Genomic DNA, 57671 nt, shown 5'->3' with positions numbered 1-57671 from the left:
CGCCAGCCCGATCTCGTCGGCCGCGATCTCTGGACGATGCGCGATCCGTCCGGCGCGCTCACCATTCAGACGTTGATCCGCGAGGCGTCGAAGGGCGGCGGCTATGTACGTTACGTGTGGCGGCGGCCGTCCACCGGACAGCTTGCGCCAAAGCTCGGCTACGTCGTGCCGCTCGAACGCTGGGGCTGGATGATCGGCACCGGCATTTATCTGGAGGACGTGGAAGCGACGCTCGGGCGGATCGATGCGCAGGCGGCCGCGAACATCGACCGCACGGTCATGTGGATCGGCGGCATCGCGCTGGCGGCGCTCGGGGCGATCGCGCTGTGCGGCGCGGTGCTGAACATCAGCGAGCATCGCAGCGCGGACGCGAAGCTCAAGCGCCTTGCGCGGCGCGTGGTGGAGTCGCAAGAGCAGGAACGCGCGAGGCTGTCGCGCGAACTGCATGACGGCATCAGCCAGATGCTCGTTTCCGTGAAACTGCTGCTCGAGTCGGCGCTGACGCGCTTCGAACGGGGACAGGCGCGCGAACCGGCTGCGGAGGCCGCGCTCGCCACCGGGCTCGGGCGTCTGTCGGGGACGCTGCGCGAAGTGCGCCGCATCTCGCACGCGCTGCGCCCCGCGATGCTCGACGACCTCGGCCTCGCCGCCGCGCTGGAGCAACTCGCCCGCGAACTCGACGGGCAGGACGGCATCGAAGTGCGCTTCGAATCGACGACGCGCGGCAAGGCCAGCCCCGCGCCGCGCCCGGCGCTGCCCGATCCGGTCAATACGGTACTGTTTCGCATCGCGCAGGAAGCGCTGACGAACATCGCGCGTCACGCGCATGCGACCCGCGCGAGCGTCGCGCTCGATATCGCGCCGAACGCAGTGCGCCTCGTCGTCAGCGACAACGGACGCGGCTTCGACGCCGAACCCGCACTCTACGGCCCGGCGAGCGGCCTCGGCCTGCGCAATATGCGCGAGCGGCTGGACGCGCTCGGCGGCACGCTCGCCATCCAGTCGCAACTCGGCCGCACGGCGATCGCGGCGACCGTCCCGCTGCCGCTCGCCGCCCCCATCCTGTCAGGACTTTCCGATGAACTCTGAACCCGCCCGTATCGTCATCGTCGATGATCATCCGCTCGTGCGCGACGGCCTGCGCGCACGGCTCGAAGCCGTATCGCACGTTGTCGTGACCGGCGAAGCGGGCAACGGCGACGAGGCGCTCGCGCTCGCCGCCGACGAAGCGAGCCGGCCCGATCTCGTTCTGATGGACGTGGGGATGGCGGGCATGAGCGGGATCGAACTGGCCGCGTGCTTTCACGAACGCTTTCCGGCGATCCGCGTGCTGATGCTGTCGATGCACGACAACGTCGAATACGTGACGCAGGCGGTGCGGGCCGGCGCGAGCGGCTATGTGCTGAAGGATTCGCCCGCCGCCGAAATCATTCAGGCGATCGACGCCGTGCTCGCGGGCAAGACGTTCTTCTCGGCGGGGCTCGCGGCGCGCATGATTCAGGCTCAGGCGATGCAAACGCCGCTCGACCGCCTGACGCCCCGCGAATGCGAAGTGCTCGATGCGCTCGCGCAGGGCTTGTCGAGCAAGCAGATCGCACAGCAGCACGGGTTATCGGTGCGTACGGTGGAGACGCATCGGCTGAACCTGAAGCGCAAGCTGTCGATCGACGGTCAGGCCGAACTCATCAAGTACGCGGTCGAGCACCGGCGCACCTGACGCACCTGACGCACCTGACGCACCTGACGCACCTGACGCACCTGACGCGCAGCATTACATCACCCCGCCGAACGGGCGTTGTGCTCCGACAGATATTTGATCAGCCCGTCCACGCCGCCCTTCTGAAGCTGGCCGGCGAACTGCTGCTGGTAGACCTGTATGAGCCACGCGCCCATCATGTCGATGTCGTAGATTTTCCAGCCCTGCGCGGTCTTGCCGAGGCGATACCGCACGGGATTGTCGCCGCCCGTTGAAACGACATGCGATTCGACGACCGCGTCTTTCGCGCCGGCGTCGATGGTCGGGGGGTCGAAGCGGAACTTCACGTCCTGATCGCGCAACTGGGCAAGCGAGGCCGCGTAGGTCCTGACGAGCAGCGTCTGGAACTGGTCGTAAAGCTGCTTCTGCTGTTCGGGCGTAGCGGTGGCCCACGCCTTGCCCAATGCGATGCGCGTGGTGCGCTGGAAGTCCGTGGCGGGCAGAAAGCGCGTTTCCACGAGCTGGGTGATCTTCGCCATGTCGCCGCCGCGCGCTTGCGGGTCGGCCTTCATTGCGTTGACGGTGCCTTCGACGGCGCTTTTCACGACGGCGTCGGGGTTCGATTGTGCAACCGCCGCGTTCGAAAACGACAGGACAGCGACGAGCAAAGCGAAGCAGACAGACAGATAGCGTTTCATGGCACCGTTCTCTAATTTCAGTGTGTGTTGGCGCGGATTTCCGAGGGCGTCGAGCCAGTATATCGACACACCGGCAGGCCGACAGTTCACCGCCGCCCCGACCGGTATACTTGCGCGGCATCAATCGTCGTCGTTGGACTCGCGGTTCGGTCGCCGAAACAAGAAGCGGCGCACCAGCCCGGCAGCGCGTATCACGCGGCCCGCTCCATGCGGTGCCCGAAAATAACAGGACACACCAGGTAGCGTCTCATGCTGACGTCCAACATCACTCGCTTTGTCACCCTCGCGATCCGCCGGCCGGCGTGGATTATCGCCGTTTCGATACTGCTCGGCGTTCTGAGCACGATTTATGTCGTTCACCACTTTCGCATCAGCACCGATGTCAGCCAGCTGATCGAAACCGAGCCCGAGTGGGCCGCGCGCAGCAAGGCGATCGAGACCGCGTTTCCGCAGCGCGGCGCCACGCTGCTGATCGTCGTCGAAGCGCCGGCCCGCGAATTCGCCGATGCCGCCGCAAGCGAACTCGCCGCCGCGCTCGCAAAAGAGCCGGCGCGTTTCAAGCAGGTATCGCAGCCGGAGGGCGGCGCGTTCTTCGAGCACAACGGCTTGTTGTATCTGCCAACGAACAAGGTCGAGGAAGTCACGAAGCAGCTCGTGCAGGCGCGGCCGCTCATCAATACGCTCGCTCACGACCCGACGCTCACCGGCCTCGCGCAGACGCTGAACACGACGCTCAATGTGCCGCTGATGCTCGGTCAGGTCAATCTCGGCCAGATGGCCGGTCTGCTCGGCCGCAGCGCCGACGTGCTCGACCGCGTGCTCGCCGGTCAGCCGGCCGCGTTCTCATGGCGCGATGTCGCCGATTCGTCCAAAAAGAGCGGACCAGGACGTGCGTTCGTCACCGTGTTGCCGGAACTCGACTTCAACGCGCTGAAAGCCGCAGCGGGCACGTCCGATGAAATCCGTGCGGTGGCCGCGCGAATCGGCATCGACAAGAAGTACGGCGCGACGCTGCATCTCACTGGCGCGCAGCCGCTCGCGGACGAGGAATTCGCCTCCGTGCAGGATGGCGCGGTGCTCAACGGCGTGCTGACTTTCCTCGTCGTGCTCATGATCCTGTGGGTCGCGCTGCGCTCGAAGCGCATGATTCTCGCGGTGTTCATCACGCTGTTCGTCGGCTTGTCGATCACCGCCGCGCTCGGCCTCATGATGGTTCACGCGCTCAACATGATCTCGGTCGCGTTCATGGTGCTGTTCGTCGGGCTGGGCGTGGACTTCGGGATTCAGTTCGGCGTGAAGTATCGCGAGGAACGCCACCGGCACAAGCGGCTCGATGTGTCGCTTGCCGAGACGGCGCGGCACGTCGCGGTGCCGCTCACGCTCGCCGCCGCAGCCACCGCTGCGAGCTTCTTCTCGTTCCTGCCGACCGCGTATCGCGGCGTGTCGGAACTCGGGCTGATTGCGGGGGTCGGCATGTTCGTCGCGTATCTGACCAACATGACGCTGCTGCCCGCGCTGATCAAGGTCTTCGCGCCGCCGGGCGAAGCGAAGGCGCCGGGCTTTCCGCTGCTCGCTCCCGTCGATGAATTCCTCGACCGGCATCGCAAGCCGGTGCTGATCGGCACGCTCGTCATCGTGATCGGCGCGCTGCCGCTGCTCGCGTACCTGCGCTTCGACTTCAATCCGCTGCATTTGAAGGATCCGCATACCGAATCGATGGCGACGCTCATCTCGCTCGCGGATTCCCCCGAAGCCGCGGTCAACGATGTCGCCGTGCTCGCGCCTTCGCTCGCGGACGCGGATCGCATCGCAGCGAAGCTCGAAAAGCTGCCGGAGGTCGAGCGCGCGACGACGCTGTCGTCGCTGATTCCGGCCGATCAGCCGAAGAAGCTCGCACTGATCAAGGCCGCCGCCGACCAACTGCTGCCGGCGCTCGATCAGCCGGTCGCGTCGCCCGTGACGGACGCGGTGCGCGTCGCGACCTTGAAGCGCGTGTCGAACCAGCTATCGCTTGCCGCCGACGAGCATCCCGGCGCGGGCGCCGCCGAAGCGAAGCACTTGTCGCAGACGCTTGCCAGGCTCGCCCAGGCCGATGCCGCCGCCCGCGATCGCGCCGAGCACGCGATGGCCGAGCCGCTGCGTCTCGCGCTCGCGCAACTGCGCGCGCTGCTGCAGCCGACGGAGATCACCCGCGAGACGCTGCCGCCTTCGATGGTCGAGAACTGGGTCACGGCCAGCGGGCAGGCGCTCGTCAACGTGTCGCCGAAGGCCCCGCCCGGCGTCGACCGGAACGACGACACCCTGCTCGCCCGTTTCGCCGATGCCGTCGTCAAGGCGGAGCCGAACGCGATCGGCGGGCCGATCTCGGTGCGTCATTCGGCGGAGGTCATCATCGAGGCGTTCGAGCACGCCGCGCTCTATTCGCTCATCGCGATCACCGTGCTGCTGTGGATCGCCCTTCGTCGTTTCGGCGATGTTTTGCGAACTTTGGTACCGTTGCTCGTCTCGGCCGTCGTGACGCTGGAGTTGTGCGTCGTGTTCCGCATGCCGCTCAACTTCGCGAACATCATCGCGTTGCCGTTGATGCTGGGCGTCGGCGTCGCGTTCAAGATCTACTTCGTCATGGCGTGGCGGTCGGGGCAGACGCGCCTGCTGCAATCGAGCCTCACGCACGCCGTGATGTTCAGCGCGGCGACCACCGCCACCGCGTTCGGCAGTCTCTGGTTCTCGCATCACCCCGGCACGTCCAGCATGGGACGGCTGCTCGCGCTGTCGCTCTTCTGCACGCTGATTGGCGCGGTGGTCTTTCAGCCGGTGCTGATGGGCAAGCCGCGCAAGGTGCGCGCGGCGGAGCGGGCAAAGCTGCGCGCAAGCCAGCGACACGACAATCTAAGAGGAATTGAAGAATGAGAATGGCCTCAGCGGCCCCTGCCGCTGCCGCGCTGCGCAAGGTGACGACGGGCGCTGTCATCGCGGGCGCGCTGGTGATGACGGGATGTGCAACCGGCCCCGATCGCAATCCGCGCGATCCGCTGGAACCGATGAACCGCACCATCTTCAAGATCAACGACGGGCTCGACACCTACGTCGCGCGGCCCGTCGCGCAGTTTTACGTCGACTGGACGCCGAGTCCGTTCCGCACGGCGGTCAGCAACTTCTTCTCGAATCTGGGCGATTTCAGCAACTTCGCGAACAACCTGCTGCAACTGAAGATCACCGATGCGACGCAGGACTTGATGCGTATCGCGATGAACTCGGTTTTCGGGATCGGCGGGTTGATCGACATCGCGTCGCCGGCGGGGCTGCCGAAGCATCATCAGGACTTCGGACTGACGCTCGGGCACTACGGCATGCCGTCGGGGCCGTATCTCGTGCTGCCGCTGCTCGGGCCGAGTTCGGTACGCGATTCGACGACGTGGCTCGTCGACTGGCGCGTGAATCCGGTGAGCTACGCCGGTTCGGAGATTCGCTGGCCGCTGTACGGGGTGAACTTCGTGAGTGCGCGGGCCGATCTGCTCGGCGCGACCGACCTGCTCTCGCAGGCTGCGCTCGACAAGTACGCTTTCGTGCGCGACGCCTATACGCAGCGCCGCCAGTATCTGCTGACGGGCGGCGGTTCGTCCGCGACACTGCCCGATTACGGCGACGAGGGCGTCAGCGCGCCGGAGGGCGCGAGTGCGCCGGGCGCGACGGGCGGCGGCAGCAGCGAGCAAGGCTTGCCGACTTATGTCGATCCGGGCGCAGCGGCGTCGCCGGCCGGCGGCATCGGGCCGAAGTCGCCCGCGCCGGGCGCGGGGGAAAGTTCGACGCAGGCTCCGGCCACGAGTAAAGGAGCGCCATCGCCCAGTTCCAGCGAAGGCCAGGGTATGCCGAAATACGAGGATCCGGCGGAGAAAAAGTAGGTCTTGTCGGTGAAACGGGCGCTCAGGCGCCCGTTTTTATTTCTCAATGCGCTTCCGCGACCTCTTCGCGAGTCAGGTCGTCGCTGGAAACGGTTGGCGCTTCCACTGCGCGCTGATCGCGTCGATAGGCTTCGAACAGTTCATCGGCATAAAGAATCTGCGTGCGGCCATGCGGCTCCGGCTCGCCCTGCTCGTTCAGATTGACGAAAACCATCTTCTCGACGGTCAGAATGCTCTTGCGCGTGATCTTGTTGCGCACTTCCGCGCGCAGCGTGATCGACGTGCGGCCAAAATGCGTCGCGGTAATGCCCAATTCGATGATGTCGCCCTGACGCGCCGAACTGACGAAGTTGATTTCCGACATGAACTTCGTGACGACGCGCTGGTTGCCCAGTTGCGAGATGGCGTAAATGGCCGCTTCTTCGTCGATCCAGCGCAGCAGGCTGCCGCCGAACAGCGTGCCGTTTGGGTTCAGGTCTTCCGGCTTGACCCACTTGCGAGTGTGAAAATTCATTTGCGTTGTCCTTGCGTTCCCGTGGCGACGCATCCACCGCGTCATCACCTAGGGTTTTCCCTGATTATACTGAATTGAGGGTTAACCCGCAGAATGCAAGGCTCTAGGTGGAGGAAAGCGCCCCTGCTGTTTCCATTGCCTGCCGCGCAAGCACCAGCGTCGTGCGGGCGGCGCGCGCATCGCCCGCGAGCCTGAGCATCGCGCCCAACTGCGAAGGCTGGCGCGAAAGTTCGCGAAGAATCGGGCCGATGGCCGTGGTTCCGTCGTCGCGCAAGCCCGCGGTCGCGGCGGGCGGCAGTGTGCGCCAGGCGGGATCGACGACCGCGCGGCATACGGCGAACGGCAGCCCGCGCGCCGTCGCGATGGCCCCGGCGATGTGCGATTCCATATCGACGGCCAGCGCGCCCGTCGACGAATGCAGCGAGCGCTTGTCGGCCTCGCTTTTGACCGGCGCGGTGACGCCCGCCATCGGGCCGCGCCGCGTGAGGCGAGCGAGCGGCGTGCCGGCGAACGCCTCGACGATGCGCGCGCTCCACGCGTCATCCGTCGGCAGGGTGCCGAACGGACCACAGACGCTTTGCGCGACGATGAGCGCGCCCGGCTCAAGATCCGGCGCAAGTCCGCCCGCCGTTCCGAAACTGATGATGCCCGAGCACCCGCGCGCCACCGCATCCGATAACGCGCGCTCCAGCCAGTCCGACCGCGCCGCAAAGACGACATCGACGCCGCGTCCGCGCACGATTTTGGCCTCGAACGCCATGCCCGTCACCGCGACGACGGGCACGCCGTCCGCCCGTCGCCCGCGCGGCGTGTTCACATGCCCACCGTGACGCGCGTCTGACCTTCGCGCGTCAGGTTGCGATAGCGCGCGAGCGCCCAAAGCGGGAAGAACTTGCGATAGCCGTGATATCGCAGATAGAAGACGCGCGGAAAGCCCGTTGCCGTGAAGCGGGCTTCGTCCCACAGGCCGTCCTTGGTCTGCGTCCGCACGAGATAGGCGATGCCCCGCGCGACCGCCGGATGCTCGACGAGCCCCGCCGCCATCAGCCCGAGCAGCGCCCACGCCGTCTGCGAAGCGGTGCTCGACGCCTGCTCGTAGCCCCGATAGTCGAGCTTGTAGCTGTCGCCGTCCTCTCCCCAGCCGCCGTCGGCGTTCTGGATGCCGATGAGCCACTCCGCGCCGCGCTTGACGCGGCCATCCGTCGGCGCGACGCCGGCTGCGTTCAGCGCGCACAGCGCCGACCACGTACCGTAGATGTAGTTCATGCCCCAACGCCCGTACCAGCTACCGTCGCGCTCCTGATCCCGCACGACGTACTCCAGGGCGCGGCGCGCGGGCTCGCTGTTGGAGGGCGTCTCGCCGAGCTGCGCGAGCATCGAAAGGCAGCGGGCGGAGACATCGACGGTTGGCGGATCGAGCAGCGCGCCGTGATCCGAGAACGGGATGTTGTTCAGATAGAACTGCGTGTTTTCCGGCTCGAACGCGCCCCAGCCGCCGTCACTGCTTTGCATGCCGACGACCCATTCGCGCGCCCGCGAGATCGCCTCGCCGTACATCGCCGTGCCGTTCTCGCGATCGGCGCGCTCCATTGCCATCGCGACGACGGCGGTGTCGTCGACATCCGGGTAATGCGGATTGGCGAACTGGAACGCCCAGCCGCCGGGCCGCACGTTCGGGCGGCGCAGGAACCAGTCGCCGCGCACGTCCAGAATCTGCAGCGGCCGCAGCCATTCGAGACCGCGCGCCACCGCCGCCCGCGCCTTCGGCATGCCGGTTTCGAGCAGCGCGTGAGAGGCAAGCGACGTATCCCACACCGGCGAGAGGCACGGCTGGCAGTACGCTTCGCCGTCTTCGGATTCATCGATGACAAGCAGCTTGTCGATCGACTTGCGCGCGATGGCGCGATGAGGATGCTCCGGCGGATAGCCGAGCACGTCGTACATCATCACGGAATTGGCCATCGCCGGGAAAATCGCGCCGAGGCCGTCTTCGCCGTTGAGACGCTCATCGACGAAACGCACGGCTTCCGCAATCGCACGTTCGCGGCCCGCCTTCGGGAAGGCGCCGTCGGTGGCGCGCAGGATCGAATCGACCACGCGGAAGAACGCGAACCAGCCACGGCTCTGATGCCCCGCGCGGTGCGGCATGCCCGTGTTGACGGGCGAATCGCGAAAAACTTCGTCGATCCGCACGCCGCGCGGGTTGCGCGCCTTCGGGCGCTTCGCGTTGAGCACGAGCAGCGGCACGATGACCGTGCGCGCCCAGTACGACACCTTGGACAAGTGGAACGGGAACCACACCGGCAGGCGCATGATTTCGACGGGCATCATCGGCACCGCGCGCCAGGACACCACGCCGAACAGCGCAAGCAGGATGCGCGTGAAGACGTTCGCCTTCTCCGCGCCGCCGGCGGCAAGAATCGCGCGGCGGGCGCGCTGCATGTGTTCGGCGTCGGGGGAATCGCCGATCATCTTCAATGCGAAATACGCCTTCACGGACGCGGACACGTCCATCGCGCCGTCGGTGAAGAGCGGCCAGCCGCCGTCGTCGAGCTGGATGCGCCGCAGATAGCGGCCGATTTTCGCTTCCAGCGCGATGTCAGCGGTTTCGCCGAGATAGTGGACGAGCAGCACGTATTCCGCCGGAATCGTGGCGTCGGCCTCGAGTTCATACAGCCAGTAGCCGTCGGGATGTTGCGCTGCGAGCAGCGCGTCGGTGGCTTCGGTGACGGCGTGGTCCAGCGCGGCGTTCGATACCGGCGCGCCCACGGCCGACAGGGATAAATCGTTCATCAGCGTTCCATCGATGGGTTCATCAGCACATCCGCGGCCTGTTGGCCTGAGCGGACAGCGCCTTCGATCGTCGCGGGCAGGCCGGTCGCTGTCCGGTCGCCCGCGAGCGTGAAGTTGGGCCGGCGCGTGCGCGTCGCGGCCCGCAAGCCTTTCTGCGACGGCGCGGCGGCGAGCGTCGCCTGCTCTTCGACGGCGACTTGCCACGGCGGCATCGGCGCTTCCGGCAGGCGCATCGCCTTCGCGGCTTGGCGCCAGACGCTGGCCGCGATGGCTTCGTGCGGCGTCGCGAGCAGGTGATCTGCATTGGCGATGCTGGCGGTGAGCCGGCCATCGCTCGCCTGGAGCCAGTGCGACGCGCCGTTCAGGAAGAACGTCAGCCGCGCGGAGCCGGCGAAGGCGATCGGCACATCGACCGCGAACTGCACGGTCACGATCGCCGCGACAGCCGGCGTCATGGCGAGCACGGTTTCATCGCCTGGCTCGACCGATACGGACTCGTCCGCGCCGTCGAAAGCGAGGGAGCTTACCTGTTCCTTTGAATCCGTGCCGGATAAGCCGATTGCCGCGACGCACGCGCCGCGCCGTTGCGCCTGGACTGCGGACGCGAGGCCGGCGCCGGCCAGGAAGACCTGCCCGGACATTAGAGGAGGTTGCGCGCCACGATCCACAGCAGACGCGCACGCGGCGTGCGCACGCGCGTGCGCGGCAGGTCGAAGCCGCGTTTGAGATTGGCATCGAGCACGGTCCGATACGCCGCCGACATGATGCGCGGCGCGCGCACTTCGTGGCGCGGCGAGGCGGCCATGATGATGTCGGACTGCGCGTAGTGGCCTTTCGCGCGTTCGGCGAGCACGGCGCAGACGCGCGGCAGGCGCGCATCGCCGACGATGGTGGCCGGATCGCTCGTGGAGATGCCTTCGCGCGCGAGCAGTTCGCGCGGGAGATAGACCCGGCCGATGGCGGCGTCTTCGTCGATATCGCGCAGGATGTTGGTCAGTTGCAGCGCGCGGCCCAGGTGATGCGCGAGACGCCGGCCGGCGTCCTCGTGCATCCCGAAGATTCTCACCGATAGCCGCCCGACTGCGCTTGCGACGCGATCGCAGTAGAGGTCGAGCGTGGCTTCGTCGGGCGCGACGATGTCGCAGGCGGCGTCCATCGCCATGCCGTCGATGACGGCCTGAAAGTCGTCGCGCGAGAGTTGAAACGCGTGGATATGGCGAGTGAGCGGTTCGAGCGAGCGTGGGGGCGCGCCGCGATAGCAGGCGTCGATGTCTTCGCGCCAGCGTTCGAGTGCGAGCGCGCGTTCCCGTCGCGGCAGCGAGCCTTCGTCGGCGATGTCGTCGACGGCGCGGCAGAAGGCGTAGATCTGGTACATCGCGTCTCGCTGGGCAGCCGGGAGGATGCGCATCGCAAGATAGAACGAACTTCCCGACGATGCCTTTGCGGCGTCGGTGGTGGATTCGTCGGCGATGATGTTGGAAACGGCCAAGACGGACTCCGCTGTGGCGCCCCCAAGGGCAAGATTTAAGTTTCGAAGCTTCGCGCAGAGCCGACGGGACAGCCGGCGTGGGCCGGCTGGCACCCAAGGATGGCTGCGCCGGAAGCGGCAAAGAGTATAGCAATTGTTCGCGGGGGGTGAGGTGCTGCTTGGCAGGGTTTCAGGTTTGTTGTTCGCGGGTTGGCTTCTTGATTGTCGTTGAGCCTGTGTTTGCCTCGGTCTATTGCGCTGCCACTCCCCCGCTGAGCGCGAACGTTCTGGGAGCCGCCTTGTTCGACACCACCCACAGACGCCCGCTGCCTTTCTAGAGCAAATACTTCATATGCTGTTCCTCACGGCCACAGGCGGGCCGCTGGTAATGCGGCTGGGCGGCAATAGCACGATGACCCTATTTCTTCAAGACGGGTTCGCATAGCTTCAAGCGCAAGGATGACGGCTCGAGCGCGTTACAACTTGAGGGCAAACCATCCGACTGAATCGTGCACCGTCGCCACGCTGGCTAACGCGTCGTCCGGCGTCCCTACTGCGCGGGCGAGCGATGGGCGCAAGACCGGAGAAGCGGCCGGCGCGGGCTCAGGCGTCTTGGTCTATTGGTCGGCGGAGTATTGGCGAGTGTCCTCAACAGACGCGCAGGTGCAAACATGAAGCGTCGGATCGTTGCCGTACTGTTCGCGCTAGTGGCGGCAACGGCTGCACCTCGTCAACATCGAAGGCAGTTACAGCAGCGTTAGCGATTCGGGCGGGCATGGCGGCGGCGTGGCGCTAGCTGATCGCTCGACGTCATCAACGACCGCCCCACGATTCATCCAGCGATGAAACTTAAGATCGAAGACCAAGGCAAGACGCACGCGCGCGTGACTGTCAACCGCGATACCGTCAACGATGCAATGCTAGAACCGGGGCGGCTGAAGTCTTGGAGACGGAACCCGATGGAATTATCGAGGTCCGCGAGCTAGAGGAACGCGAGGCAGAGGAAGACAGCGAAGAGGCGGCGCGTCCCTGAGTGGACGCGCCGTACGTTCAGGCTGGCTGCCGCCTCTCCTGCCGCGATTGCAGCACTTGCACACGAAGTTTCCGGTAAAGCCTCCCGCGACGGGCATAGTACCGCTCCGCGTAGCCCAACTCATGAAGCCAGCCGCGTAACGTAACGGGACTGACGCCACGCTCTAACGCGGCGTCGTGCATCGAAATCTCCCCGCACATTAGCCGGTCTATGATCGCGCGCTTTTCGGCTTCGGTATTGAGCCGGATGGACGGAATATCACGGAGCATACTGGCGACCGCGCCCGTTGTGCTCCTATTGCGATGTTTCGTCATGGTATGGGCCGTGCCACATCCACTGAGCATCGACAAATCGCGCCCCGTCCGGCGCGGAACGGTTCGGCCCGAAGCCCGCTTGCGGGAACAACGTGTTTTGCCGAACCACCTGCTTGTCAATTTGGCCTTCTGCCGCCCATCCTTCCCACCATCCCGTCTCAGGACACAGCATGCCGGTGCGCAGCCTCATGTAGCCGTACTTCGCGCGCTTTGCATGCTCCTGTTCTAATCGTTTCTGCTCGCGTTCCTCTGGCGTCAGCATCGAATATGCGCGACGCAGAGAAACATGCACTAGTTCAGGCGGAGACGTACCATCGATCGGGTCGTAGTACTCAAGCTCTACGCTGACGGGAAACTTGCTACCTTCGACGTTCTTAGAACGGTATCTAAAGACTTGTACGTCCGGCGTTTGCGGGGACCGGGTCAGTTTGTTTTCGTGAATGATTTCGCCATCGCTGACCCAGAAGTCCTCTAGCTGTAGCAATGATTTAATGGTGGATGCGTTCATATCCGCCAAGGCGGGACTCACCCCGAATTCCAGTTCGAATGGAACGACGCGGACCCTTTGACGATCCGAGCGGTAGTCATCGGGATCATCGATCGTAGACAATTCAATTCTTGCTTTCGGAATAGCATTGTTATCGAAAGAGTACCTTTTACCTATTTCGTAATTAGTATCGTTGATAAAAAGCAGGTCACCAAGACTGCTTTTCCGCGGCTCAAACGTGGCGTCATCACGAAGAATTACCATGGTATCGAGCAGTAAGCGATGCACGATTGCTTGTTGCTTGTGTTGCGTTATGTTCATTTCACCCTCTCGCGCCGATGTTGGTAACGGCGTTGAGATAAGCGTCTGTGCATGTCCCGGGATTCCGCACCAAAGCGCGATCAGGATAGTCCCAGTAAGCTTGAACCACTTCCGCGCATGCGTAAGCATCTTCTTCATGAAGCTGACTCCGATAACCTTGTTCGAACGTAACCATCTTTGCCGCTGTCTCAGTCGACACATTGAGAAGTTTACAGACCTGGGCTTGTGCAATAGCAACATCAGATTCTAGGTCTGCGCCGCCATTTTCTTGCATGAAAGAAATCGTCCAGTAGTAGTAAAACACCAACATCTTGTGCAGCCCCTTTACCACCCGATCATCGTTCGGAATCGAAACTGAGTTGGCTTTCTCGAAAATCGGTTCGGGCGTGATGTCTTTGAACACTCGACCGATTTGAGACAGGGATGCGTAATCTACTTGGTGTTGTCTCAAGAGAGTGATCATCCAGAATACTTGTTGGCAGTGACGTGCCTCGTGATACAGCATGTCGGCACTCGATTTTAATTGACTATCGAGCTGAATCGGGTCTGCGCTTGCCGCGATGATTTTAGCAATCTCTTTTTCATGGATCGCAATCACCCAAACACGTGAGACGAACGAGGCGCTGACGTCAGGACGCATGTAATACCGCTTGACCGCAGTCTCGAAATCTGGAACTTGCACTTCTGGCATCGCATCTCTTGGCATTCCGAAAGGTCCCTCCTTCAAGGCGATCGATAGCGTGGCTTTGACCGCCACCTCGATCGCATTTTTAAGTTCCCTTGAAATCTGACCGTCTGGCGACTTCAACTCTGCCCAATCGATTCCCTTAAGCTTCTTTTTGATTGCAGCCGTATAGGTCTTTGTGACGGGATACTCGACGTCCCTCCGAATTGGCATGCTCGAATCCTCTTGCTTCGCATCCTTAATGAAGTGATAAGAGCGCAGCCCGAAGTTCATCGGATCACACGAGGCGAACAACGGGGGTTGTCCTTCGGAAGTGGCAACCTGTGCGGGCGCGGATGCCTTCTTTCCTCCAACGTCCGCGCTCTTGACGTTCGGATTCGGCGCTGCAACGTTGATTTTTCTGTCCACGTCGCGAGCAATGATGGATTGATTGACCGCGATCACCCTGTCGGGCTCGCTGGCGGCAAACAGTTCCACTGTCGCAAGCGCTACCTCATTGCTTGTGACAATTTCCGTTTCGCCAAGCGCGTTACTTACGCCTTCAAGCACGCGCCCATCATCTACCGTAATGCGGTAGGGCTGATTCGGTAGAACAAAGCCCGTGTCGTGCTCGATCAGCACGTGATGAGCCGCCAAGATTCCAGGTTGCTCGGGCAAAACCGGCAAACGGACCGGCCTGGCTTGCGGCACGTCTGTTCCGTGGCTAGCCGCGTGAACAAGAAACTCGCCCCCAGTGAAGCCGCGTAGTCCGGAAAGGCTGATTTCGACCACAGAGCCACCGCCGTTCAAACGAATTCCTTTGGCCGCCGTTAGATTGATCCAGCCATCCGCGCTCACGATATCCGCATCCTTGCGCGCGACAATCTCGACACCGTCGCTCTGCGCCTCCAGCCGTATCTTTCCCGCCGCAGCGACAAGCCGCATTCCGGCCTTATGCACGAAGAGCGAGAACGTGTTCACCACGCTCGCGAACATCGAGCCGGCCGCCGCGATACTGACATTGCGTCCGCTCGTTACTGCAAAGTGTTGATTGCTTGCAATGTGCGTGCTGCCCGCCGCCGTGGTCTGAATCCCCGCAGCACTGGCGAGCGTCAGATGAGGCGCGGCAAACTCAGGATAGCCGCCGCTGTACGGGCTTCCCTTGCCCGTGCCGCGAATCTCATCGTTGGCAGACTTGATCGCGAGCGTGGCATCGTTCTGATTGTGCGTGGCATCCTGCGCACCGTGCCGCTGAGCCGACTCCGACAGGCTCTCGTGAAGGTCGCGCGCCTGCGTCAGCCGTGCAATCGTCTCGCCCATATCCAGCGCGTGGTTCTGCGCGTTTGATCGGGCTTCCGTCGTGACGAGCAGCCCTTTGGCTGCACGCGCGACGCCGTGCGCGTCGGTGCGCAACTCGAACCCTTCGCCGCGCGCCTCCTGCCTTCCCTTATTGCCATCGATGCGCGTGTTGAATCCTAGCGTCAAGCTGGATTTTGCATGATCGCTCGCAAGCTGCGCCTGCATCTGTCCATAGGTATCGTCCAGCACAACGTGGTTCGATGCCATGCTCTCGCCCAGGCTCTGACTGCGGATTCCAATTAACGCGTCATTGCGGGGAAGTTCCCACGGCGGCATGTTCCAGCGGTCAACGACAAACCCTGATACGTACGGCCTGTCGGGATCACCGTGGACGTGGGAGACGATCACCATCTGTCCAGCGCGTCCGGGCGCGACCACCCCCATTTGACCGCCCTGCCATTGCGAGGCGACGCGCACCCAGATTGAAGTCGCGCCGTCGTAACGGGCTTCGCGATCCCAGTCGTACTGAATGCGGACGCGATTCTTGTCATCGATCCACGTCTCATAGTGCTGGTTCGGATGATGTTCCGGCGCGACGATCACCGCGTATTCATCATCGACGTGGGGGCGTGGCGTGACTTGGGGGAGCCGGTAGTACTCGGTGTCCGGTTGCAACTCGAACGTGGTGTTGACCGCGTACTGACGCCATGAACCTGAAGACGTACCGACTTCGGTCATTTCCAGTTCGCACATCAGCACGACATAATCACGATTGGCCTTCGTCTGCGGATAGCCGGCCAGCGTGAACGAGCGACCCGGCTGGAGTCCGCGCAGATGCCCCTTGCCATGTGCACGCAGTCCCATGCAGCGCGCGGCCTGAAGTTTCACGCGCGCTAGATGTCTACCTTCTTCGCGCGCATCGTTGGCCGGGCTATTGTCGGCTTCGGGTTGAGCGAATTCGGCGGGCGCGTAGATCTCGATGCCGCGTTTGGCGGTGCCGTTCGTGTCCTCGTATTCCTCGCGCAACCCCGCGTTGCTCTTTCTAAGGCGCGGCTTCATGTAATCGTGGTCGTTGACGGTCGCCTTACCCGCCGTCAAGGTGTAGGTCAGCGACAGTTCGCTGATGTGCTCCTCATCGATTCGCCCCCCCGTGTGATAGCGCAGTGTTTCATAAGCGACGCCATGAGGATGGAAACCGCCCAGCGTGTCGGAAACGACGAGTGTGTGACCCTTCTTGTCGTGTTCGAACCAGAAGAACAGACCCCATTCCTCCATTAGCCGAAGCGCCAGATTCCAGTCCGATTCCCACGCCTGCCGGATGAAATCGCGCGGCGGGTAATGCTTCTTGCCTCCCGTCGGGCCAGCGATGCGCCAGTCGATGACGCCATACCTGCCCAGCAGCTTTTGAAGCACATCGGTAACGTCGCCGCTGAAGATGCGCGAGTTCTTGTTTTGCGTCGCCGTCCATACCGAAGGGCGCAGCACGAACTCATAGACTGCGGCGCGGTCCTCGGTGCAGATGATCCTCGCCGAGACGATACGCCCGCTGATGTAGCGTGTATCGGCGCCGAGGTTAGCTGAGCCGGTAGCGCCTTGCTGACCGGCGCGGAACGTGCCGATTCCGGTCACTTCGATCGCAACCGTGCCGTTCGTGCCGACGATTTCTTCCAGATCGACCTGTGCCGCATCGCTCGGGTTCCGCAGGAAGTCAGGACGCTCGACCTGAGCAAGCACGGTGTATTCGAACAGCTCACCGACCGCTTCCCGTCCGCGAATGCTGCGCACGGTAAGCATGGGTTCGCGAAGTTCTTCTCCGCCATATCCCCGGCCGACGATTTCTGGAAGGGCCGGACTTTTGAACGTGATGGTGTGAGTTTCGGCAGACCATGCCATACGCGTCAGGCTCCGATGATCGTCGCGCCGCACGCGGTCTTGTCGCCGATCAATGCGACCTTGACGCCTTTATGCGTGCGTGTTCCGGTAGCGATGATGGGATAGGCCCCGCCGCACTTCGGGCACTCGGTCAGATGCCCGTCGAGCGCCGTAGCGATGCCCATGTGCTGAAGTTCGGTAGCGGCCTGAATGACCGTCCCGCCGTGGTCCGTTGCGTCGCCGAGGCGCGCAACCTCGCGGCCTGTTATATCCCGCATGGTTGGTTATCCTTATGTAGTACGAGTCAAAACTGCGCGGAAAGGCTACGCCAAGACGGAGCATCACCGCCACGGTTGGCACAAAATGTCACCGTCCTATCTCTTCAGAGAGGGAATCGTCGTATCCCTCGGCTGATCGGCGCGTGGTTGCGTCGAGTAAAGCCTGTTTGCACACTCAACTTGCAACGCTCGCGCAACGCGCGCGCTGGGTTCCGAACCCGCGCGCCTTCTTTGGTTACCGGCGCACGGTGCTTCGTTTCGTCAATGGATGAGGGAACCGGCGGGAGAGCCGAACGGCTCGCCGGTATCGTTATGTGCCCGGTCTTCCCATCCTGTCGCTGTTCCCGCCCTTCGTGTCAGAGCAAGGGGCGCGGCTTCTCAACTCACCGGAGCGCGAACTTGCGAGAACAAGGGTTCTCGGTAGTGGAGACTGCCAACGACGGACCAACATCCGCAGGATCGAAGCCGTAACGCGTGCTCAGCGTGCCGAGCGTTTCGCCGGTCGATTCCCTCGTTAAGCAGGACGCTCGCCGGAATGTCGAACGGATTTGGAAACTGAGGAGAAGCATGCCCCTTTACTGGTCTGGATCCTCTGCATTCTTCACGCGAGCATAAAACGAGATCCTTCCCGCGCGCGTCAGATTACCGCCAAGCCGCGCGACAAATTCAGCCCTGGTCCACGCTAAAGCGCGTACGTGGCACAAGTTCCTTCCGATTGACCTCGACAAGACATCTTCCCAACGCCGTTTGAACCGGCATTGAAAGAAACGGCATAGCGCATTCATTCGTCTGCGCGGCGTATGCCGCGCTGGCTAAATCAGGCGCTCACGGCCCTATAATCGACGTATCGATAATCGCATGGGCTCAAATGCACTCGATTGGCTCGCGGCGTCCGGCACGCTATGGCGCGTGCCTGACGTGCTGTCGAAATTTTGAATTGTGCTTAACACCTACCTTGTAGGGATTGCTCGATCTCAACCAAACAGCGCCGTTGACGCTGTTGGAAGCAATTGATTTATCAATTGGTTTTGTACGCGTGAGACTATCGTGTCGCGTTCATTCCACAAAGTGAACACCCAGCGAAAAAACCGTTCAACGCCGCGAATCGGACGAACGACGGGGGCTTTATCGTCTGAATCACAATCAAGGAAGCGCGCTAGAATATTTGTGTTTGGCAAAGACGCGCGGAGGACTTAAACGGATATGGGTTTCGGCGATTCCGCCTACTTGTGAAGTGAACGGAGCGCGACGTTCTAGTGACACAGAGTCCTTTTTCGAGGGTCGTCAGCGCGGAGGCGAAATTGGGGTAGCGATTGGAATATCGCTTCAGTCTCATTCGTTCAAGATTCGATGGTTACTTTTCTTGCATGGGATTGGAGTAAGGCGCTATAGCGCCAGTCGGTCGACAGCTAAGACCAACGCAAAACCAACTCTCAACGACAAGAAAACTCACCGAAACCCGATCGCCCGATTCCTCCCCTGCCGCTTGGCCGCATACAAAGCAGCATCAGCCTCATTGATGAGCGCCTCATACGAAGTAGTCACTCCGCGCTTCGCGCAAGCCGCCCCGACGCTGGCGGTGACGGGCACCCGCGCCCCCTGCACATCGATAGGCGTCTCGCAGATAGCACATCGCACTTTCTCAGCGACGATCATCGCATCGTCGAAACTGGTACAGGGAAGGAGCAGCGCGAACTCCTCGCCGCCAAAGCGCCCGAACACATCCTGCACCCGCACCGCCGCGGCGACGCGCGCCGCCATCACCCGCAGCACCGTGTCGCCCACGAGATGCCCAAGCTCGTCATTGATCCGCTTGAAGTGATCCAGATCGAACAGCAGCATCGACAAATCACCGTCATACCGCTGCCAGCGGGAAAACTCGTCGCTCAGACGAAGATCGAAATATCGCCGGTTTGCAATGCCCGTCAACCCGTCGCGATCCGCGAATTCCTGCAGCTTCGCCACCGCCTCGTCGCGGGCGCGCTGCATCATGCTCGCGTGGGTCGCATCGGAAATCGTCACACACACCGCGCGCACCTCGCCGTCTTGTGCGAGCGGCATGAACGTGCAGTCCTGCTGCATGAAATCGACACCGCCCGTAATCGGCCGGTCATGATCGAATTTGAAGAGATACGGCCGCTGCTCCCAGGAACTGAACGCGAAACTGCCAAGCTGAAACACGCTCTCGACCTTGCGCGTCAGCCACACGCGCGGCAACTCCGGGAAGCTCGCGAAAATGGACTTGCCGGTCACCTGCTCGGCCGTCTTGCCGCTGTGATCCGCCATGAAGCGATTCCACATCAGCACGTTCAGATCGCGATCGAGCACGAAGATGCCGAAGCCCACGCGCTCGATCACCAGTTCGCTCAGCACATGCCGCAGTTCTTCCATGGCGATGCGGCTCAGAGACTCGACAGCAGCGCATCGAGCGCGTCACGCAAATGCTGGATCGCGTCTTCCGCCATCAGCATCACGAGATGCGCGCGGAAGCTGTGATCTTCCAGCGCGAAGTTCACTTCGAGCAAAAGCGCCGTTTTCCAGGCGAGCATCGCCGGCTGAAAAACATCGTCGAGCGCGAGCTCCAGGCCCAACATGCCCGGCGGCGAAAAGATCGGCGCACGCCCAAGCTGCTCGAGAATGCACGACACACATGCGCCCATCAGCACCGTCGCGACATCGAAGATGAGCTCGGTGCGTGTGGTCGTCTCGTAGGTGGACTTGGTGTACGGATCGTCGACGAGCGCGCAAAGCTGATCCACGCTGCCACTCTTGCACAACACGATCGCCTCGCCCTTGATATCCGAGCGGAAGCCCTGCCGCACGGCGGTGACGGCATCGGTGATGCCGGTCATCTCGCGCAACGCCTCCGACGCCTGCGCCACGCCGACGACGCGCACGCGCGGCACCGACAACTCGATGAACGTACCGAGCAGCTTCGACAGGCGCGTCGCGGCCTGGCCCATCGCCATGTTGGCGACTTCCTGCAGCGCGTCGCGCTGGTCTTCGTTGAGGGCGGGGTCAACCATGGAGTCCGTACTCCTTCAAAACGGGACGCAGCGCTTCGGACGTCACGGGCTTCGGCAGGAACGCGATCGCGCCGAGCGCCCGTACACGTTCCTGAGCCATCGGCTGGACATCGGCGGAAACGACGATCACGAACGTGTTCAAATCTTCGTGCTGGAGGGCGTCGAGGACCTGATAGCCGGTCATGTCGGGCATCGTCAGGTCGAGGAACATCACAGAGGCGCGGCCTGCGCGATACAGCTCGAGCGCCTCGCGCCCGTTCGTCGCGTAGGAAATGTCGACGTTCCAGTCCTCGGGCAGCGCGCGCGTCAGCACCTTGCGGGCGAGCAGCGAATCATCGGCAATGACAATTGGCAAAGGCATGGTCGGTCGGGTCAATGAGCTTCGGGCCGAGAGCCGTCATGACAGACACGGCATGCTCTCGCATGTGTTTACGGCGCCGCTGCAGCGATCTTTAGGGTTGCGCGGTTTCGATCGCTAAATCAGGCGGCCCCGGCGCCGCAGCCCGCGAGTAACCACATTTGCTTCGTGCAGTCGCGCAACCGGCCTATCGCGCCATCGTCCGTGGCGCGGAGTTTCCAACCACCGTCGCGCATCGAGTCATCTCGGCAAGACGCTCTTCTGGCGTATAAATCAGAGGATTCCATTGTCGGCTTAAGACGATAGGGAAGCAACTCAACCAGCCGCCAAGTCGGGTGTAATCCGCTCAAAATCGCTCCTTTGAAAAAATTTCCTAACTTGCGAATCCCGGCGCCGTCGTATTCCATCCTTCTGTGTACGTTTGCGCTTCCGATAAACTCGCTAACTCGCTGCACGCACGCCCGTTCGATATCCTGCTGCGGCGGTCTCTGCGTCGGTACAGTTCGTGCATGCAAGCGACCTTTACCCGCGTGCGGCCGTCCTTCGTCGCCGCCGCAAGGAAAGAACGACACGCCTCACAAGTAAAGTTTTCCACTTCGCTGCCAAACATGACGCTGCAACGTGAGGAACCCGACACCGAGCTCGCCTCGGGGCACAGGCAGGAAGAGCCGCCTTTTCCCGTCGTTCCCGAGAGAAACTTCGCGGCGCAACGCCTGACGCTCTATGCGCTGCTCATCGCGGCCGTCGTGCTTCCGTGCGTCTACGTGGCGATCACCGCGATTTCCGACTATCGCGCCCGCGAAGCCAGCGCATCCGAACTCGTCGCCCGCAATGCGCGCGTGGCGGAAGAGCACGCGCTCAAAGTCTTCGATCTAAACGTGACGCTGAACGAGCGCATCGTCGATCTGCTCGACGATCTCGAAGCCAACGCGATCCATCAGCAGGACGTCATCATCCACGAGCGGCTGGCGGAGATGATCGGCAGCTATCCCCAGGTCGCGGCGGCATCCGTTTTCGGGCCCGACGGCAAACTGCTCGCGACGAGTCGCGGCTGGCCCACGCCCGATGTGTCCGTCGGCGATCGGGAGGACTTCAAAAGCCTGCGCGACAGCAGGGACGCCGAGCAGATTTCGCGGGTCATGCTCGGAAGCGTCGTCAAGGAGCGCGTGTTCAACACGGCGATTGCGCGCCGCGCGACCGACGGCCGCTTCAGGGGAATGGTGACGATCGCGCTCCGGCCGCCCTACTTCAACGCGTTCTACCGCGAATTGCTCGGCGACAGTGCGACGATCTCGCTCGGCCTCGCCCGCGCGGACGGCGAAGTGCTGGCGTGGTTTCCCGACCGGCCGTCGACCCCCACGGCGCTCACCGCGAACTCGCCGCTGCGGGCCGCCTACAAGGCGGGCGCGCGCAGCGGCGTCGTCAAGATGGTGTCGGGCTTCGATAACGAGCTGAAAATCGTCGCGTTCCGGCGAGTCGGCGCGTATCCGGTCTATGTGTCGAGCGGCTATCCGATCTCGACGATCTGGGACCAGTGGTATCGGCACCTGAGCGTGCTCGCGCTGTCGATACTCGCGCCGTGCGTCGTGCTGTGGGGCGTGATCGGGCAGTCGCTGCGGCGGCTCGCGATCGAAGAGGAAGCGTGGGAGCGCTGGCAGGCGGAAGCGTCGATGCGCCGCTCGATCGAATCCGCGTACCGGCAGGCGCGCAAGATGGAAGCGCTCGGCAATCTGGTCGGCAGCGTCGCGCACGACTTCAACAACCTGCTGATGATCGTCTCCACCAATGTGCAGATCGCGCGGCGGCGAGGCCCGGTCGGCCTCGACCGCGAACTGTCCGCGATGGAGCGCGCGCTGAAGAGCGGTCAATCCTTGACGCGCCAGTTGCTCGGCGTCGCGCGCAAGCAGCCGTTGAGGAGCGAGGTCATCGCGTTCGGTCAGTGGGTGTCGGCGGTGCGCGAGCTGCTGCGCGCGTCGCTCGGCGCGAAGGTCGCGCTGAACGTCGAAGTGTCGCCGGACGTGGGGATGGTTCGCGTCGATCCCGCCGAGCTCGAGCTCGCGCTCATCAACGTCGCGGTCAATGCGCGCGACGCGATGCCCAACGGCGGCGCCTTCACCGTGCGCGCGGACAACGTGCGCTTCCGTCACGAAGACGGCTTTCCGCTGACCGGCGAGTTCGTTCAGATCACGCTCCAGGACACCGGCGTCGGCATGCGTCCGGAGGTGCTCGGGCGCGCGTTCGAGCCGCTTTTCACGACGAAGCCCAAAGGCATGGGCACCGGCCTCGGCCTGCCGCAGGTCTTTGCGTTCTGCGAGCGGGCGGGCGGCCTGGCGACCATCGACAGCGCGGTCGGCGCGGGCACGGCCGTGCGCCTCTATCTGCCGCGCACAGCCGCGGCCGGCACAGCCGAGAGCAGCGCGGATGCGGCCGCCGCGACCGTCCCGGAAGCGGATGGCCTGCGCGTGCTGCTGGTCGAAGACAACGAGGAAGTCGCGGCAGGAACCGAGGCGCTTTTGACGATGATGGGCCACCAGGTCACCTACGTCTTCAACGCCGATACCGCGATGACGCTGCTCGAATCGTCGCGCGACGCCGCTTCGCCGTCGGGCTTTCCGTTCGACGTGATCCTCTCCGACATCCACATGCCGGGGCAACTGAACGGCATCGACCTTGCCGAGCGCATGCAGCGCTTCGAGCCGCGCGTCCCGGTGATTCTCGTCACCGGTTACGCGGAAGAACTCGACCGCGCACGGCAGGTCGACGCGCGCGTGCTGTCGAAACCCTTCGACATCGCCCTGCTCGATTCGCTTTTGCGCGGCATCCGCGAAGGACAGGCCGCGCGCCCCGTCGATCGCTGATCGCAGTTTTGCAGCCGGCCTTGTAAAAAGCGGCGGCGGCGCGCGTGAAGCGCAGCGCCGTGCGCAGCACGCCTCGCGATCCGGCACGGCAGTTGCGTCATCACACGCACGTGCGGCAACCGACGTTGCCGATCCCCGGAACACCGCGAGAAGCGAGGAGGCGACCATGCGACACACCGTCATCGGAGTATTCGATACCTACGACCAGGCCGAAGATGCGCGCTCGGCGCTGATCAGCGCGGGCTTCGCGCGCACCGACATCGAGTTGCAGGCGAACCCGAAACGCGACGACGCCGCCGTGCCATCCGACATGCCCGACGCGCAGACGCACTCGGAGCCGGGCGTGCTAGCAAATATCGAGCGCTTCTTCAGCATGCTGTTCGGCGGACGCGATCATCCGCCCGAAGTCGCGCATTATTCCGAAGCCGTGCGGCGCGGCGCGGTGCTCGTCGCCGTCGATACGGTCAGCCATGAGCAGGCCGAAATCGCCCGCGTGACGCTGTCGGATCGCGGCGCGATCGACATCGACGAACGCGCCGCGAGCTGGTCGACGCTCTCGCACGGCGCAAGCACGACGCCCGCCGCAAGCGACAGCCGCGATCATTCGATCCTCGACGAACTCGGTCTCGGACTGGGCAGCGGCGTGCCGGGCAAGGCGCCGGTGAACGAGCCGCGTGTCGACACCGCGCCGCGCGCGCGGGCGTATCCGCGTGCGGATGTCGGCGATCCGGCCGTCGCGCCGCTTTCCGATCCGCTGGTCGATCCCGTCGGCGCGCCGCGCGTCGATGTCCCCGCCCGCACCGATCCCGCGACGCTCACTTCGCGCGACTACGTGAGCGATCCCGCCGACGATGCGCTGATGCCGAGCGCGCGCCCGCAGCGCGACAGGGCGGAGCCGTCGAGCGTCCAGTACGAGCAGGTCGAAACGAAGACGACTGTCCGCACCGCCAGCGACCCGCTGGCAGGCCGCGATCCGGTGACCGGACGCGATCCGCTGGCGACCACGGGCATCGATCCGCTTGCCGGGACGCCCGCCGATCCGCTGGCGTCGGGTGCCGAAGTGGGCGCGGACGCGGGCGAGTTGCCCGGAGCGAGCAAGCGCGATCCGCTGCCCGGTGTGCGTGTCGATCCGGACACGGACTGGCGTTCGATCGATACCATCGAGCCGCTCAGCCCGCTCGACGAGCCCGCGAAGCCGCAGCAGTTGAACACGCAGAATCAGGTGCAATCGCAGTCGATGCCGGCGATGGGCGCGTCAGGCGATCCCATCGGCACGTCGGCGGCGTCGCAGGCGGCCGTGCCGCTCGGCCCGCGCACGACGCCGAACGAATACATGGAGTATGAGGAAGACTTCCGCGCCGATTACGACGCGAAGTATGCGGCGACCGGCGAGCCGTACGAGGACTATCAGGGCGCGTATCGCTACGGCGCGACGCTCGGCAACGACGACCGCTTCCGCAGCCGCGCATGGGACGACCAGATGGAGTATGAAATGCGCCGCGACTGGGCGACGCGGCATCCGGAAGGCGATACGTGGGATCGATTCAAGGCGGCGGTCCGTCACGGCTGGGATCGCGTGACGGGGCAACATCACATCTGATGCGCGTGATTGCTTCCTGACGACACGGCCCGCTCGTGCGGGCCGTTTTCATTGCGTCAGGCGGCGGCGTGGTCGCGCACCCACGCGGCGTACTTGTCCATGAAGCCCTGCAGATACTTGCGCGTGTCTTCGCTGACGATGTTCCCGTTCGCGTCGATGCGCTTGTCGTCGTGCTTGATGTACATCTCCGGCTGGCCCAGCAACGGGATATCGAGATACGCGCAGACGCCCCGCAGATGCGACTGCGCGATCGCCGTGCCGATCGCCCCCGGCGACGTGCCGATGACGGCGCCCGGCTTGCCGCCCCATGCGCTGTGTCCCCACGGGCGCGAGCCCCAGTCGAGAGCGTTTTTCAGGACGCCCGGAATGGAGCGGTTGTACTCGGGCGTGACGAACAGCAGGCCGTCGGCTTCCGAGATTTTTTGCTTGAGCGTGCGCGCGGACTCCGGAAAGTCGCTGTCGTATTCCTGGCTGTAGAGCGGCAGGCTGCCGATATCGACGTGTTCGAACGTGAAGTCGTCCGGTGCGAGCGTTTCGAGCGCATGCGCGAGCTGTCTGTTGAACGAATCGCGTCGCAGGCTTCCTACGACCACCGCGATCTTGTAGGCCATGACCTGATCCCCCGTCGATGAGAGTGAGTGAACCGGCGGGCTTCCGCCGGTCGCGAGGACACATCATATTCGGATCGACGGCGAACCGTCACGCGTCGGCGCAGCGTGGCGATTGAACCAATTTTTGTGATGAATCGCGCAGTCCAGTTCGTGCCGCGTCACTACACGGTTTGCGCTCAGCTATCCCCAAGTTTATCCACAGATTCTGTGGATAAGTCGGGGAGATGGACGGCAGGACGGCGGGTTTCGATTCATGGATGAAACAATGCGAGGCGTTGTTGCTTCGGAGGTTGCCTCCTGTCCGCTTTAACGTCGGCTTTACTGCCCGAAAAACACATTACATTGCGACGCCGGCCCTTGGCAGGACGAAGCCTGCTGCGCGTCCGCTGCGTGTGCCGCGCCGGCGGCAGTGAAAAGAGCAATGGACGCAGCGAGGATAGAAAGAATGCGCTTCATGAGACATCTCCTGAGGTTCGTTTGCCGATCGGACGTGATCGATGAGCGAACTTTATCCATCAGGCGTCTGCTGAAAAAGCGCATTCCCCTGAAGTAATTCTTGTCGTCAACGTAATAATCGGCGCGCGCTCAGAGCATGACCGCAAGACACAGCGTGACTGTGATGAGCGACAGCAGGGTCGAAAACAGTATCGTGCTGGATGTCACGCTGCCATCTCGCCGATAAAACTCCGCGAGCATGAACGGGCCGGTGCCCGTCGGCAGCGCGCTCAGTATCACCGCCGTCTTCGCCCACAGCCCCGGCAGCTTGAACACGTGAACGGCGAGCCACCAGGTCAGAAGCGGCTGCGCAATCAGCTTCAAGGCGACGAGCGCGCCCGTCGTCCTCACGTTGTGCGCTTCGCTCTTGCCGCCGAGAAACAGCCCGAGCGCGACCAGCGCGCAGGGACTCGCTGCTCCGCCCAGAAGCTTGATGAGCGCCTCGCCGCCCTGCGGCACGGCCAGTCCCGACGCGTTGAACAACGCGCCCGCGACCGGTGCGATCAACAGCGGATTCTTGCAGAGCGATTTCGCCACGCGCCACAGCGTCGCGCCGATGTGCCGCTGCGTTTGCAAGCCGAGTTCGATCAGGACGATCGCCACGCCGAACAGCACGCACACCGTCATGATCGTCGCGATGACGGCCGGCGCGAGGCTTTCCTTGCCGAACGCCAGCAGGCAAAGCGGCAAGCCGACGAAGCCGGTATTCGGATAGGCCGCGTTGAGCCCGTCGATGCTGGCGTCGGCGAGGGGTCGCGATTGCATCAGCCGCACGCCGAGCGTCAACGTGAACACGACTGCCGATCCGATCCCGAACACCGCAATGAACGCGGGCTGATCGAGCATGGCGAGCGGCGTTTTCGTCATCGTGTCGAAGAGCAGCGCGGGTAAGGCGAGATAAACGACGAACCGGTTCAGTTCCGATGCCGCAGCCGGTCCGAGCTTGTCGAGCTTGCGGCATGCAAAGCCGGCGAAGACGAGTCCGAAAACCGGCAGGATGATCGAGAGAAGCGGAGCGAGCAGCGCGGGCAGCCCGGAAACCAGCGATGACATGAGAGGCGTTTGCGGAACGCGAAAGGAGCCAAAGCATACCCGCCATCGCAAAGGTGAGAGAGTTCGGGAGCCGCGCGACGGTGAGACGGTCCGCACGGCGTGGCTCACGGATGGACTGTTTTGCCGGCTAGCTGTAGCGCGTGAAGGAATGCAAGTCTTTGATATTTAGAGCTTTGCCGGGCGCACGCGCTATCGCCCGAATGCGACGCCGAACCGCTGCAGCGCAGCCGTTCCGGTTTGTGGTGAGAACATTCGGGAGTCGCAGTATTCGAGCTGAATTGAAGTCAATCCCAGTACAAAAGTGCTTGCAGACCAACGGGTTGCAAACCGCGATCCGGTTCCAGGCAATGCCATCGCCCCCGCAAAGGTGAGGGTTTTCAGGAGTTCCGGAACGGCCCTTGCTCCCTCCGATGGCCCATTCATCCGCAAACAGCAATGAAATTCAGAAAACCTTGGACGTACGGCGCAGCGGCGCTAGTCGTGATCGCGGGCATCGGCGCGTTGGCCGCGTGTGCATTGCAGGGCGCCACTCGAAGCGGTAACGACAACGTGCCGGAACCGTCGAAGGCCGTCGATCTCGATCGCTATCTCGGCCACTGGTTCGAATTCGCGCGTTACGAGAACCGCTTCGAGCGCAACTGCGAGGCTGTCACCGCGAACTACGCGCGGCGTGAGGACGGACTGATCTCCGTCGTCAATGCGTGCCGCGAGGGCGGACTGTCAGGGAAATATCGCGCAGCGGAAGGACGCGCGAAAGTCGTCACCGGCTCGAACGGCACAAAGCTGGAGGTGTCGTTCTTCGGTCCGTTCTATGTCGGCGACTACTGGATTCTCGATCACGCCGACGACTACACGTGGTCGATCGTCGGCGAGCCAACAGGCCGTTACCTTTGGATTCTCACGCGTGAGGCGCGCCCTTCGGCGGAGTTGCGCCGCACACTGCTCGCAAGAGCAAGCGCACTCGGCTACGACGTCACGATGCTGCGGGAAACGCAGCACGACTGAAGCGCGCCGCCGTTCCTCGAGCCTCCCGCGTCAGTTCGCCTTGCACGCCAGCAGCAGCGCGTTCTGATTATTTTCGCTGGACTGCTCGAGCACGTCATAACCGCCCGGGCACGCCACCTTCGCGTTATCCGTGCAAAGACGCCAGCCGCCATAGGCCGGACACGTGACGAGTTGCGTGGGCCGGCCATCGGCAGAAAAAAGCGGCGGTGAACTGCTGCACCCGCCGAGCGCCGACACCCCCGCCGCGAGCAGCGCGATTGAGCCGATTCTTTTGCCGATCTTCATCCCGCACCCCTAGTTTTCCGGTCGTTATTCTTGGTTCCGATGGATGGCGCGAGTATGCCACGCGATGCCTTCGCATCCATTCGATCGTGCGCGCCGCCGATGTCACACCGCAATGCCGAGCGCCGCGATCTTCTTGTACAGCGTCGCGCGCCCGATGCCGATGCGCTGCGCCGCATCCGCGACACGCCCGCCGCTTGCGCGCAACGCATCGGAGAGGAAGCGCCGTTCGAAGTCGTTCATCGCTTCGGCATACGGCATCGGCAGCGCGGGCGGCGCGCCGTCATCGGGCGCGGGCAGCGTCGCGGGCTTTGAATCGATGAAAGGCGCGAGCGCCCGCGCATCGATATGCTCGCTTTCCGACAGCATCAGCGCGCGCTCGAGCGTGTTGCGCAATTCGCGGACGTTGCCGGGCCACGCGCAGGCCGTGAGCAGGCGCAGCGCGTCGTCGTGCAGCACGAACTGGCTGATGTGACCGGTGCGCGCTTCGCCCGACAGTTCCTCGAGGATCGCGTAAGCGAGCGCCTCGATGTCGCCGAGACGTTCGCGCAAAGGCGGCGCGTGGATCGTCAGCACGTTCAGGCGATAGAACAAATCCGCGCGGAACCGCCCCGCCGCGACCAGCGCCGGCAAATCCGCCGAGGTCGCCGCGATGATCCGCACATCCGCGCGCACGATGCGATTCGATCCGAGCGGCTCGAACTCCTTGTCCTGAAGCACGCGCAGCAGCTTGCCCTGCAAGGGCAGCGGCATGTCGCCGATCTCGTCGAGAAAGAGCGTGCCGCCGTCCGCCAGTTCGAACTTGCCGACGCGCCCCTTGCGCTCCGCGCCGGTGTACGCACCCGGTGCCGCGCCGAAGAATTCGACTTCCAGCAGCGTGTCCGGGATCGCCGCGACGTTCACGGTGACGAGCGGCTTGGCGGCGCGCGTCGATGCGCCGTGGATCGCGTGCGCGAGCAGTTCCTTGCCCGTGCCGGTTTCGCCGAGCAGCAGCACGGGCGAATCGACGAGTGCCGCGCGCCGCGCCTGCCGCTTCACTTCGAGACTCGCCGGACTCGTGCCGACGAAGCTCGCGAACGTGTACTTCGCGCGCCGCGCCTGCGCGAGCGACTGGCGCGTTGCGATCAATTCCTGCTGTACACGCGAGTAGTGCGCGAAAAGCGGCGTCAGCGCCTTCATCTCATCGAAGAGCGCGAAGCCGATGGCACCGACCGTCGCGCCCTGATCGTCCTTCAGCGGCAGCCGGGTGACGACGAGCGGCTCGCGATCCGTTTCGAGCACGTCGAGCAGAATCGGCTTGCCAGTCGCGACGACTTCGCGCATGAGGCTGTTCGGAATAACGGCTTCGCAATCGAGGCCGATGGCGTCGGTCGGATCGGAGAAACCGAAGCGCGCCGCATACCGCTTGTTGATCCAGACGACGCGGGAGTCCGCATCGACGATGAAAGTGCCTTCGCTCAGATTTTCGAAGGTCTTGAATAGCGATTCCATCGCGCGCCGCATGACGTCGCTATAGTCCGCCGGCACGTTGATCCAGTCGTTGCGCATGAGCGCATGTCTCCGTTTTTCTCGTATCGGCGACAGCGTATCTCATTTCGGAGACGATATGCAGTGCGGGTTGGCGGGTTTCGGCGCTGCGCGTCGTCTCGATCCGTAGACGCTTTCGCTCAACGGAGACGCTTCAAGCGCCTGGCGATACCCGCATCGCCAGTCTCTGCGGACGCTGGCACGGAACCTGCAAGTTTCCGCCCGCCGAAAGCGCCGTCACAAGGCGCACCGGAAACATTGCAAAGAACAAACATTATGGAGACTCAATGTCGTTCCTCATCGTACTCGCCGCCCTGGCGTTTCTGATGCTGGCCGCCTATCGCGGATACAGCGTCATCCTTTTCGCGCCGATCGCGGCTCTCGCGGCCGTCCTCCTCACCGATCCCGCCGCCGTCGCGCCGGTGTTCTCGGGCATCTTCATGGAGAAGATGGTCGGCTTCGTGAAGCTCTACTTCCCCGTGTTCCTGCTCGGGGCGGTGTTCGGCAAGGTGATCGAACTGTCGGGATTCTCCGAGTCGATCGTCGCGGCCGCGATTCGCTACATCGGCAAGTCGCGGGTGAATGCGGTGATCGTCGCAGTGTGCGCGCTGCTCACCTATGGCGGCGTCTCGCTGTTCGTCGTCGTGTTCGCGGTCTATCCGTTCGCGGCGGAGATGTATCGGCAAAGCAATATCCCGAAGCGGCTGATGCCCGGCGCAATCGCGCTCGGCGCGTTCTCCTTCACGATGGATTCGCTTCCCGGCACCCCGCAGATTCAGAACATCATTCCGACGACCTTCTTCAAGACGACCGGCTGGGCCGCGCCGTGGCTCGGCGTGATCGGTTCGGCGTTCATCATCGTCGTGGGTTTGAGTTTCCTCGAATGGCGCCGCCGCTCGACGATGGCCAAGGGTGAAGGCTATGGCACCTCGCTCGTGAACGAGCCGGAACGCGTCGAGTCGACGAATCTGCCGAATCCGCTGCTCGCGATTGCGCCGCTGGTGCTCGTCGGCGTCGCGAACTTCGCGCTTACGCGCTGGATTCCGCTGTGGTACGGCGCGAGCTACACGGTGGCGCCTGAAGCGCTGCCGGGCGTGCATACGCCGGTGACGACGGCCATCAAGCCGGTTATCGCCATCTGGGCTGTCGAAGGCGCGCTGCTGCTGGGCATTCTGCTCGTGCTGGTGACGGCGTTTCCGCGCGTGAAGGAACGCTTCGCGCCGGGCACGCGCGCGGCGGTCGCGGGCGCGCTGCTCGCCGCGATGAACACTGCGTCGGAGTATGGCTTCGGCGGTGTGATCGCTGCGTTGCCCGGCTTCCTCGTGGTATCGGATGCGCTCAAGAGCATTCCGAATCCGCTCGTCAATGCGGCGATTTCGGTGAGTTCGCTGGCGGGCATCACGGGATCGGCGTCGGGCGGGATGAGTATCGCGCTGGCGGCGATGTCGGATGTGTTCATCAAGGGCGCCGAAGCGGCGCATATTCCGCTGGAAGTGCTGCATCGCGTGGTCGCGATGGCGAGCGGCGGCATGGACACGCTGCCGCACAACGGCGCGGTGATCACGCTGCTTGCGGTGACGGGGCTGACGCATCGCGAGTCTTATCGCGATATCTTCGCCGTGACGATCATCAAGACGCTGGCTGTGTTCTTCGTGATCGGCGTGTATTACGCAACCGGCATCGTCTGATAACCCAAATAATAGGATAAGCGCTCATGACTCAATCCGCATCGAAAACGCTTGCCGGCAAGACGGCGCTCGTGACCGGCTCGACGAGCGGCATCGGCTTAGGCATTGCCACGGCGCTCGCGCACGCGGGCGCGAATCTCGTGCTGAACGGCTTCGGCGACGTGAGCGGCGCGCTCGCGCAGATCGAAGCCACTGGCGCGCAGGCGGTTCATCATCCCGCCGACATGACGAAGCCTGACGAGATCGAAGCGATGATCGCCTTCGCCAACGAGCGCTTCGGCGCGGTCGACGTGCTCGTGAACAACGCGGGCATTCAGCATGTCGCGACGATCGACGAGTTTCCGGTGGATCGCTGGGACGCGATCATCGCGATCAACCTGAGTTCGGCGTTCCATACGATGCGTGTCGCGCTTCCCGCGATGCGTGCGCGCAACTGGGGACGCGTGATCAACATTGCGTCGGTGCATGGACTGGTGGGATCGGCGGGCAAGTCGGCGTATGTCGCGGCGAAGCACGGCATTCTTGGGCTCACGAAGGTGGCGGCGCTGGAGAATGCGCGCACCGGCGTGACGGTCAATGCGATCTGTCCGGGATTCGTTCTGACTCCGCTCGTGCAGAAGCAGATCGACGATCTGGCGGCGCGTGAATCGCTTTCGGCGGATGCGGCGCGGGCGAAGTTGCTCGGGGAGAAGCAGCCGTCGGCGCAGTTCGTGACGCCGGAGCAGATCGGCGATATGACCGTGTTTCTATGTTCCGAAGCGGCGAGCGAGATGCGCGGGTCGGCGTTGCAGATCGATGGAGGGTGGAGCGCACAGTGATTTTGCGCTCGGGCCGCGTGGCGTTTGTTTTTGCATGTTGCTGCGCAAGCTTTTCTGCAGGTTGCTCTTGGTTGTCTTATGGGTCGCTGAGCCTGTATTCGTGTCGGTCTGTTTGCTCGCCCCGGGGAGGGGCGAACTAATAGACCGACACGATAAGAATCAACCACAGCGCAAGATGCCGAACGCAATAACAGTTCGAATGAAGAACGCCAGCCCGTCTCTCCAACGCGCCAGCCAGCAAAGAGCAAACAAAGGCGCTTCACGAACAGCGCCGAAGACCCTGAGTCATTCCGCCGCATTCCCCTAAACTTTGTAGGGAAATTTGCCGTTATGTCCATGAAATGCGAAAGCGCGTCACCGCGCGAAATCAAAAAAAGCAAAGGACATCATGCGCAACAACCAGCCGGTCACCCAGCACGAGTTCGATTACCCTGCCTCCGAGATGCTCGTCTCCGCGACCGATCTCTCCGGCAACATCCAGTACTGCAATCCGGCCTTCGTATCGGTCTCGGGCTACTCGCGCGATGAACTCGTCAGCCAGCCGCACAACACCATCCGCCATCCGGACATGCCGCGCGAAGCGTTCGCCGATCTCTGGTCGACCATCCGCGCCGGCCGCTCCTGGACCGCGCTCGTCAAGAACCGCCGCAAGAACGGCGATCACTACTGGGTGCGCGCCAACGTCACGCCCGTGATGGAGCACGGCAAGGCCGTCGGCTATCTCAGCGTGCGCGTCAAGCCGAGCCGCGCTGAAATCAACGAAGCCGAAGCCCTCTACGCAACCATGCGCAACGGCAATTCGCAGCATCGGCTCTTGGGCGGCGCGCTCGTGCGACGCGGCATCGCGGGCAAGCTCGCTGCCATCGCCCGCATGCCGGTCAGCGCGCGGGTCGCGATGGGCTTCGCCGCCATGCCGGCCGTCACGCTGATCGCGGCGCTGGCCGCCTGGCGCGGCGCGCCGCCGATGCCGTTCTGGATCGCGCTCGGCGCGGGCGCGGCGGCCAGCATCGCAGGATGGCTCGCACTCTCGCGTCAACTCGATACCCCCGTCCGCACGATGTCCGGCTTCGCCGCACGCATGGCCGCCGGCGACCTCACCGCCGACATCCCCGACGCGCGCCACGACGATCTCGGCGAAGTGCAGCGCGCGCTCGGCCAGCTCAAGGCGAATCTCGCCGCCATCGTGTTCGACGTGCGCGGCCAGATCGGCGGCGTGCTCGACGCCGCTCGCGAAATCTCCAGCGGCAACACGGATCTCTCGCGCCGCACCGAGTTGCAGGCGGCTTCGCTCGAACAGACAGCCGCGACGATGGACCAGCTCACCACGACCGTTCAAGGCAACGCGGACGCCACCGTGCGCGCCCTCGAAGTCGTCAAGGAAGCGCAGGCCGCGGCGGACGACGGCGGGCGCATCGCAAGCCAGGTCGAGCAGACGATGGAGCGGATCACGGCAGCCTCGCGTCGCATCGCGGACATCACCGACGTGATCGACGGCATCGCGTTCCAGACGAACATCCTCGCGCTCAACGCGGCCGTCGAAGCGGCGCGCGCAGGCGAGGCGGGCCGCTCGTTCGCGGTCGTCGCGACCGAAGTGCGCGGGCTCGCCCAGCGATGCGCGGCATCGGCGAAGGAAATCGAGAACGTGGTGGCGACGAGCGTCGCGCAGATCGCGGAAGGCACGAACCTCGTGTCGCGCACGACGAGTCAGATGCGCGCAATCGACGAAGCGGTCAACCGCGTATCGGCGATCATCATGGAAGTGGCGAAGGCGAGCGGCGAACAGGCCGACGGCATCGCGCAGGTGAATCAGGCAGTCGCCCATCTGGACGATTCGACACAGCAGAACGCCGCGCTCGTCGAGCAGGCTGCGGCCACGGCGAAGCGTCTCGCTGGACGCGCCGTCGTGCTCGACGAAGCGGTGCGTCTCTTCACCGTCGAGCCGGCGCGCGAGCGGACCACGGCGTAGCCGCGCGGGCGCGGCTACGGGCACTCTTGGTACTATCAGGACATTGCCAACGAGGAGTGCCCGATGACCGCTGAAAACAATCGCGTGGAAGAAGCGCGAGCGATGGAACGTATCGTCAATGCGACGAAGCAGGTGCAGACCGCGTTCCTCGGATTGCAGAAGCAGTTCCCGCCCGAAGGCGACGGCCGGCCATCGCAGATGGCGCTGCAAACATTCGACGCCGCGCTGCAGGAACTCGAAGACGCGCAAGCGGCGTTCGACACCATGCTCAACGATCTGTTCGACGGGAATCGCTGAGCGGGTCACGCGTCGAGCAGCGCGCATTGAAGGCGGCATGGCCCGCTTTCCCGCGCAAATGCGGCGCGTCGCCAACTACGGCGGTTACGGCCGTTACGGCTGACAGCGTTCCCGCTCACGCATTGCGCAACGCCGCGACATCCGCCCGCACGTTACTCTGCGCGGGCTCGGCGGGCTCGGCGGGCAACGCGCCCGGCGCCGTCCACGACACCGCGTCCGTGGATTGCCGACGCGCGGCGGCCACGCACGCATCGACCAGTTCCTTGAACGACACCGCCGCCGAACTGGTTCGCACGAGCACTTCGCCTTGCAGCGGACTCTCCGGAAACACCAGCCCGACGATCAGTTCCGCCGACGGCGCGCGCTGATGCAGCCGGCGCAAAAGGTTGCGCAGATACGGCGGCGATTCGGCGGCATCGAAGGACACGACGCAGATGATCGTCACGCCGGACAAGTCGACTTCGCCGAAGCGGCCACGCGAAAATCCCTCGTAGCCCGCCAGATCGGCGCCCAGCCCATGCTTGCGAAAGAGCTGCACGGCGATGGTCGCGGCGAGATCGTCCAGTTCGCTTCTACCCGCGATGCACAGGACCGACGCAGTGTGTCCTTCCGCAGCCGCGTCGAAGCGCTCGGGCGGCGTTTCGGACGCGATCTTCGCGGCCTCGTCCGACGACATCGGGCTCGCGGGCGGCTCCTCCTTGCGCGGCCCGGACGGCACGGTATCCTCCGTGTCCTCCAGCCCCTCGATGATGTCGAGCGCCGATTCGTTGATGCGCTTCAACTGGTCCGCCGTCACCACGCCGCGCTGCACGTCGTTGTGCGCAAGGCGCAGCCCTTCGAGCGCGACTTCGTCGTAATAGGCGATCAGCGAACGCTCCTTCAGCAGCGATTCCGCCTGCACGAGCGCCTCGTCGGGATCGTTCGCCAATAGCCGCTGATAGAAGTTCTCGGCGGGCGTGAGCGCGGGTCGATCGCCGAACAGGACGTCGAGAAATTCGAGCCGATCGACGTGACGGCCGAGAATCACGAGACAAAGCGTGAGCGGCGTCGACAGCACGAGGCCGATCGGCCCCCAGATCCAGCTCCAGAAAATCGCCGCGACGATCACCGCGAACGGCGAAAGCCCCGTGCTATGACCGTACAACAGCGGCTCGACGATTTGCCCCGCCGTGATGTCGGTGATGGCGAAGAGCACGACGGTCCAGATCAGCATCGTCCAGCCCGGGCCGACGGCCGCCGCGAAGACCACCGCGACGATCGCGGCGATCCACGTGCCGACGTAAGGCACGAAGCGCAGCAGCGTCGTCATCACGCCGAACAGCAGCGCGCCCGGCACGCCGATGATCGCGAGCCCGATCGAAATGACGATCCCGACGCCCACGTTGATACCCAGTTGCGCGAGGAAATAACGCGAGAGGCGGCGCGCGGCTTCGTCCATCGCGGTGGTCGCGCGGTGCAGGTCGCGCGAGCCGAAAAGACGAATCAGGCGGTCGCGCAAATCCTCTCGCTGCAACAGGATGAACACCGCGACCACGAGCACGATGCCGGTCGTCTCCAGCGGGCTTATCACCGGCGACAGAAAGCGCTGCGCGAGTTCGAGCGGCGTCGGCGTCGGCTCGTGAACTTCGACAGGCATCGGCTGGTCGATCGGGGACGCGGCCGGATTGTTCTCGTCGGTGCGCGGCTCCTGCTCGCGTGCGGGCGACACGCGCTTAAGCGCACGCGACGCGCGCCCGAGAAACTCGTCGGCGCGGCCCACGGTGAGGCGCTGGATGTTGTCGACCTTGCGTTCGACGGCCACCTGATACTTCGGCAGATCGCCCGCGAGTTGCGCTACCTGCGCACCGATCAGCGCGCCCACCGCCGTCAGCACCGACAACGCGACGACGACCGCGACGATCACCGACGGCACCTGCCCGAAGCGCAGGCGTCGCAGGAAATCGACGAACGGCGCAAGCAGAAAGCTCAACAGAATGGCGAGGATGATCGGGATCATCACCGCGCGCCCAAAGTAAAGCGCGCATATGACGACGACGCCCGTCAGCAGCGACGCCAGTGCGCGCAGGCCCGGCGCGTCGGGCGGCAGGACTTTGGCGGGGGGCCGGCGCGGACCGGGAAGCTGGGGCATGGAGATTGCGCTCTTCGAAGTAGTCAAGCGTGGAAGCAAGGCTCGTGCCGGTGAGTTTATACGGGAGCGTGCGGCATCTATCGCGGTCATCGACACAATCAGTTGGATGCGCTTGCATCCGCATGGGAAAGTGGTTGTCCTTCGTTAAAGCCGAGGCAAGACAAGTATGGGCGTCGATTCACCCTGCATCAGCATCTGCAAGTTCGATGAGAAGACCGGCTTCTGCATCGGCTGCCTGCGCACGAAGGAAGAGTGCAGGAAATGGAAGAAAATGAAGGACAAGCATCGCGTGCGGATCATCGACGACCGCGCCGCGCGCAAGGCAAAGCTGAAGAAGCACAAGAAATAGGCATCGGGGAAAGACTTCCAAGGAGTCGATGATGCGAGCAATGGCTTTTCTATGCGGCGTGTCGATCATGGCCGCCTCTCCCGCTCATGCGCAGTTGCATCCGAGCCCCGAAACGGACATGAACGCGCCGCACAACAGCACGCGTCTCATGCCCGGCGCTCCGCTTGGCAGCGAGTACCCGACGCACGGCAACGCGCAAGCCGGCGAACTCAATCTGAATCCGGCCGATCCGCGCGCCCAGTTGTCCAACGGCTTGCCGAACAACGCGAACAGCGGCGGATATGGTTCGCCGCTCGCGGGCAACAAGTCAAACGTGCCGCCGCGCGGCGACTAAATGCGACGCGACTGTTCTCGCAACGAGAACATTTATTTGAATTTCGCTGGTATTCACCTCGAAACGGCAAGAACCGATACTGCTTCACAGAGGCCGGGACGTCTCCCGGCCGTATCCGGGGAATTGCCATGAAGCTCTATCACCATCCGCTTTCGGGGCATTCGCATCGCGCGCGCCTCTTTCTGCATCTGTTGAACATCGAGCATGACGAGGAGCAGGTCGACCTCGCGGCGGGCGCGCACAAGTCGCCCGGGTTTTTGCGCATCAATCGCTTCGGTCAGGTGCCGGTGCTCGTCGACGGCGATCGCACCATCGCCGATTCGAACGCGATCCTCGTCTATCTCGCAAAGCGCGCCGGCGCAACGCAATGGCTCCCCGACACGCCCGAAGGCGCCGCCGCCGTGCAGCGCTGGCTATCGGTCGCGGCGGGGCAAATCGCGTTCGGCCCCGCTGCGGCGCGGCTCATCACCGTGTTCGGCAGCAAGTTCGACGCGAACGAAGTGATCGCCCGCGCGCATGCCGTGCTCAAGGTGATCGATGGCGAGTTGCAGGATCGCGAGTGGATCGCGGATATCGGCGGTGCGCATCCCACCATCGCGGATGTCGCGCTTTACAGCTATATCGCGAGCGCGCCGGAAGGCAATGTCGATCTGTCCGGCTATCGCAACGTGAACGCGTGGCTGCGGCGCATCGAAGCGTTGCCCGGCTTCGTGCCGTTCCAGAAGACGGCCGCCGGTCTCGCCGCCTGATACCCGCGCCCGGAGCTCAAGATCATGTCCACACCGTCTTCGATCCCGGCGACGCCCTGGCATCGCGGCGAGATCGCGCTGCAAAAGGCCGCGGGCGCCTACGACCGCATGCGCGCACTCGGCCAGCGCGTCGTGCGCGACTACATGCCGGAGCAGCATCGGCAATTTTTCGCGCAGTTGCCGTTCGTCGTTGCCGGCACGGTCGATGATCACGGTGACGCCTGGGCGACCTTTCTAACGGGCCGTCCCGGCTTCATGCAAACGCCCGATGCCACGACGCTGTCGGTCGCGCATGCACCCGATCCGCTCGATCCCGCCGATGCCGGTCTGGGCGACGGCGCATCCATCGGCATGCTCGGCATCGAACTGCATACGCGCCGCCGCAATCGCGTGAACGGCGTGATTCATCGTCACGGCGATGCGTTCGACCTGCGTGTCGAGCAGAGCTTCGGCAATTGCCCGCAATACATTCAACTCCGCGACTTCACCTTCGTGCGCGACGAGCCGCCGACGGCGCAGCCCATCGCGCTCGATGCAAACTCGCCTCGCATGCGGTCGATGATCGAGCGCGCCGATACGTTCTTCGTCGCGTCGTACTTCGACCGCGAGGACGGGCATCGTCAGGTGGACGTGTCGCATCGCGGCGGCAAGGCGGGTTTCGTGCGCGTATCCCGCGGCGGCGACGGCGCGCTCACCATTCCCGACTTCGCCGGCAATCTCTTCTTCAACACGCTTGGCAACATTTCGGTGAACGGCAAGGCCGGCCTGGTGTTCGCGGACTTCGCGACGGGCGACGTGCTGCAACTCACGGGCGACGCGCAAGTGCTGACGGATTCGCCGGAAATCGCCGCGTTCCAGGGCGCGGAACGCCTGTGGCGCTTCACGGCGCGCCGCGTCGTGCTGCGTGAAGCTGCGCTGCCGCTGCGCTGGGCTTTTCGCGACGAAGGCTGGTCGCCGAATTCGCTGATGACCGGCGACTGGAACGAAGCGGCGCAACGCATCAAGGCTGCGGCGCTCGCGGATGCGTGGCGGCCGTATCGCGTGAGCCGGATCGTCGATGAAAGCGATGTGATCCGCTCGTTCTGGCTCGAACCCGCCGATGGCGCGGGCATCGTGCCGCACGCCGCCGGCCAGCACTTGCCGGTGCGCGTGACGCTGCCCGGCGCCGCGAAGCCGGCCGTGCGGACTTACACGCTGTCGGTCGCGCCGCGCGATGGCGTCGTGCGGATCAGCGTGAAGCGCGAAGGCCGCGTGTCGGCGCATCTGCACGATACGCTGAAAGTGGGCGACATCATCGAGGCGCGCGCGCCAGCAGGCAGCTTCACGATCGATCCGTTCGAAACGCGCCCCGCCGTGTTGCTGGCCGCCGGCGTCGGCATCACGCCGATGCTCGCGATGCTGCGTCACATCGTCTATGAAGGATTGCGCACGCGGCGGGTTCGCCCAACGTGGCTGATCGCATCGGCGCGCACGCTCGCGAGCCGCGCGTTCGCCGCTGAAATCGACGCGCTCGCCCAAAGCGCGGGCGGCGCGGTGCACGTGATCCGCGTGCTGAGCGACAGCCAGGGCGCGGAACTGACGCGCGATTACGATGTGTCGGGTCGCATCGACATCGACATGTTGACGAGCCGTCTGCCGTTCAACGATTACGACTTCTATCTGTGCGGTCCGGGCGCGTTCATGCAATCGCTTTACGACGGCCTGCGCGCGCTGAACGTCGCGGATGCGCGCATTCATGCCGAAGCGTTCGGACCGGCATCGTTGAATCGCGATGCCGAGCATCAGCCGATGCGTCCTCCCGCGCAGCAAGCGGTCGCGGTCCGTTTCGCGAAGTCGAATCGCGATGTGCAATGGAAGCCCGAAGGCGGCAGTCTGCTCGAACTCGCCGAAGCGTCGGGCGTCGATGCGGAATCGAATTGCCGCGGCGGCACGTGCGGCACATGCAGAACCCGCATCGTCAAGGGCGCGGTGACGTACAAGAAAGCGCCCGCGTACGAAGTCGCACAGAACGAAGCGCTGATCTGTTGCGCGATGCCCGCCGCCGACACCGAAGGCGCACTGGAACTCGATCTCTGAAGCGCCGCGCCGCGATTGCGACCGATGCCCGCATGCCCGAGAATGCACGGCAACTCATCCGCCCGCTTCCCGCATCCGACATGGACCGCTTTCAGGCAATGTCGACCTTCGTCACGGTGGTCGAAACCGGCGGCTTTGCCTCCGCCGCGCGCAAACTCGATGTATCGCCTTCGGTCGTGAGCCGCGTCGTCACCGAGCTGGAGGAACGGCTCGGCGTGCGGCTCCTGACGCGCACGACGCGCGTCGTGCGTCTCACCGATGCCGGCAGCGGCTTCTTCGAAGACTGCCGGCGCATTCTCGGCGAAGTCGACAGCGCCGAACTCGCGGCGCGAGGCACGCATGCGGCGCCGCGCGGCGTGCTTTCGCTGACCGCGCCCGTGCTGTTCGGCAGGCTGCACGTGACGCCGATCGTGCTCGACTACCTCTCGCGCTATCCCGAAGCCGATGCGAACTGCTGGTTCATCGACCGCGTGGTGAATCTCGTCGATGAGGGCATCGACGTGGCCGTGCGTATCGCGCAACTGCCGGACTCGTCGTTGCAGGCGATTCCGGTCGGGCGCGTGCGGCGCGTGCTGTGCGCCTCGCCCGGCTATCTCGCGAAGCATGGCGCACCGGTGCATCCCGACGATCTCGAGCGGCATACGATCATCGCATCGACGGGATCGTCGACGCCGCCCGAATGGCGGCTCCACGACGGCGAGCGCCAGATCCTCGTACACACGCATCCGCGCTTCATGACGACGACGAACGATTCGGCCATCGACGCCGCGCTCGCGGACTTCGGCATCGCACGGCTGCTGTCGTATCAGGTCGCGCAGCATGTGAGCGAAGGACGGCTCGTCATCGTGCTGCCCGAGTATCAGCCGCCGCCGCTGCCGATTCATCTGGTGCATCGCGAAGGCCGCCACGTCACGCAGAAGGTGCGCGCGTTTCTCGATCTCGCGGTCGCCACGCTGCGTGCGGATGAATCGTTGCGCTGATCGCGCTAAACAGACGCGGCGGCGCGTGGCTGCGGGAATCTTTGCGTGAATCGAACGTCCGTTAGCGCACGGGCCGTGCAAAATGGCGGCAAACCATGCAACATAGCTCTCTTCAGCGCGTTGCATCGGGCATCGTTTCCGCTCGATGCAACCGGCTCTTCGAACCTCAACGGCTCACGCACCATGACGAATTCGACATCTCCCTCGAACGAACGCCCGCTCGACATGATCATCTTCGGCGGCGGCGGAGACCTGGCCGCGCGCAAGCTGCTGCCCGCGCTCTACATGGCGCACACGCACTGCAACCTGCCCGCCGATACGCGCATTCTCGCCATCGGCCGCAAGGACTGGACGCGCGAAGATTATCTGAAGAACTTCATGGAAAAGCAGTCGCGTCCGTTCATCGACGAGAAGGCTTTCGACGCCCAGTCGTGGGACAAATTTCTCGCGCTGTTCGACTACGTACGCGTCGATGCCGAGAACCCGGACGACTTCCGCAGGCTCGCGGAAGCATCGCGCGACGGCGCGCAGCGCGTGTTCTATCTGTCGACGTCGCCGGAACTGTTCACGACCATCTGCGACAACCTCGCGGCGGCGGGCATCGTCGACGATCATGCGCGCGTCGTGCTGGAAAAGCCGCTCGGTCACGATCTCGCCTCGGCGCGCGCCATCAACGATGCGGTCGGCAAGCGTTTCAAGGAAGAGCAGATCTATCGCATCGACCATTATCTCGGCAAGGAAACGGTGCAGAACCTGATGGTGCTGCGCTTCGGCAATGCGATCTTCGGGCCGCTGTGGCAGTCGCCGTATATCAAGAGCGTGCAGATAACGGTGTCGGAGACGGTGGGCGTCGGCAGCCGCGCGGGCTTCTACGATCACACCGGCGCGCTGCGTGACATGGTGCAGAACCACTTGCTGCAACTGCTGTGCATCGTTGCGATGGAACCGCCGGTCTCGCTCGATCCCGACGCCGTGCGCGACGAAAAGCTGAAGGTGCTGAAGTCGCTGCGCCCGATGACCGTGTCGGACATCGCCCGCGACACCGTGCGCGGCCAGTATGCGGCGGGCGCGGTCGGCGGCGAGCCGGTGAAGGGCTATCTGCAGGAAGAGAACGTGCCCGCCGACAGCCGCGCCGAGACGTTCGTCGCGTTGCGCGCGCATATCAACAACTGGCGCTGGGCCAACGTGCCGTTCTTTCTGCGCACCGGCAAGCGGATGCAGACGCGCAAGTCGGAAATCGTAATCGATTTCGCGGACCTGCCGTTCTCGATCATCCCGAGCGGGCCGCGCAATTACGGCAACCGTCTCATCATCACGCTGCAGCCGGAAGAGTCCATCCAGTTGCAGATGCTCGCGAAGGAACCCGGCAGCGGCATGCAGATGCTGCCCGTGAACCTGAATCTCGACTTGCAGCAGGCGATGACCCAGCGCCGCGCCGAAGCGTATGAGCGCCTGTTGATCGATGTCATTCGCGGACGTCTCACGCATTTCATGCGCCGCGACGAACTGGAAGCGGCGTGGGCGTGGGTCGAACCGATTCTCAACGGCTGGAAGGAACTGGGCGACAAGCCGCGTGGTTACACGGCGGGCACGTTCGGGCCGGCGGCTTCGTCGGCGCTGATGGCGCGAGAAAATCTGGCCTGGGCGGAAGAGGCCTGATTCACGCCGCGCGGCGGCGGGATATCGCGGTTCCGGCGGCCATCACGGCAGCCAGCACCGCGATGCCGCTCACGATGCCCGCAAGCCGCAAGAGCGCGGGCATCGGGTCGGACGACCATTCATGGTCCTGCACGAACACCATGATGAACGCGATGGTGAACTGCCGTCCCACATAGCTCGCGCCTTGCGAGCCCGTCTGCACGTGACAGCCGATCCACACGCCCGCGCATAGCGCGAGCATGCACGCGAGGGCGTTGTCGCCGATCAGCGGCAACAGCGCAAGACTGAGCGCGCCCGCGAGCAGGCAGCCGGCGAAGCGCTGGACCATGCGCGCGGCGATCGGCTTTCGCGTCGGCTGACCGAGCGACGATGCGGGCAGGATCAACACGGCGATGGCCGTCACCATCGCCTGAGGGAAGCCCGGCAGGTCGTACGCATACGCCAGCGAAGCGAGGATCACGACGGACCACGCGGCGTGCCAGGCAATGCGCCTGTGCCGCGCCTCGGCCGATGCTTCGAGCCGCGCCGCGTCGGAGCGCACGAGCGCGGTCTTGTGGCTCGCGCCGTCCACGCGATCCGCCGTCGATGCGGCCAGCGCGCCGGGCATCGGCGCAACGCCGCGTGACTTCCGATAATGCTGCACGCCCGCGTGAAAGAGCGCGGAGACGGCCACGCAAGCCAGCGTCCCGACGACGACTTCGGCCACGCGCAGCAGCGCGAACGATGCCGTCGCCGATGCCGACGCCAGCCGGTGCGCCTCGAACGTCACCATCAGCGACGTGACCGCGCCGAGCACCCACGCGTAGCCCGCATCGGAGACGAGCGCCCGATACACCGACACACCCGCGATCACGCCGAGCAAGGGCACGAAGAGCCACGGCGTGTCGCCGATGAGCGGTCCCGCCGTCGCGCCGAGCAGCGCACCCGCAATCGTGCCGAGCACGCGATGCACGCCGCGTTGCGCGCACGCCGAAAATTTCGAGTGCATCACCGCGAACCCGCTGATCGCGGCCCACCAGACATGCGTGAGATCGAAGACGTGCGCGAGCGCGACCGCAAGCGCTACGGACAGCATCGCCTGCGTGCCGAAACGCGCGCGTGACGACGACGGCCGAATCGCGACGAGTTCGCGGCCGAGTGCGCCGAACGCGTCGCGCAGGATGCCGCCGAGCGCGCCGAGGCTGGCTGCGGCGCGACGATTGACGCGGCGCGCGCTGCGGTTGGCCCTGCTGTCGGCGGGCTGATCGTTGGGCATCGTTCGTGCGGTTGTCGTGCATCACATCCGAGCGTAGCCGCGTATCGGCGATGACGCAAAGAAACGCATCGGAACAGTTGCAAAAGCGCGAAAGGCGTTTTCTGCAGCACTCCGAAGCCGATGCTATCGTGTGCGATCGCGCTCGACCTCGACCCATCCCGACACAAGGACATCTCATGGCGAAAGTGCTGGTTCTCTACTACTCGATGTATGGCCACGTCGAAACGATGGCGCAGGCCGTCGCCGAAGGAGCGGGCGGCGTGGCGGGCGTCGAGGTGACGGTCAAGCGCGTGCCCGAAACGATTCCCGCCGATCAGGCCTCGGTCATCGGCGTGAAGCTGGATCAGCAAGCGCCGGTCGCCAGCATCGACGAACTCGGGAACTACGACGCCATCGTCTTCGGCACGCCGACGCGCTTCGGCAACATGGCCGGCCAGATGCGAACCTTCCTCGACCAGACCGGCGGGCTATGGGTGAAAGGCGCGCTGATCGGCAAGGTCGGCAGCGTGTTCACGTCGACGGCGTCGCAACACGGCGGCCAGGAAACCACGATCACATCGTTCCACACGACGCTGCTGCATCACGGCATGGTGATCGTCGGCGTGCCGTATGCGTGCCCCGCGCTGACCAACATGCAAGAGATCACCGGCGGCACGCCCTATGGCGCGACGACGATCGTCGGCCCCGACGGCAAGCGGCAGCCGACGGACAACGAACTCGAAATCGCGCGATATCAGGGCAAGCATGTGGCCGAGCTTGCGGTAAGGATCGCGGGTTGATCGCGGCTGTAGGACCGTGGCAAACAGGTCGGGCGATGGCTGTTGGCGTTGCGCCCACTGTCGCTCGCGCGGACGCCCATGCAACCGTGCGTGTGCCGCTGGCATGGTCGCTGCATGGTTCAGGGTGTCACGTCTCGTCAGCCTGCCACTGCAAGACGTGACCGGACCGGTTGCCTAGTGCGCCGGTCCGTTCTTATCGGCCTAGCCGATATTCGCTCGAATTGTTCGGGAAACTAACGAGTTGTTCAACGAAGCTTTGCGGCTGAATGAACGGCTTGTCGCGCCCCTGAAAACCCTCACCTTTGTCCGGCTCCCGTAAGTCCTCACCATTCGTCGAGCCGCCATCAGATAACGTTCAGCATCGCGAGCGCCGTCTCCTGCAGCGGCTGCAGCACGCGGGTGAGCGCCGCCTCGTGCGTCTCCTTCCCGATCGGCATGTTCACCGACAGCGCCGCCACTACTTGTCCGTGACGATTCTTGATCGGCACCGCGACGCCGCGCACGCCGACCTGCAACTGCTGTTCGATCGCGACGAAGCCATCCACGCGCGCCTGGCGGATCTTCTCGTGGAGCTTCTCCTTGTTGGTCAGCGTGAGCGGCGTGAACGGCTTGAACTCGGTCGCGTCGAGCCAATGGCGGACGGCATCCTCGTCCGGCTTGTAGGCGAGCATCACGAGCCCGCCCGACATCAGCGCAGCCGGCACCCGCGCGCCCAGCACGAAGCCGGTGGTCATCACCCGCGTGGAGCCGTTACGCGCGATGATGACGAGATCCCATTCATCGAGCACGCTCACGTAAACGGATTCGTGGATCGTCGCGCTCAATTGCTGGAGATACGGCTGCACGATGCGCGGCAGCCGCGCCGAATCGAAATACGACCAGCCGACGCGCAACACGCGCGGCGTCAGGTTGAAGAGCTTGCCGTCGGTCTGCACGTAACCGAGATGCGCGAGCGTCAGCAGATAGCGGCGCGCCGCCGTGCGCGTCATGCCGGTGCGCGCCGCCGCTTGCGTCGGCGTCATGCGGGCGTGCTGGTCGTCGAACGCTTCGAGAATCGCCAGACCCTTCTCCAGCCCGGCGATCCAGTCGCGCTTGTCGAGTGCGGGCTTGTTCATTGTCAAACCTTGCATTTAGCTAGTGCTAACCCCCAAAGCGGTCGATTATCGGACACGCGCGTACGATAATCGCGCATAATCTATCACAAATCGTTGCCGGAGAAGGGCCGCGCCCCTATTCTCCAATCACCCGGAGCGACGCGCTCGCCACCGCTCTTTGCCTCGTGCATCGGCGGGATGACGAATCAGAAGAACGAGACAGGCGGCACGCGAGTTCAATCGATTAACCCATTGTTCGGAGACACATATGGCTAGCCTTAAGGAAGAAGCGCACGGCGGCCGCCAGGCGAAGAAGGCAACGGCGAGCGGCTGGATCGGCTCGGCGCTGGAGTATTACGACTTCTTCATTTACGCGCAGGCGGCGGCGCTGATCTTTCCACAGTTGTTCTTCCCGTCGGGCAATCCGAAGGTGGCGATCGTCGCATCGCTCGCGACCTATGGCGTCGGCTACGTGGCGCGTCCTATCGGCGCGTTCGTGCTCGGGCATCTTGGCGACACCCACGGCCGCAAGAACGTGCTGCTGATCTGCATGTTCCTGATGGGCTTCTCGACGATGGCGGTCGGTCTTCTGCCGACGTACCACCAGATCGGCATGGCCGCACCGGCGATGCTCGTCCTGCTGCGTCTGATTCAGGGCTTCGCGGTGGCTGGCGAAATTTCCGGCGCGAGTTCGATGATTCTCGAGCACGCACCGTCCGGCCGGCGCGGCTACTATGCGAGCTTCACGCTGCAGGGCGTGCAGGCCGGCCAGATTCTCGCGGCCGCCGTGTTCCTGCCGCTCGCGGCGTTCATGCCCGAGGACATGTTCAACTCATGGGGCTGGCGCGTGCCGTTCCTGCTGTCGGCGTTCGTGCTGGTCGCGGGTTACATCATTCGTCGCGAAGTGCATGAAACGCCGGCGTTCACTGCGGAAGGCGCTCAGGGCGAACTGCCGAAGTCGCCGATCAAGGAAGCGTTCGCCAACAGCACGCCCGACATGGTCCGCGTGGTCTGCATGGCGCTGATGAACGTCATTCCCGTGGTCACGACGATCTTCGGGGCGGCGTATGCGGTGCAGGCTTCGTATGGCATCGGCTTTCACAAGAGCGTGTATCTGTGGATTCCGGTTGCCGGCAACATCCTGGCGGTGCTGGTGATTCCGTATATCGGCAATCTGTCGGATCGCGTCGGACGCCGCATTCCGATGATCACCGGTTCGCTGCTCGCGGGTCTGCTCTCGTTTGCGTATCTCTACGCGATCAGCATCCGCAACGTGCCGCTGGCGATCGTGATGTCGCTCCTGATGTGGGGCGTCGTCTATCAGGGATACAACGCGATTTTCCCGAGCTTCTTCCCCGAACTGTTCCCGACCCGCTCGCGTGTTTCGGCGATGGCGATTGCGCAGAACATCGGCACGACGATCACCGCGCTGCTGCCCGCGCTGTTCGCCACCGTCGCGCCGCCGGGATCGACGAATATTCCGCTGACCATCGGGGCGCTGGCTTTCAGCGTGACGATCATCGCGGCGATCGCGGCGTGGTCTGCGCGGGAAACGTATCGCGTGCGGCTGGAAGATCTCGGCAAGAAGGATGCGGTGCCGATGAGCGAGCAGGAGTATGAGCGCATCCGCGCGAATTCGATGGCGGAGCGCCGCGAGGCGAAGGCTCATGCCTGACGCGCGCTGATAGCTGAGTGTCGTAAAGCACGGGCCTTTCGGGGCCCGTTTCTTTTGTGGTGCGGCGCTCGCTCCGAAGCGACGCCGAAAGCGAGGGAACAGAAGTCCCAGTTCCGGTCGCCGCCGTCGTTGCCGATTCCGAGTTTCATCTGGCGTAACGCGACACCGCGCTGACCGGACCGCAGCGCCCATTCCGCGCATCGCTGCGTTCCGCGCGCTACCATCACCGTCATTCATCGATGACGATCAAGCGCGCATGCCCGCCCCCACCACGCATCTTCTCCCCGCCCTCAATGTCTTCACCGCGATCGTCGATACCGGCACGTTCGCCGCCGCCGCAGAAAAGCTCGGCATGTCCCCGCCCGGCGTGAGCCGCGCGATCACGCGTCTCGAAGCGAAACTCAAGATCCGGCTCTTCGACCGCACCACGCGCACCGTCTCCCTGACTGACGATGGCCGACGCTTCTACGGCCAGGTCATGCCGCATCTCCTCGGCATCGAAGAAGCCGCAGCGACAGCATCGAGCAGCACGACCGCCGTGCGGGGACGGCTGCGCGTCAATGTCGATCCGATCTTCTCGCGGCTCGTGCTCGGCCCGCAACTCGAAGCGTTCATGCAGGCGCATCCCGAACTCGATCTCGAACTCATCACGCGCGACCGGCTCGGCGACATGATCGCCGATGGCTTCGATCTCGCCGTGCGCTTCGGCGAGCCGCGCAACTCGAGCCTCGTCGCGCGCAAGCTGCTCGACACGCCGGTGCATACCGTCGCCGCGCCGTCCTATATCGCACGATGCGGCCGGCCCGCGACGCCGCAATCGCTCGCCACCGACGCGCACACCTGCATCGAATTCCGCGATCCCGAAACGGGGCGGCCGTTCGCGTGGGAGTTTCATCGCAAGAAGAAGCGGCTGACCGTCGAAACGCGCGGGCACCTGACGCTCAACGATCCCGGCACGCTGCTGAGCGCGTGTCTGTCCGGCTATGGCGTTGCGCAGATACTGGAGCTGGGGCACGAGCACCTGCTGGCCGAAGGAAAGCTGATCGATCTCTTTCCCGACTGGCCCGACGAACGTTTTCCGCTCTATGCGTTTCATCCGTCGCGGCATCATCCGCCCGCTAAAACAAGGGCTTTTCTCGATTTCGCGATCGCGCTGACGAACAAGCGCTGAACGCCACGCTAATGCGCGCACGCATCGGGCCGCGCCTTCGCGCCACGGCGATCCGGCGGCACCTTGCAATTGTCGACGCGCTGTTCGTCGCTGGCCTTGTCGCCGAGGCGCTCCTTCAGCGTCTTCGCTTCCGACGCCGCAGGCGCGCTGGCGGCATCGTCGGCGCGTGCGATGTTGGCCGATAACATAAGGATGGCGAAGTAATAGGCGAATCGCTTCATGGCACGATCATCACCGCATTGCGAGGGCCGCGCTTCCCGCTTCTTGCGCTTTCATTTCCACTGCGCGCAATCCACGCAACGATACCGCGAGTCCGCCTGCATCGCGGTTCGTTACCGTGAACGCCGCATGATGCCGTTGCGCGATCCGCAGCGCGATGGCGAGGCCCAGCCCGCTGCCCTGCCCTTGCGTGCCGACGCATCGATAGAAGCGGTCGCACGCGCGGTCGATCTCTTCGGCCGGAATGCCGGGGCCCGTGTCGAGCACGGTAAGCGCGATGCCGTCGCTCTCGCGCCGCAGTGTCACATCGACACGTCCGCCGTGCGGCGTATGACGGATCGCGTTGTCGAGCAGATTGTTGACGAGCACCGCGAGCGCGTGCATGTCGCCGCATATCGTGTAGGTATCGTACTCGTCGTGCGCTTCTTCGAGCACGAGGCCGAGGTCGATCGACTTTGCCTCCGCGATCAGAGAAAAATCCGCGACGCGCGTTTCGCAAAGCGTGCGCAGGCTCATCGGCGCGATAGCCGCCTCGCGTGCCGCATCCTCCCGCGCCATGCTGAGCAATTGCTGCGCGAGATGGATCAGCCGGTTCAGCCGGCCGTCGATTTTGGCAAGCGTGGCGCTATCGACCTTCAGCGATCCATCGCCGATGGCGCCCTGAATCTGCAGCTTCAGCGCGGTCAGCGGCGTGCGCAGTTCGTGCGCCGCGTCGGCGACGAAGGTGCGCTGCGCCTCGGATGCATCGTTCAGCCGCGCAAGCAGGCCGTTGAGTTCGTCGACGAGCGGACGAAGCTCATCGGGCATCGGCGTGGCGACCGCTACCGGTTCGCGCGATTCGTGGGAACGCGCGGCGATCGACGAAGACAGCCATCGGACCGGCGCCAGCCCGCGCGCCACCACCACGAGCACGATCACGACGATCGCCGGTATCAGCAAGACGAGCGGCCAGATGATGCGCAACGCAAGCTCGATCGCCATGTCGTCGCGTACGTAGTAAGGTTGCGCGACCTGCACGAAGCGATCCGGCAGCGCGACGCCGAATGCGCGCCAGCGATACCCCTCGCGCTCCGCCGACTGAAATCCGTCGCCGAAGCGCGGCAACGCGGGCTCGTGCGGCGAGTGATAGACGAGACGCCCGGAAGCGTCCCAGATGTCGATGACCAACCGGTCATCCGCGATGCCATGCAGTTCGTGCGTACGCCCTTCCGCGGCATGGGCGGCGGGAATGTTGTCGGGCAGCGAGAGCGCGACCGTACGCAATTCGTAATCGAAGAGCTCGCCCGCTTCGAGCCGCGCCGCGCGGAAAATGCCGTAGCCCGCGATCAGGCAAGCGAGCGCCAGCCCGCAGATGAGCCAGCCGAGCAGCCAGCGGCGAATCGAGTTCATCCGATCCTCTTCAGCCGGTAACCGACACCGCGCACCGTCACGATCTCATCCGGCCCGATCTTGCGCCGCAAGCTGTGCACATGGACTTCGATCGCATTGCTGCCGACTTCCTCGCCCCAGCCATAGAGTTTCTCTTCGAGTTCGCGGCGGCGGAACACGCGCGACGGCTCTTCGATCAACGCCTGCAACAACGCGAATTCGCGCGGCACGAGGTTGAGCGGCGCGCCGCTCTTGGCGGCTTCATGCGCGGCGGGATCGAGCGTCAGTTCGCCATGCGCATAGACGAGTTGCTTGTGCCCCGTGCGACGTCTGAGCAGGGCGCGCACGCGGGCGGCCAGTTCGTCGAGGTCGAAGGGCTTCATCAGGTAATCGTCAGCGCCGGCGTCGAGGCCGCGAATGCGATCGTCGATGGCGTCGCGCGCGGTGAGGATCATCACCGGCGCATCGCCGCCGTTCTTGCGGTAGACGCCGAGCACGTCGAGGCCGTGGCGCTTCGGCAAGGTCAGATCGAGCAGCACCAGATCGTACACACCGTTCGCAAGCGAGAGTTCGGCGGCCCGGCCATCCTGCGCCCAGTCGACCGTATAGCTCGCACGACGCAGCGCGGCCAGCACCGTCTCCGCGATCATCTCGTCGTCCTCCACCAATAGCAGACGCATGCGGGTCTCCAGGCTTGCGTGTCGCCGCCGATTGTCCTCGACGCTTGCTTAAGCGCGGCTTAACGCGAGCGTGCGGCTTCGGAGCCGGAGCCTTGATTCGGCGCCCTCGCAGCACGCGCTTAAGCGTTGCATAAGTTTTCAGGCCGCACTATACCGCCACGGACACTGCTCTGCTTCGAGGCCAGCGCGTCGCGACACACGCGGCCTCTTCGATGCATCCACGCGGTCGGGCGTGACTCGGAACGCGCCCGGTCCGACTTGTACCCGGCTTCGGCCGGGTTTTTTTTCGTCGACAGAGGCTTGACCGGCAGTTCGCGTCGAACGTTCAACTCTTCAGCCAGGACCACGCCGCGAACGCAATCGCCAGCCACATGGCCACGATCACCGCCGCTCCCGCATAACTCTTTGGCTTCGTGCGCTGTTCGGCCATCCACGCGTCGGCCCGCCTTCGACTCTCATCGACGACTCCGGCAGGCAGAAGCCGGATCGCAAGCCAGATCAGGCCCGGAAGCAGCAGCGCATCGTCGAGATAGCCCAGCACGGGGATGAAGTCCGGTATCAGGTCGACAGGACTGAGCGCGTAGCCGACCACGAAAACGCAAAGCAGCCTGACGGCGAGAGGCGTGTCCGGATTGCGATACGCAAACCAAAGGGTCATCGCATCGCGCTTGATGCGTCTTGCCCACGTTCGAATCGTTTGAAAGAGGTTCATCGAGGGCAACATCGGCCGGTCCGCGATGCATGCATGTTACCCCTCGAGGTGAGACTTTTCGGGATCAGCACGAAAGACCCGCCCCGCCAAAGGCTTCGCACCGTGCCAAAGGTGAGCATTTTCGGGACTTCGCTTTGCGCGGCACGACGGTTGCATCTCACGGGCGCACAGCCAACACAGGATGAGCGTACGCAATGAGGAAACCTCGCATCGTGGTCATCACCGGCGCGACGGCGGGCGTCGGACGCGCGACGGCGCTCGAATTCGCGCGACGGGGCGCGGACGTCGCGCTCATCGCCCGCGACGAAGCCGCCCTCGCCGATACCGCCGCCGACGTGCGCGCATGCGGCGTGCGCGCATTGCCGATTCCGCTCGATGTGAGTCACGCCGATGTCGTCGATGAAGCCGCGTCGCACATCGAAGCCACGCTCGGCCCGATCGACGTCTGGATCAACAACGCGATGCTCACCTCGCTCGCCGCCGTCGCGGACATGCCCGAGCGCGACTTCGCGCGCATCACCGAAGTGACGTACCTCGGCTATGTATGGGGCTCGATGGCCGCGTTGCGCCGCATGACGCCGCGCGATCGGGGCGTGATCGTGCAAGTGGGATCGGCGCTCGCGTATCGGTCGATTCCGCTGCAGGCCGCCTATTGCGGCGCGAAGCACGCGATACGCGGCTTCACCGATTCATTACGCTGCGAGCTGCGTCACGACAAGCGCGGCATCCACGTGACGATGGTGCAGATGCCCGCGATCAACACGCCGCAATTCGACTGGGCCAAGGCCGCGACGCCGCACGCGCCGCGTCCGGTCGCGCCGGTCTTTCAGCCCGAAGTCGCGGCGCGGGCGATCTACTGGGCGGCGACGCATCGGCGGCGGGAAGTGTGGGTCGGTTCGTCGTCGGTGAAGGCGATCGTGGCCAACCATTTCTTCCCCGGCCTGCTCGATGCGTACCTCGCCCGCACCGGTTACGACGCGCAACAGGACGAGCGGCTGCCCGGCGCGGACCGGCCCGACAACTTGTGGGAACCCGTGACGGCGCTGCATCGCACGCGCGGACGGTTCGATGGCGAAGCATCGGATGCGTGCCCGTCGCTATGGCTCGGGACGCATCGCGGCCTCGTCGTGAGCGCAGGCGCTTTGCTCGGTGCGATGTGGCTTGCGCGCGGGCGCCGGCGCAAAGCGTGATTACATGAAGCGCGGTGCGAGAAAGATCGCGAGCGCCGCGATCAGCCATGCACCGAGTCCGCCGACGATCGTGAGGCGGTAATCGACATAGTGAATCAGCACGCAGCACGTGCGAGAAAGACGAGGTACGCGGGAATCGTCCGCGCGCCGGAGAGACACGCGGTCCGGAAGCCGCCGGGCTGCCCTTTCGCGCCGACGGCCAGGAGCGCGATGATCGCGAACGTCGGCGCGAGCGGCAGGATGCCCGGCAGCACGTTGCCACGCTTCGAAGCCGTGACGATCAATGCGGTGACCAAGCCACCGACGATGCCCTTCCACAATATGTCCATCGCAATCCCATCGCGTGCAAAGCCCAAGTCGAGCGACGGATTATAGGAAAGCATCGCTTGACTCGCTTGCACGCTCAGGCTCGCCCGAGCACGCCCTTGAACGACCAGCCGTTGAGCGTCAGAAGACCAGTAGCGTCGCGCCGAAAATGCACTGACGCCCCGCCTCGCCAATCTGAAGCGCGGTCAGCAGGCTCGTCAGCCCCGTGAGTACGGGCGACGTCCCCCTGGCGGGCGATCAGCGCGATTCGTCGTTCCCGGCACGCGACGGCGCCATGCCATTGAGTTGCGCGACCACATCGAACATGTGCGGCACGTACTCGTCGCCATGCCCGAGATTCGTCGCCAGCACGTAGATTTGCCGCACGGCTTCCGCGATGATCGCCGTCGACGACTGCGCCGACGCCAGTTGCGCATACGAACGCATGTCCTTCGCAGCGTTGCGGATCGCGAACTGCTGGCCGCTGTCGTCGCCTTCGAGCAGATACGGAATGATGCGGTCGAAGGTCTTGCTGTGCGCGCCGCTCAAGCGGCAGACGGCCGCAAACTCGTGCAGGTCGAGCTTCGCCTTCGCGGCCGTGCCGAACGCTTCGGCGAGGATCGCGCCGTTGGCCTGAGCGATGAAGTTGTGAATCAGCTTCGCGCGATACCCCGCACCGTGCGCGCCCAAATGATGCACCGTCTCCGCGTAAGCCGCCATCACGGGCCGCAGCAACTCGAGCACGCCGGCGTCGCCGCCAACGAGTACGTTGAGCCGCCCTTCCCGCGCTTCCTTCGGAGTCCGATTGACTGGCGCATCGATGAACGCCGCGCCTTTTGCGGCGAACGCGCGTGCGGCTTCGTCGGCGAATTCGGGATCGGCGGTCGTGCTGTCGACGACGATCAATCCTTCATGCGCGCCCGCAAGCAAGCCGTTTTCTCTGAACACGACATCGCGCACTTGCGGCGTTCCCGTCACGCAGATGATGACGGCGTCGACGTTCCGCGCGAGTTCGGCCGCGCTGCTCACTTCCTTCGCGCCCTGCGACACGAGGGCTTCGAGCGCCTCGCGGCTGCGATGGCCGAGCACGAAAAGCTCGAAGCCCTTCTTCAGTACTTGCCCGGCGATCGCGCTGCCCATCAAGCCGAGCCCGATCATTCCGACGCGTTCGACACGTTGCGGAAGGCGGATTGCGTTATTGGTTTCCATGATCCCTGTCCCGTTCATTGCAGTTCGAGTTCGACAGGCGCTGCCTGACGCGGCCGCGATGCGCTGCGTCGCGCGACGCGCGGCCACTCGATGTATCGCGCGTCCAGTTCGGCGATGCTGCCCACGCCCAGCAACCCGATGACGCGATCCACTTCGGTCTTGAGAATCTCGATTGCGCGATCCACGCCCGCCCTTCCGCCCGCGCCCAGACCCCATGTCGTCGCGCGGCCCAGCAGCACGGCGTCGGCGCCGAGCGCCATCGCCTTGACGATGTCGGAGCCGCGGCGGAATCCGCCATCGAGCATGATGGCGAGACGCCCCTTCACTGCATCGACGACTTCGGGCAGGACTTCCATCGCCGAGACGGAGCCGTCGAGTTGTCGGCCGCCGTGATTGGACAGCACGATGCCATCCGCGCCGAGCGCGACGGCGCGCACGGCATCGTCCGGATGAATCAGTCCCTTGACGATGAGCTTGCCCGGCCAGCGGTCGCGCAGCCAGCGAATATCGTCCCATGAAAGCGACGGATCGAGTTCTTTCGCCAGCGCCGATGCCGCGCCGCGCACGCTGTCCTGTCCCGGTGGCAGCAAATCGCCGAGATTGGCGAAGCGCGGCATGCCGTGCGGCCAGAGCACGTCCATCATCCAGCGCGGATGCGTGAGCACGTCCAGGGTGTTGCGCAGATCGAGCTTCAGCGGCCTCGCGTAGTTGCGCAAGTCCCACTCGCGCTTGCCGTAGATCGCGCTGTCGGTAGTCACGACGAGCGCTTCCACATTGGCTTGCTTCGCGCGTTCGGCCAGTTTTGCGACGAAATCCCGCGTGCGATACATGTAGACCTGCATCCACACGCGCCCGCCGGCGCGCTCGACGACGCGTTCCAGCGCCACCGTCGACGCATTACTCAGAATGTACGGGATGCCCGCAGCGGCAGCGGCGCTTGCGAGCGCGATATCGCCTTCGTGCGAAAGCAATCCGCTGAAGCCGGTCGGCCCGATCATGAACGGCGCATTGCTTCGGCGTCCGAACAGATCAATGCCGATATCGCGCTTCGATACATCGACCAGCGAGCGCGGCCGGAGAGCGATTTCCGCGAAGACATCGCGATTGCGGCGCAACGTGGACTCGTCCTCCGATCCGCCTTCGACGTATTCAAAACAGAAATTGGGCACGCGCCGCTGCGCCATCCCGCGCAACTCTTCGATGCTGTGTGCGCGGCGCGGATCATTACCCGTATAAAGACGACGTTGCACTTCACTTCTCCTGTCGACCGGTGCGGAACATTTCAACGTTCCGCACCGGTCACATGCCCGTTCAAACCGGCAGCTTGCGTTGATAGTCGATGCAGAGGACGCACAGCGACTGGAAGGCCGCCACGGCGACGAAGAACATCAGCGCGAGAAAATACGAGCCCGTCGTCTGCACGATGTAACCGATGAAAATCGGCACGAAGATTCCCGCGATGTTGCCGACGAAGTTCATGATGCCGTTGAGCGTGCCGGTCCGTGCGCGGGTGGCGAGCATTGCGGGCGTCGCCCAGTTGCAGCCGCCGCACCAGCGCAGGAAGAACAGCGCCACGCACAGCAGGCCGACGACCATGACCGGTGCGCGGACATAAGCCACGCCGAGCATCGAAAGGCCGACCGCGACTGCACCGATGATCATCATCGTGCGATACACGCGATTCGCACTCGCGCCCGCCGACTTCCACTTGTCGGCGAGATTGCCGCCGATCACTTCGCCGACGAAACCGCAGAAGAAGATCAGGAACGTCGCGCCGCCCAGCGACTTCAGGTCGAAACCGTGCACCTTGAACAGATACGTCGGCAGCCAGGTCATCAGGCCGAAGAAGATCAGGTTCGTGCAGGTGTGGCTCAGGCACATGCCCCACACCGAGCGGAACGTGAAGAAGCGGAACAGCGAGCCGCCCGGCGCAACGGTCGGCTCGGCCGCATCTTCTTCAGCGTGAGCGCGCTCGATATACGCGATTTCTTCCTCGTTGATCGACGGATGCTCGCGTGGCGTGTTACGGATGTACCACCACGCCCAGATGCCGCAGAGAATCGTGCCGACGCCCGCCACGACGAACGCCGCGCGCCACGAACCGAGCACCGCCATCAGCGTCGCAACGACGATCGCACCGACGCCCGAGCCGAGTGCGCTGCCGCCATCGAGCAGCGCGGCGCCGCGCGTCTTTTCGTTCTTCGTGAGCCACAGTGCGTTGAGCTTGCCGCCGCCCGGATAGATCGGCGCTTCGGTGACGCCGAGTCCGAGACGCGTCAGCAACAGCAGCACCCAGCCCGAACTGAACGCGCCGAGCGCCTGAAAGAAGCCCCAACCGACGGTTGCCGCCGCGATGAGTGCGCGCGGCTTCAGCTTGTCGGCCAGCATGCCCGACGGTACCTGCATGAATAGATACGTCCAGAAAAACGAGCTCAGGATCAAACCCTGACGCTCCGGCGACAGATCGAATTCCTGCGCGATCGCCGGCATCGCGACTGACAGCGCGGCCCGGTCGATGTAGTTGATCGATACCAGCGCCAGCAACAGAAGAAAGATCTTCCATCGGACGTTGGTCATTCGTACGGATTGCACGCTGGACACACTCATGGTCCGGTCTCCTAAATGCTTTTATATGAAATACGCGGATGCAGTCGATCCGCGGTGCGAGGCGCTTATCGGCCCCAGCGCAACACGAGCGGATCGAGCCGGCGTGCGACTTCGAGCAAGCCTTCACGCGTCTTCGGATGGACGGGCGCGAACGGGTGACGCACTGCATCCGATCCGATGACGCCGCCTTCCTTCATCAGGATCTTGC

50 protein-coding genes (2 of these 50 cut by a window edge) are annotated in these 57671 nt (G+C 64.2%); 21 read left to right on the top strand and 29 right to left on the bottom strand.

What is annotated here, in order from left to right; genetic code table 11:
- On the top strand, positions 1-1089 hold the 3' portion of the coding sequence (locus tag AB6804_RS14075) for a cache domain-containing protein (protein ID WP_370886944.1). It extends 339 nt beyond the left edge of the window; 1089 of the gene's 1428 nt are visible here — the last part of the coding sequence; its start codon lies off the left edge, out of view; the stop codon is at positions 1087-1089.
- Entirely contained in the window at positions 1079-1717 is a 639-nt protein-coding gene (locus AB6804_RS14070) for a response regulator transcription factor (RefSeq protein ID WP_035962900.1), read from the top strand. Before AB6804_RS14075 ends, AB6804_RS14070 begins: the two co-directional genes overlap by 11 nt.
- A gap of 59 nt (positions 1718-1776) precedes the next feature.
- Here AB6804_RS14070 and AB6804_RS14065 read toward each other — a convergent pair whose 3' ends face one another.
- Positions 1777-2394 carry a phospholipid-binding protein MlaC gene (locus tag AB6804_RS14065; protein ID WP_370886943.1) on the bottom strand — a complete coding sequence of 206 codons (618 nt, stop codon included), beginning with the start codon at positions 2392-2394 and terminating at the stop codon, positions 1777-1779.
- A gap of 249 nt (positions 2395-2643) precedes the next feature.
- Between AB6804_RS14065 and AB6804_RS14060 the strand changes: the two genes are divergently transcribed.
- Positions 2644-5304 carry an MMPL family transporter gene (locus tag AB6804_RS14060; RefSeq protein ID WP_370886942.1) on the top strand — a complete coding sequence of 887 codons (2661 nt, stop codon included), beginning with the start codon at positions 2644-2646 and terminating at the stop codon, positions 5302-5304.
- Complete coding sequence (locus AB6804_RS14055; RefSeq protein WP_370886941.1) at positions 5301-6296, top strand: MlaA family lipoprotein; 996 nt, start codon at positions 5301-5303, stop codon at positions 6294-6296. Before AB6804_RS14060 ends, AB6804_RS14055 begins: the two co-directional genes overlap by 4 nt.
- Before the next feature lie 43 nt (positions 6297-6339).
- Here AB6804_RS14055 and AB6804_RS14050 read toward each other — a convergent pair whose 3' ends face one another.
- The 11 genes from AB6804_RS14050 to AB6804_RS14000 all read right to left on the bottom strand — a co-directional run bounded on the left by AB6804_RS14050 (position 6340) and on the right by AB6804_RS14000 (position 20726).
- Positions 6340-6810 carry an acyl-CoA thioesterase gene (locus AB6804_RS14050; RefSeq protein ID WP_035962896.1) on the bottom strand — a complete coding sequence of 157 codons (471 nt, stop codon included), beginning with the start codon at positions 6808-6810 and terminating at the stop codon, positions 6340-6342.
- Between the two features lie 103 nt (positions 6811-6913).
- Positions 6914-7570: a phosphorylase gene (locus AB6804_RS14045; RefSeq protein ID WP_370887044.1), complete on the bottom strand. Its 657-nt coding sequence runs from the start codon at positions 7568-7570 to the stop codon at positions 6914-6916.
- Between the two features lie 53 nt (positions 7571-7623).
- Positions 7624-9603, bottom strand: a complete 1980-nt coding sequence (gene shc, locus AB6804_RS14040) for a squalene--hopene cyclase (protein WP_370886940.1) — start codon at positions 9601-9603, stop codon at positions 7624-7626.
- Complete coding sequence (locus AB6804_RS14035) at positions 9603-10244, bottom strand: FAD-dependent oxidoreductase (RefSeq protein WP_370886939.1); 642 nt, start codon at positions 10242-10244, stop codon at positions 9603-9605. The genes shc and AB6804_RS14035 overlap by 1 nt, the downstream gene beginning before the upstream one ends.
- Complete coding sequence (gene hpnD / locus AB6804_RS14030; RefSeq protein ID WP_035962893.1) at positions 10244-11092, bottom strand: presqualene diphosphate synthase HpnD; 849 nt, start codon at positions 11090-11092, stop codon at positions 10244-10246. The genes AB6804_RS14035 and hpnD overlap by 1 nt, the downstream gene beginning before the upstream one ends.
- Before the next feature lie 1306 nt (positions 11093-12398).
- Positions 12399-13226 (bottom strand): hypothetical protein, encoded by an 828-nt coding sequence (locus tag AB6804_RS14025; protein WP_370886938.1) that lies wholly within the window; start codon positions 13224-13226, stop codon positions 12399-12401.
- A 1-nt stretch (position 13227) separates the two neighbouring features.
- Positions 13228-17082 (bottom strand): type VI secretion system Vgr family protein, encoded by a 3855-nt coding sequence (locus AB6804_RS14020; protein ID WP_370886937.1) that lies wholly within the window; start codon positions 17080-17082, stop codon positions 13228-13230.
- 5 nt (positions 17083-17087) lie between these two features.
- Positions 17088-17339, bottom strand: coding sequence for a PAAR domain-containing protein (locus tag AB6804_RS14015; protein WP_370886936.1), 252 nt, complete (start codon positions 17337-17339; stop codon positions 17088-17090).
- Positions 17340-18788: 1449 nt separating this feature from the next.
- Entirely contained in the window at positions 18789-19730 is a 942-nt protein-coding gene (locus AB6804_RS14010) for a diguanylate cyclase (RefSeq protein WP_370886935.1), read from the bottom strand.
- A gap of 11 nt (positions 19731-19741) precedes the next feature.
- Positions 19742-20365, bottom strand: a complete 624-nt coding sequence (locus tag AB6804_RS14005) for a chemotaxis protein CheC (protein ID WP_244795335.1) — start codon at positions 20363-20365, stop codon at positions 19742-19744.
- On the bottom strand, positions 20358-20726 hold the full coding sequence (locus tag AB6804_RS14000; RefSeq protein WP_370886934.1) for a response regulator: 369 nt from the start codon (positions 20724-20726) through the stop codon (positions 20358-20360). Before AB6804_RS14000 ends, AB6804_RS14005 begins: the two co-directional genes overlap by 8 nt.
- Positions 20727-21331: 605 nt before the next feature.
- On the opposite strand from AB6804_RS14000, the gene AB6804_RS13995 reads away from it, so the two are divergent.
- A complete protein-coding gene (locus AB6804_RS13995) occupies positions 21332-23581 on the top strand; it encodes a response regulator (RefSeq protein ID WP_370886933.1) in 2250 nt (749 codons plus the stop codon).
- Between the two features lie 166 nt (positions 23582-23747).
- On the top strand, positions 23748-25181 hold the full coding sequence (locus AB6804_RS13990; RefSeq protein WP_370886932.1) for a hypothetical protein: 1434 nt from the start codon (positions 23748-23750) through the stop codon (positions 25179-25181).
- A gap of 56 nt (positions 25182-25237) precedes the next feature.
- On the opposite strand, the gene AB6804_RS13985 is transcribed toward AB6804_RS13990, so the two are convergent.
- The 3 genes from AB6804_RS13985 to AB6804_RS13975 form a co-directional block, all read right to left on the bottom strand.
- Positions 25238-25792 (bottom strand): NADPH-dependent FMN reductase, encoded by a 555-nt coding sequence (locus AB6804_RS13985; RefSeq protein ID WP_370886931.1) that lies wholly within the window; start codon positions 25790-25792, stop codon positions 25238-25240.
- Positions 25793-26110: 318 nt separating this feature from the next.
- Positions 26111-26248, bottom strand: coding sequence for a hypothetical protein (locus tag AB6804_RS13980; RefSeq protein WP_370886930.1), 138 nt, complete (start codon positions 26246-26248; stop codon positions 26111-26113).
- 129 nt (positions 26249-26377) lie between these two features.
- The gene (locus tag AB6804_RS13975) at positions 26378-27340 is read right to left on the bottom strand and encodes an AEC family transporter (protein WP_370886929.1); all 963 of its coding nucleotides are present in this window, start codon (positions 27338-27340) and stop codon (positions 26378-26380) included.
- A gap of 435 nt (positions 27341-27775) precedes the next feature.
- Here AB6804_RS13975 and AB6804_RS13970 point away from each other — a divergent pair, with 435 nt between their 5' ends.
- Entirely contained in the window at positions 27776-28345 is a 570-nt protein-coding gene (locus AB6804_RS13970; protein ID WP_370886928.1) for a lipocalin family protein, read from the top strand.
- A gap of 30 nt (positions 28346-28375) precedes the next feature.
- On the opposite strand, the gene AB6804_RS13965 is transcribed toward AB6804_RS13970, so the two are convergent.
- Together AB6804_RS13965 and AB6804_RS13960 are read right to left on the bottom strand one after the other, a co-directional pair.
- Positions 28376-28630 carry a hypothetical protein gene (locus AB6804_RS13965; RefSeq protein WP_244795345.1) on the bottom strand — a complete coding sequence of 85 codons (255 nt, stop codon included), beginning with the start codon at positions 28628-28630 and terminating at the stop codon, positions 28376-28378.
- Between the two features lie 102 nt (positions 28631-28732).
- Positions 28733-30175 (bottom strand): sigma-54 interaction domain-containing protein, encoded by a 1443-nt coding sequence (locus AB6804_RS13960; RefSeq protein ID WP_370886927.1) that lies wholly within the window; start codon positions 30173-30175, stop codon positions 28733-28735.
- Positions 30176-30441: 266 nt separating this feature from the next.
- Here AB6804_RS13960 and AB6804_RS13955 point away from each other — a divergent pair, with 266 nt between their 5' ends.
- The 4 genes from AB6804_RS13955 to AB6804_RS13940 all read left to right on the top strand — a co-directional run bounded on the left by AB6804_RS13955 (position 30442) and on the right by AB6804_RS13940 (position 34923).
- Entirely contained in the window at positions 30442-31842 is a 1401-nt protein-coding gene (locus AB6804_RS13955; protein ID WP_035962880.1) for a GntP family permease, read from the top strand.
- A 26-nt stretch (positions 31843-31868) separates the two neighbouring features.
- Complete coding sequence (locus AB6804_RS13950; protein WP_370886926.1) at positions 31869-32660, top strand: 3-hydroxybutyrate dehydrogenase; 792 nt, start codon at positions 31869-31871, stop codon at positions 32658-32660.
- 388 nt (positions 32661-33048) lie between these two features.
- On the top strand, positions 33049-34626 hold the full coding sequence (locus AB6804_RS13945) for a methyl-accepting chemotaxis protein (RefSeq protein WP_370886925.1): 1578 nt from the start codon (positions 33049-33051) through the stop codon (positions 34624-34626).
- Positions 34627-34689: 63 nt separating this feature from the next.
- Positions 34690-34923, top strand: coding sequence for a hypothetical protein (locus AB6804_RS13940; RefSeq protein WP_040050611.1), 234 nt, complete (start codon positions 34690-34692; stop codon positions 34921-34923).
- 115 nt (positions 34924-35038) lie between these two features.
- On the opposite strand, the gene AB6804_RS13935 is transcribed toward AB6804_RS13940, so the two are convergent.
- Positions 35039-37051, bottom strand: a complete 2013-nt coding sequence (locus tag AB6804_RS13935) for an AI-2E family transporter (RefSeq protein ID WP_370886924.1) — start codon at positions 37049-37051, stop codon at positions 35039-35041.
- Between the two features lie 166 nt (positions 37052-37217).
- Here AB6804_RS13935 and AB6804_RS13930 point away from each other — a divergent pair, with 166 nt between their 5' ends.
- From AB6804_RS13930 to zwf, 6 genes are all read left to right on the top strand, one after another.
- Positions 37218-37400, top strand: coding sequence for a DUF1289 domain-containing protein (locus tag AB6804_RS13930; RefSeq protein ID WP_035962875.1), 183 nt, complete (start codon positions 37218-37220; stop codon positions 37398-37400).
- Positions 37401-37467: 67 nt separating this feature from the next.
- Entirely contained in the window at positions 37468-37734 is a 267-nt protein-coding gene (locus AB6804_RS13925; protein ID WP_370887043.1) for a hypothetical protein, read from the top strand.
- 128 nt (positions 37735-37862) lie between these two features.
- A complete protein-coding gene (locus AB6804_RS13920; RefSeq protein WP_370886923.1) occupies positions 37863-38483 on the top strand; it encodes a glutathione S-transferase family protein in 621 nt (206 codons plus the stop codon).
- A gap of 24 nt (positions 38484-38507) precedes the next feature.
- Positions 38508-40559 carry a pyridoxamine 5'-phosphate oxidase family protein gene (locus AB6804_RS13915; RefSeq protein ID WP_370886922.1) on the top strand — a complete coding sequence of 684 codons (2052 nt, stop codon included), beginning with the start codon at positions 38508-38510 and terminating at the stop codon, positions 40557-40559.
- An 80-nt stretch (positions 40560-40639) separates the two neighbouring features.
- The gene (locus AB6804_RS13910; RefSeq protein ID WP_370887042.1) at positions 40640-41539 is read left to right on the top strand and encodes a LysR family transcriptional regulator; all 900 of its coding nucleotides are present in this window, start codon (positions 40640-40642) and stop codon (positions 41537-41539) included.
- 183 nt (positions 41540-41722) lie between these two features.
- A complete protein-coding gene (gene zwf / locus AB6804_RS13905; protein ID WP_370886921.1) occupies positions 41723-43198 on the top strand; it encodes a glucose-6-phosphate dehydrogenase in 1476 nt (491 codons plus the stop codon).
- A gap of 1 nt (position 43199) precedes the next feature.
- Here zwf and AB6804_RS13900 read toward each other — a convergent pair whose 3' ends face one another.
- On the bottom strand, positions 43200-44453 hold the full coding sequence (locus AB6804_RS13900) for an FUSC family protein (RefSeq protein ID WP_370886920.1): 1254 nt from the start codon (positions 44451-44453) through the stop codon (positions 43200-43202).
- Between the two features lie 176 nt (positions 44454-44629).
- Between AB6804_RS13900 and wrbA the strand changes: the two genes are divergently transcribed.
- Positions 44630-45232, top strand: a complete 603-nt coding sequence (wrbA, locus tag AB6804_RS13895; protein WP_370886919.1) for an NAD(P)H:quinone oxidoreductase — start codon at positions 44630-44632, stop codon at positions 45230-45232.
- Between the two features lie 344 nt (positions 45233-45576).
- On the opposite strand, the gene AB6804_RS13890 is transcribed toward wrbA, so the two are convergent.
- A complete protein-coding gene (locus AB6804_RS13890) occupies positions 45577-46347 on the bottom strand; it encodes an IclR family transcriptional regulator C-terminal domain-containing protein (RefSeq protein ID WP_370886918.1) in 771 nt (256 codons plus the stop codon).
- A gap of 247 nt (positions 46348-46594) precedes the next feature.
- On the opposite strand from AB6804_RS13890, the gene AB6804_RS13885 reads away from it, so the two are divergent.
- On the top strand, positions 46595-48001 hold the full coding sequence (locus AB6804_RS13885) for an MFS transporter (protein WP_370886917.1): 1407 nt from the start codon (positions 46595-46597) through the stop codon (positions 47999-48001).
- Between the two features lie 256 nt (positions 48002-48257).
- Positions 48258-49172 (top strand): LysR family transcriptional regulator, encoded by a 915-nt coding sequence (locus AB6804_RS13880; protein WP_370886916.1) that lies wholly within the window; start codon positions 48258-48260, stop codon positions 49170-49172.
- Between the two features lie 8 nt (positions 49173-49180).
- On the opposite strand, the gene AB6804_RS13875 is transcribed toward AB6804_RS13880, so the two are convergent.
- The 4 genes from AB6804_RS13875 to AB6804_RS13860 form a co-directional block, all read right to left on the bottom strand.
- Complete coding sequence (locus tag AB6804_RS13875; protein WP_370886915.1) at positions 49181-49393, bottom strand: hypothetical protein; 213 nt, start codon at positions 49391-49393, stop codon at positions 49181-49183.
- A gap of 10 nt (positions 49394-49403) precedes the next feature.
- Positions 49404-50780 (bottom strand): ATP-binding protein, encoded by a 1377-nt coding sequence (locus AB6804_RS13870; RefSeq protein ID WP_370886914.1) that lies wholly within the window; start codon positions 50778-50780, stop codon positions 49404-49406.
- Positions 50777-51439, bottom strand: coding sequence for a response regulator (locus AB6804_RS13865; RefSeq protein ID WP_244795374.1), 663 nt, complete (start codon positions 51437-51439; stop codon positions 50777-50779). Before AB6804_RS13865 ends, AB6804_RS13870 begins: the two co-directional genes overlap by 4 nt.
- A 325-nt stretch (positions 51440-51764) precedes the next feature.
- Positions 51765-52151 (bottom strand): DUF1232 domain-containing protein, encoded by a 387-nt coding sequence (locus tag AB6804_RS13860; RefSeq protein WP_370886913.1) that lies wholly within the window; start codon positions 52149-52151, stop codon positions 51765-51767.
- Between the two features lie 194 nt (positions 52152-52345).
- Between AB6804_RS13860 and AB6804_RS13855 the strand changes: the two genes are divergently transcribed.
- On the top strand, positions 52346-53341 hold the full coding sequence (locus AB6804_RS13855; protein WP_370886912.1) for an SDR family oxidoreductase: 996 nt from the start codon (positions 52346-52348) through the stop codon (positions 53339-53341).
- Positions 53342-53436: 95 nt separating this feature from the next.
- On the opposite strand, the gene AB6804_RS13850 is transcribed toward AB6804_RS13855, so the two are convergent.
- The 5 genes from AB6804_RS13850 to AB6804_RS13830 form a co-directional block, all read right to left on the bottom strand.
- On the bottom strand, positions 53437-53724 hold the full coding sequence (locus tag AB6804_RS13850; RefSeq protein ID WP_370886911.1) for a GlpM family protein: 288 nt from the start codon (positions 53722-53724) through the stop codon (positions 53437-53439).
- A gap of 181 nt (positions 53725-53905) precedes the next feature.
- The gene (locus tag AB6804_RS13845; RefSeq protein WP_370886910.1) at positions 53906-54856 is read right to left on the bottom strand and encodes an NAD(P)-dependent oxidoreductase; all 951 of its coding nucleotides are present in this window, start codon (positions 54854-54856) and stop codon (positions 53906-53908) included.
- Positions 54857-54870: 14 nt separating this feature from the next.
- The gene (locus tag AB6804_RS13840; RefSeq protein ID WP_370886909.1) at positions 54871-56106 is read right to left on the bottom strand and encodes an alpha-hydroxy acid oxidase; all 1236 of its coding nucleotides are present in this window, start codon (positions 56104-56106) and stop codon (positions 54871-54873) included.
- Positions 56107-56167: 61 nt separating this feature from the next.
- Positions 56168-57463 carry an MFS transporter gene (locus tag AB6804_RS13835; protein WP_370886908.1) on the bottom strand — a complete coding sequence of 432 codons (1296 nt, stop codon included), beginning with the start codon at positions 57461-57463 and terminating at the stop codon, positions 56168-56170.
- A 65-nt stretch (positions 57464-57528) separates the two neighbouring features.
- On the bottom strand, positions 57529-57671 hold the end of the coding sequence (locus tag AB6804_RS13830) for a dihydrodipicolinate synthase family protein (RefSeq protein WP_370886907.1). Its footprint extends 781 nt past the window's final position; 143 of the gene's 924 nt are visible here — the last part of the coding sequence; its start codon lies beyond the right edge, outside the window; the stop codon is at positions 57529-57531.

Origin of the sequence: Caballeronia sp. RCC_10 (assembly GCF_041360715.1) — a bacterium.
Taxonomy (GTDB): Bacteria; Pseudomonadota; Gammaproteobacteria; order Burkholderiales; family Burkholderiaceae; genus Caballeronia; species Caballeronia grimmiae.
The sequence above is the reverse complement of the archived record's forward strand: the minus strand, read 5'-3'. Positions and strand labels throughout refer to the sequence as shown.

Excerpts from the sequence above, each read along its gene's own strand:
- AB6804_RS14070 (WP_035962900.1), top strand. The coding sequence starts at position 1,079 with ATGAACTCTGAACCCGCCCGTATCGTCATCGTCGATGATCATCCGCTC.
- AB6804_RS14065 (WP_370886943.1), bottom strand. The coding sequence starts at position 2,394 with ATGAAACGCTATCTGTCTGTCTGCTTCGCTTTGCTCGTCGCTGTCCTG.
- AB6804_RS14060 (WP_370886942.1), top strand. The coding sequence starts at position 2,644 with ATGCTGACGTCCAACATCACTCGCTTTGTCACCCTCGCGATCCGCCGG.
- AB6804_RS14055 (WP_370886941.1), top strand. The coding sequence starts at position 5,301 with ATGAGAATGGCCTCAGCGGCCCCTGCCGCTGCCGCGCTGCGCAAGGTG.
- AB6804_RS14050 (WP_035962896.1), bottom strand. The coding sequence starts at position 6,810 with ATGAATTTTCACACTCGCAAGTGGGTCAAGCCGGAAGACCTGAACCCA.
- AB6804_RS14045 (WP_370887044.1), bottom strand. The coding sequence starts at position 7,570 with ATGGCGTTCGAGGCCAAAATCGTGCGCGGACGCGGCGTCGATGTCGTC.
- shc (WP_370886940.1), bottom strand. The coding sequence starts at position 9,603 with ATGAACGATTTATCCCTGTCGGCCGTGGGCGCGCCGGTATCGAACGCC.
- AB6804_RS14035 (WP_370886939.1), bottom strand. The coding sequence starts at position 10,244 with ATGTCCGGGCAGGTCTTCCTGGCCGGCGCCGGCCTCGCGTCCGCAGTC.
- AB6804_RS14025 (WP_370886938.1), bottom strand. The coding sequence starts at position 13,226 with ATGAACATAACGCAACACAAGCAACAAGCAATCGTGCATCGCTTACTG.
- AB6804_RS14020 (WP_370886937.1), bottom strand. The coding sequence starts at position 17,082 with ATGGCATGGTCTGCCGAAACTCACACCATCACGTTCAAAAGTCCGGCC.
- AB6804_RS14015 (WP_370886936.1), bottom strand. The coding sequence starts at position 17,339 with ATGCGGGATATAACAGGCCGCGAGGTTGCGCGCCTCGGCGACGCAACG.
- AB6804_RS14010 (WP_370886935.1), bottom strand. The coding sequence starts at position 19,730 with ATGGAAGAACTGCGGCATGTGCTGAGCGAACTGGTGATCGAGCGCGTG.
- AB6804_RS14005 (WP_244795335.1), bottom strand. The coding sequence starts at position 20,365 with ATGGTTGACCCCGCCCTCAACGAAGACCAGCGCGACGCGCTGCAGGAA.
- AB6804_RS14000 (WP_370886934.1), bottom strand. The coding sequence starts at position 20,726 with ATGCCTTTGCCAATTGTCATTGCCGATGATTCGCTGCTCGCCCGCAAG.
- AB6804_RS13995 (WP_370886933.1), top strand. The coding sequence starts at position 21,332 with ATGACGCTGCAACGTGAGGAACCCGACACCGAGCTCGCCTCGGGGCAC.
- AB6804_RS13990 (WP_370886932.1), top strand. The coding sequence starts at position 23,748 with ATGCGACACACCGTCATCGGAGTATTCGATACCTACGACCAGGCCGAA.
- AB6804_RS13985 (WP_370886931.1), bottom strand. The coding sequence starts at position 25,792 with ATGGCCTACAAGATCGCGGTGGTCGTAGGAAGCCTGCGACGCGATTCG.
- AB6804_RS13980 (WP_370886930.1), bottom strand. The coding sequence starts at position 26,248 with ATGAAGCGCATTCTTTCTATCCTCGCTGCGTCCATTGCTCTTTTCACT.
- AB6804_RS13975 (WP_370886929.1), bottom strand. The coding sequence starts at position 27,340 with ATGTCATCGCTGGTTTCCGGGCTGCCCGCGCTGCTCGCTCCGCTTCTC.
- AB6804_RS13970 (WP_370886928.1), top strand. The coding sequence starts at position 27,776 with ATGAAATTCAGAAAACCTTGGACGTACGGCGCAGCGGCGCTAGTCGTG.
- AB6804_RS13965 (WP_244795345.1), bottom strand. The coding sequence starts at position 28,630 with ATGAAGATCGGCAAAAGAATCGGCTCAATCGCGCTGCTCGCGGCGGGG.
- AB6804_RS13960 (WP_370886927.1), bottom strand. The coding sequence starts at position 30,175 with ATGCGCAACGACTGGATCAACGTGCCGGCGGACTATAGCGACGTCATG.
- AB6804_RS13955 (WP_035962880.1), top strand. The coding sequence starts at position 30,442 with ATGTCGTTCCTCATCGTACTCGCCGCCCTGGCGTTTCTGATGCTGGCC.
- AB6804_RS13950 (WP_370886926.1), top strand. The coding sequence starts at position 31,869 with ATGACTCAATCCGCATCGAAAACGCTTGCCGGCAAGACGGCGCTCGTG.
- AB6804_RS13945 (WP_370886925.1), top strand. The coding sequence starts at position 33,049 with ATGCGCAACAACCAGCCGGTCACCCAGCACGAGTTCGATTACCCTGCC.
- AB6804_RS13940 (WP_040050611.1), top strand. The coding sequence starts at position 34,690 with ATGACCGCTGAAAACAATCGCGTGGAAGAAGCGCGAGCGATGGAACGT.
- AB6804_RS13935 (WP_370886924.1), bottom strand. The coding sequence starts at position 37,051 with ATGCCCCAGCTTCCCGGTCCGCGCCGGCCCCCCGCCAAAGTCCTGCCG.
- AB6804_RS13930 (WP_035962875.1), top strand. The coding sequence starts at position 37,218 with ATGGGCGTCGATTCACCCTGCATCAGCATCTGCAAGTTCGATGAGAAG.
- AB6804_RS13925 (WP_370887043.1), top strand. The coding sequence starts at position 37,468 with ATGGCCGCCTCTCCCGCTCATGCGCAGTTGCATCCGAGCCCCGAAACG.
- AB6804_RS13920 (WP_370886923.1), top strand. The coding sequence starts at position 37,863 with ATGAAGCTCTATCACCATCCGCTTTCGGGGCATTCGCATCGCGCGCGC.
- AB6804_RS13915 (WP_370886922.1), top strand. The coding sequence starts at position 38,508 with ATGTCCACACCGTCTTCGATCCCGGCGACGCCCTGGCATCGCGGCGAG.
- AB6804_RS13910 (WP_370887042.1), top strand. The coding sequence starts at position 40,640 with ATGGACCGCTTTCAGGCAATGTCGACCTTCGTCACGGTGGTCGAAACC.
- zwf (WP_370886921.1), top strand. The coding sequence starts at position 41,723 with ATGACGAATTCGACATCTCCCTCGAACGAACGCCCGCTCGACATGATC.
- AB6804_RS13900 (WP_370886920.1), bottom strand. The coding sequence starts at position 44,453 with ATGCCCAACGATCAGCCCGCCGACAGCAGGGCCAACCGCAGCGCGCGC.
- wrbA (WP_370886919.1), top strand. The coding sequence starts at position 44,630 with ATGGCGAAAGTGCTGGTTCTCTACTACTCGATGTATGGCCACGTCGAA.
- AB6804_RS13890 (WP_370886918.1), bottom strand. The coding sequence starts at position 46,347 with ATGAACAAGCCCGCACTCGACAAGCGCGACTGGATCGCCGGGCTGGAG.
- AB6804_RS13885 (WP_370886917.1), top strand. The coding sequence starts at position 46,595 with ATGGCTAGCCTTAAGGAAGAAGCGCACGGCGGCCGCCAGGCGAAGAAG.
- AB6804_RS13880 (WP_370886916.1), top strand. The coding sequence starts at position 48,258 with ATGCCCGCCCCCACCACGCATCTTCTCCCCGCCCTCAATGTCTTCACC.
- AB6804_RS13875 (WP_370886915.1), bottom strand. The coding sequence starts at position 49,393 with ATGAAGCGATTCGCCTATTACTTCGCCATCCTTATGTTATCGGCCAAC.
- AB6804_RS13870 (WP_370886914.1), bottom strand. The coding sequence starts at position 50,780 with ATGAACTCGATTCGCCGCTGGCTGCTCGGCTGGCTCATCTGCGGGCTG.
- AB6804_RS13865 (WP_244795374.1), bottom strand. The coding sequence starts at position 51,439 with ATGCGTCTGCTATTGGTGGAGGACGACGAGATGATCGCGGAGACGGTG.
- AB6804_RS13860 (WP_370886913.1), bottom strand. The coding sequence starts at position 52,151 with ATGAACCTCTTTCAAACGATTCGAACGTGGGCAAGACGCATCAAGCGC.
- AB6804_RS13855 (WP_370886912.1), top strand. The coding sequence starts at position 52,346 with ATGAGGAAACCTCGCATCGTGGTCATCACCGGCGCGACGGCGGGCGTC.
- AB6804_RS13850 (WP_370886911.1), bottom strand. The coding sequence starts at position 53,724 with ATGCTTTCCTATAATCCGTCGCTCGACTTGGGCTTTGCACGCGATGGG.
- AB6804_RS13845 (WP_370886910.1), bottom strand. The coding sequence starts at position 54,856 with ATGGAAACCAATAACGCAATCCGCCTTCCGCAACGTGTCGAACGCGTC.
- AB6804_RS13835 (WP_370886908.1), bottom strand. The coding sequence starts at position 57,463 with ATGAGTGTGTCCAGCGTGCAATCCGTACGAATGACCAACGTCCGATGG.